The organism is Mycobacterium sp. 360MFTsu5.1 (assembly GCF_000383495.1).
GTDB lineage: Bacteria > Actinomycetota > Actinomycetes > Mycobacteriales > Mycobacteriaceae > Mycobacterium > Mycobacterium mucogenicum_B.
On sequence record NZ_KB911472.1, the window covers coordinates 57,672 to 114,926 of the forward strand.

The window sequence follows — 57,255 nt, forward strand, 5'->3', positions numbered from 1 at the left end:
CACCTCGACCGGCACCTACCTGGATGCGCACCCGGTCGCCAACCAGACGCTGACGAACATCTCGCAGCAGCAGCCCGGTCCGCAGTCGTTGGTGGCGCTCAAGGCCTACTTCGACGCCAACCCGCAGGAAGGCGCCGCGCTGCAGAACCTCCAGGCGCCGCTGGTGACGTTGTCCTCCCAGTGCAAGCTGCCGTTGACGCTGCCGCAGCTGATGGGACTGATGCAGGCGCAGCAGGGCGGTCTGCCCGCCACGTTGCCGGCCATGCCGAGCGTGCCCGGCGCCGTGCCGTTCACGCCCACCCTGCCCGGCGTGACGACGGCGACGGGCTCTGTGCCCGCGGCTCAGGCTGTGTCGGCACCCGCCGCGCGGTAGTTCCGGCCGCGCCACGAGTTCGTGATGCGGCACCCCGCGAAAGTCGTCGCACTTTCTGATTAGCTTCCAGTGTCGGCATCGGTACTGGTCGCCGACTTCGAAGCTCTCGACGAAGGGGTTTGACCACATGATGCTCTCCGCTCTGGCCAAGCGACGCGTTGTTGCCGGTTTCATCGGCGCCGGCGCGGTCGCCGGCAGCATGCTGTTCGGTGCCGTGCCGTCGGCCCTCGCCGACCTGCCACCCAACTGCACCTCTGCGGACATCGCCGGCGTCAAGTCAGGCGTCGAGGCCTCGACCTCCGCCTACCTGTTCACCCACCCGGACGTGAACGACTTCTTCACCAGCCTTCGGGGCCTGTCGAAGGACCAGGCGCACGCCAAGGTCAAGCAGTACCTGGCCGCCAACCCGCAGACCAAGGCGGAGCTGCAGGGCATCCGTCAGCCGCTGAAGGACATCCGCGACCGCTGCGGCATCCCCGGCCCCGCCGCCCGCTAACCCGGGATTTGTGCACGAAAATCCGCGGTAGGCGCGGATTTTCGTGCACAAATCACTTGCGGAGGCGAGCCAGGCCGCGCCAGCCGAGCAGGAAGACGGCGGTGACGGTCGAGGCCACGATCACGAAACTCACCGCGACGCCCTGAGCCGAGGCCTTGCGCAGCAGCATGCCGATCACGACGGTACTGACCCAGACCACCAAACCGGTCGGGTTCAGCGCCGCCGGGCGGCGCCAGCCCCGCGATAGCGCCCAGCCCGCCACGGTTCCGGTGAGGAACGGCCAGCTCGTGTGCGCCACGCCGGCCACGGTGATGCCCTCGGCGTGACTGCGCCGGCCGATGGCGCAGAAGATCACCACCAACACCACGTCGGTGAAGAAAGCCAGTGCGGCGCTGCGATTTCCGGTGGCCTGCTCAGTTGTCATAGGTCATCACGTCCAGATTCAGTGGGCTGACATTGTTTTCGGCTCGGGCGGTGAAGCCGGGTTCCAGCCGCGGGGGACCGCCGGCCTCCAGTGCGTCGACGGCGGCCATGTTGGCCAGTCGGTCGGTGAGCTTGAACGAGCGGAAGACGAAGGGCAGGCCGTCCGCGCGCAGCGGATCGGATGCGCTCATCACGTGGAAATGCAGGTGTGGCGCACTGGAATTGCCGGTGTTGCCGACGTTGCCCAGCACCTGCCCGGAGGTCAGTCGGTCGCCCGGCTTGACCTTGACGGTGCCGGTCTTCAGGTGCGCGTAGAAGGCGAAGTTGCCGTTCCCGATGTCCTGGACGACGTGGTTGCCGCCGTACTGCGCCAGTGTGAGGCCGGTCGGGTCGACGCCGGGCACCTGCTCGGGCAGGCCGTCGAGAACCGCCACCACCGGGCCGTCCGCGACGGCGTGCACGTCGGAGCCGAAGTACAGGTAGCTGTCGGTCTTCGCGCGGTCCCCGCTGAACAGCTGCCCGTCGGCCCGTAGCTGCTCGTAGTCGATGGCGAATCGTTCTGCGGCCCAGAGCTTTCCGTCGATCGGGTTGAGGGCCATTCGGTGCGGCGTCATGTCGCAGCAGCCGTTGGCGTCGAGCCAGCCGGAGCCGCGCAACGGCGGGTCGAGTACGACGGGCTTGTGGTCGGACACCGACATGGGCGCGACGTTCTCGGTGACCACCGGCGGTACGAGCGGCGGCATCGGCTTGGGCACCTTGACCACCACGCGGTGCGAAAGGTGGGGTACCGCACTTCCCGCGTCCAGTTTGACGTCCAGCCAGACGATCGACCGCTGCCCGGGGCCGAGATCGTTGGTGCTGACCCGGGTGCCCATGGTCCGCGTCCAGTAGGCGAGGCCGGCGCCGGACAGTTGTAGCAGCGGCCCGGCGGGTCCCACGGCTGCGATCGAATCCACCGTCACGGGCTCGGGTGAGGTGTTGGTGAGCAGCAGCTCGTACGCGAGATGTACTTTCCCGTCGGTCGCCGGGACGGGGACGGGCTCGGCCACGACGTCGACGAGGACGGGCGTGACGATCGGCTCGGCGCCCGCGGAAGCCGTTGGGGGAGAGGAAGACTCGACCGATTTCGGTACCGCCGTACAGGACGTCAGCGCGGCGGCGAGCAGCAGTGCCGCCGCCGGCCGGCTACCCGGAATCATGCGACGTCTCGGGGCCGCCGGGCGGCGCACCCGGTGCGGGGGCCGGGGTTTCGGGCGCGTCCGGGTCGAAGTCCTTCTCTGTGCGGAACAGGAAGAAGAACACCACCCAGCCGATCGCCGAGATGAAGATCCAGCTGACCAGCCGATAGATCAGCATCGTCGAGATGGCCGCCGCCAGCGTCATGCCGCTGGACACCAGGCCGGGCACCAGCACCGCCTCGACCACGAGCAGCCCGCCCGGCATCAGGGGAATCGCCCCGACGGCGCGCGCCGCGGCGTACGCGACCGTCAGACCTGCCAGCGACGGATGCCCGCCCGTGGCGTACGCCGCGCAGGCCAGGCACGCGACGTCGGCGATCCAGTTGAACAGCGACCAGCTGAATGCGACGGTCAGGGTCCGGCGGCTCAGGCTCACGGACTCCAGCTGATTCAGGGTGCGGCGCCAGCCGTCCAGGCCGGTGTCGGCGGGCTTACCGCGCAGCGAGTTGAACCACGACAGCAGCCGCACGCCGATGCCGTCGATCTGCTGCGGATTGGCGGCGACGGTCTGGGCCAGCAGCAGGAGCGCCACGAAACCGCCGATCGTGAAGATCAGTGACAGCGGGTTCTTGCTCGCGCCGAGCAGGAATGCCCCGCCCAGGCCCAGCAGGGCCAGGCCGACCACTTGCAGTGCCCCGGACATCACCAGCTGCCACGAGGCCACCAACGGCGAGGCGCCCCACAGCCGCTGTTGGCGGTAGACGAACGTGGCCGACAGCACCGGGCCGCCCGGCAGCGTCGTGGACAGCGCATTGCCGGCGTAGAACGCGGCCTCGGACCGCAACTGCTTGACCTGGACCCCGGCGGACCGGAGCAGGGTGCGCTGAATCTGCGCGAAGCTGTGCATCGAGGCCAGGGCCGCGACGGCCGCGGCGGCGACCCACCACCACGTCGCCGACAACAGGCTGCGCCACGCCTTGGCCAGCTGTTCCCAAACCATCACGACCTCGACAGTCAGCACGACGACGGCGATGCCGATGAGAACCCAGCGCAGCCACCAGTACTTGCCGCGGGGCCGACCCTGCGGCCGGGCGGCCGTCCAAGGGTCGGTCGACGCGTCGTGTGACACGCATACAGAGTAAACGGCGTGTCGTGTACGGCGCGCCGTGTGCGGGCGCATTGCGCAACCCCCCGGCGTCATCCCGCGGCGTTACGCTGGCGCCCATGTCACAAGCCGACGCAGCGGTCGATCCAGTGGTACGTAAAGCCGCAGCCTGGTCATGGCGGTTGTTGGCGATCTTCGGCGCGGTGCTCGCCGTGCTGTGGGTCGTCGTCAAGCTCGAGGTGATCGTGGTCCCGGTGCTGCTGGCGACGCTGGCATCGGCGTTCCTGCTGCCGGCGGTCGACCTGCTGACCCGGCGCGGACTGCCGCGCGGTGCGGCCGTCGCGGTGATGCTGCTGAGCTCCATCGTGGTGATGGGCGGCATCCTGACGTTCGTCGTCTTCCAGTTCATCGACGGCGCCCCGGCGCTGGTCGAGCAGGTGGCCAAGAGCATCGACGGCGCTCGTAAATGGTTGACCGAAGGCCCGATCCTGCATCTGAGCAGCGATCAGATCAACAGCGTCGGGCAGACCGCCATCGACGCCCTGAAGAACAATCAGGCCAAGCTGACCAGCGGGGTCTTCTCCACCGCCGGCGCGCTCACCGAGATCATCACCGGGATGCTGCTGGTCCTGTTCACCCTGATCTTCCTGCTGCACGGCGGCCGCGACATCTACGCCTTTGTCACCAGGATCTTCCCGGCCACGGTCCGGGACCGGGTGCGGGATGCCGGCCGGGCCGGATTCGGCTCGCTGATCGGGTATGTCCGCGCGACGTTCGTGGTCGCTCTGGTCGATGCCGTCGGCATCGGCACCGGGTTGGCGATCATGGGAGTGCCCCTGGCCCTGCCGCTGGCATCCCTGGTGTTCCTGGGCGCGTTCGTCCCGCTGGTCGGTGCCGTGCTGACCGGTTTCGTGGCAGTGGTGGTGGCGCTGATCGCCAAGGGCTGGATCTACGCGTTGATCGCGCTCGGCCTGATCATCGCGGTGCAGCAGCTGGAGGCCCACGTGCTGCAGCCCATCGTGATGGGCCGCGCGGTGTCCGTCCACCCGCTCGCCGTCGTGCTGGCGATCGCCGGTGGCGGGGTCACCGCCGGCATCATCGGCGCACTGATCGCCGTGCCGATCGTCGCGTTCCTCAACAGCGCCATCCGCGTGCTCGTCGCCAGCGATCCGGACGCCGAACAAGCCGAACTACTCGCCGAAGCCGGGCCCGTGGCCGCCGCGACGGTGTCGCAAGGGGCCACGCCGCCTGCTACAGACGGCCCTCCCGGCGCAGCAGATCCGCAGCGCTGACCCCGCCGCCGGTACCGCGCCGCTGGGTTTCAGCGGTATCGATCTTCTCGGTGGCGTCGGGAGCGTCGGCCGGCTGGGCGCGGAACGCCGTGGTCGGCTCGTTGCCCTGATCGCCGGGCGCGTCTGACGGCGTCTGAATCTGCGGCCCGGAAGCGCTGATGTTGCCGCGCAGCTGCCCGAGCCACGACTCGATTTCCCGGTTGCCGCTGGCGCCCTGACCCTGGCCCGGCTCGGCGGGACGGGCCGCGCCCGGCGCGCGGAACGCCGTGGTGGCGGGCTCGGAGGCCGGACCGAAGGCGGTGGTCGCCGGGTCGCCGATCGCGGTGGTCGGCGGCGTCGGGTCCCCGTTCTGCGGGGTGACGGCGCGCGTCACATTCGACACCACGTTGCGGAAGGCGCCCTTGGCGGCGCTGAACCGCGTGGTCGCGGGCTCGGTGGACGGAGCCTCCGGCACCGCGGGCGGGGCCTGCGGAGCCGGCGGCTGCGGCGGAGCACTCGGCATCCGGTTGGTCGGTGCCTGACTCGGCGGCTGTGGCTGGCCCGGGTTGATCCGGGTCGGCACGGCGCGCTGGCCGGCGGCCGGATGCGTCGGATCGTGCGGCGGCCGGACCGGAGCACCGGAGCCGACCAGGGCACGCGGATCTTCGGGTTCGCGGACCGCGGGACGCTTGCGCTCGTCCGGCAGCTCGGTCTCGCCGAGACCCAGCTTCTGCTGGACCCGCTTCATCCACAGCGGCGCCCACCAGCAGTCGTCGCCGAGCAGCTTCATGACGGCCGGCACCAGGAACATGCGGATGACGGTGGCGTCGAGCAACAGCGCCATCAGCAGACCGAATGCCAGGTACTTCATCATCACCAGGTCGGAGAACGCGAAGGCGCCGACGACGACGGCCAGCACCAGCGCGGCACCCGTGATCAGGCGGCCCGTGGTGGCGGTACCGATCCGGATGGCCTCGGCGGTGGACATGCCGCGCTCGCGGGCCTCCACCATGCGGGACACCAGGAAGACCTCGTAGTCGGTCGACAGACCCCAGATGACCGCGATGATCAGGCCGATCATCGGTGCCATCAGTGGCTGCGCGGTGTAGTTCATCAACCCGGACCCGTGCCCGTTCTCGACGAACATCCAGGTCAGGATGCCCATCGTCGAGCCGAGGGTGAGGGCGCTCATCAGGGCGGCCTTGATGGGCAGCACCAGCGAGCCGAACGCCAGGAACATCAGGACGGTCGTGGTGATCACCAGGATCGCGACCATCAGCGGCAGTTTCTCGAACAGCGTGCTGATGCTGTCCTGTTCCAGCGCCGGGGTGCCGCCGACCATCACCTGGACGCCGTGCGGTTCCTGCAGGGCGCGCAGTTCGTTGATCTTCTCGCCGGCGTCACCGCTGTTGATGAGGCCGTTGGACAGCACCCGGACGGACGGGTCCTTGCTGCCGCCCTCCTGGTAGGTCCGCTCGGCCCACATCTTCGACTTGTCGTTGCCGTCCGGCGTCACGAACCCGCTGATGGTGCCGGCATTTGCCCGCACCTGGGCGATCTGCTGATCGGTGACGGGCTGGCCGTTGTCACTCTTGATGACGAGGGTCAGGGCGTTGGTGCGGAAGCCGGGGAAGAGCTGGTCGAACTCCTCCTGCGCGGTCCGGACCGAGTTGTCCGGCGGCAGGTACTTCTCGCTCATACCGGCGAGGGCCAGCTGTCCCAGCGGGATGACCAGGAGGATCATGCCGATGGTGATCGGTACGGCGAACGCCAGCGGCCGTTTCATCACGACGTTGACCAACTTGCCCCAGAAGCCCTTCTCGACTTCTTCGCGGGTCTTGGTCTTCTGCGTCTTCTCGGCGAACCAGTCGATGATCTTGCGCGAGAACGGCCAGTTGGCCAGGAACGGCACCTTCAGCAGGGTGCGCACGCCCAGGGCGTCGACGTTGGTGCCGAGGATGCCCAGCACCGCGGGCAGCACCGTGTTCGACAGGAACGCGGCCAGCAGCACCGACGCGATGATCGCGTAGGTGATGGACCGCAGGAAGCCCAGCGGGATCAGCAGCAGCGGCAGCGACGACGCGACGATGATCACCGCGGAGAACGCGACGGTCCGGCCCGAGGTCATGACGGATCTTCGGACCGCGGCCTCGACGTCGTAGCCCTCGGCCAGTTCTTCTCGGAACCGGCTCACGATGAACAGGCCGTAGTCGATGGCGATACCGAAGCCCATCATGGTGACGACGGGCTGGGCGAAGAAGTGCACCGGCCCGAATTCGGCGGTGAACCGCAGGATGCCGAGCGCGCCACCGATGGTCAGACCACCGATGATCGCGGGCAGTGCGGCAGCGATGGCGCCACCGAACACGAAGAACAGCACGACCGCGACGAGCGGCACGATCGCCAGCTCGGCGCGCTTCTGGTCGGTGCCGATGGTGCCGGTCAGCTCGCTCGCGAGCGGCTCCAGACCGGCCAGCTTGATGTTGCCGCCGTTGACCTTGTACAGGTCAGGGGCGACGGCCTGGTAGTTCTTCAGGATTGCGTCGTCGTTGTCGCCCTTGAGCGGGACGGTGATGAAGGTGTGCCGCAGGTCCTGCGTCGTCATCTTCTTCAGGCCGTCGCTGGGCGCTTTCAGCCAGCCGACCCAGGCGACCACCTTGTCCTTGTGGTCGTTGACGAAGGTGTCCAGCTCGCCGCTGACCTTCTTCTGCCACGCCGGGTCGGTGATCTTCTTGTCGTCGGGCGGCGTCAGGATGGCCACCACGAGGCTGGTCCGGTCGCGGCCGTAGACCTCGTCACCGAGCACCGACGCGGCGACGGACTCGCTGCCCTCGTTGTAGAAGCCACTCTGCGTGACATGCTCGCCGAGACTGGACCCGTACACGGCGCCACCAAGGCACAGTGCGACCATGACACCGATCACTATGTATCGGAATCGGTACACCGTTCGACCCCACCAGGCGAACACGTCAGCTCCTCACGATTATCTGCATAAAGTCCTGCTCAAAGGCACTCTCTAAGAGGTTGCCATTTTCAGCCACCGCACACGTCATCTGTAGTTTTTCCTAAACGCGCGAGCTCAGCAGCGCGGACAACGGCCGGAAGGGCTGCAGCCAGGCGCCCTGATCAGGCAGCGAATCCAGGCCGATTCGCGGCAGCGGCTCCCGGAAGACACCAGGGATGTCTTCCAGGTCGACGAAGTCCAAGGTATCCGACGCTAACGCCCAACTGGCATGTTCGCGAAATCCGACGACGGTCGCGGGAGTGCCGTCGTGAGCGATGTCCTCGAGCGGTTGGCGGAACGCCTGGCCGTCGGCAGAGGCCACATAGATGCCGGCCAGACCCTCGCTGCGGCGCAGCGCGATGTGCGCCAGCATGTCGCTGTCGACGTCGCTGTCCTCGTCGGTCTTCGGCTTGGCGAACACCGCGAAACCGACGTTACGCAGGGCCTCCACCCAGGGGCGCACGACGTCGGCGCTACCGGGGGCGATGTTGGTGAAGACGGTCGCCTCGGGCTCCAGGGACACCGGCGGCTGGTCCGGACGCCGGCCGTTCGCGATCTCGCTGGTGCGGGCCAGCAGCCAGCGGCCCAGCGCGTCGAAGCGGGGCCGGTGGGCGGCGGTCGGACGGCCGCCGAGGATCGACCCGAGGCCCATGTCGAGGTTCGGTGCGTCCCAGACCAGCAGCACCCGGTGCGGCCGGGGGCCCGGCGGCGGGGTGGGCGGGTAGGGCTTGACCTGTGGGATGGCCTCGGTGATCGTCACTCGGGCTTCTCCCAGATGAGCTCGGTGATGGGACTGCCCATCCGCATGCCCCGCGCCTCATATTTGGTCGTGGGCCGCTGGACGGAGATCGGCAGGTCGGCGTCGGCCGACGTGCGCTTCAGTGTCGGCTCGGCGTCGCCCACTTCGGCGATCTGCACCGCGTAGTCGGCGTGGTCGGTGGCCGCGTGCAGGATGCCGCCGGGCCTGAGCCGGCTGGAGATGAGCGCCACCGTCTCGGCCTGCAGCAGCCGGCGCTTGTGGTGGCGGGCCTTGGGCCACGGATCCGGGAAGAACACCCGCACCGCCGTGAGGGCGCCCGGGGCGATCATGTGTTCCAGCACATCGACGCCGTCACCGCGGACGAATCTCACATTCGTCAGGCCGGCCCGGTCGACGCCGCCGAGCAGCTGGGCCAGGCCCTTGCGGTAGACCTCGACCGCGATGACGTCGAGGTGTGGTTCCTCCTGTGCCATGGCCAGCGTCGAGATGCCGGTGCCGCTACCGATCTCCAGCACCACGGGCGCGGTGCGGCCGAACCAGGCGGCGGTGTCGATCAGCGGGGCGGGCTCGCCGTCGTCCGAGCGGGCGACTTTGCCCAGCTCAGGCCACCGTCGGTCCCAGGTGCTCTGTTGCTTGGTGGACAGGCTCGAGCGGCGGGACCGGAAGCTGGTGACGCGGCGGTGCTGGTGGGTGGGCGCGGCGGTGGTTTCGGCGGCCGGTTCGTTTTCGGCCGCCGAGGCGCCGGCCGACGAGGCAGCGTCGTCCTCGCGCTGGGCATACATCCGTCCATCGTCTCTCATTCGGCTGTGAGAGCCCGCATCGTGGTGCAGATTGATACCCAACAGTTGCCTGGAAAACGGCGTCGGTCACACCGGCGCGGAGGTGCGACGATGGCTTCGGGTGGGGTGGTGGGAAGAACACCGGGGGTACGTGGTGTCGGGGGATCTTTGGCAGCGGTTCACAGCTGCTCTGCGGGGGCTGACGGACGAGGTGCCGGGGCTGGCGCACGTCGTCGTGGGCCCCGATGTGGGCGACGCCGCCGGCCGGTACCGGTCGATCTGTGCCGTCCTGGGCGAGATTGACTGGGTGGCAAGCGAATTGGACGACGATCGGGTGTACCGGTGGTTGGCGTCCGACGCGATAGCGGCCCTGCGGACCGCCGCGGCGACGGCAGCGCTGGCGGCCGACGGATTGGTGGTCGACGCCGCCATGGACCCCGACGCCCACCTGCGGCGGGCGCTGCACTGGCGACGCTATGGCCGTCGTACCCCCTCTGACCTGCACCGTCGCTGTGCCGCAGACGTCAGCCGGGGGTCGTTGCGGCTGCTCGCGCGCGCCGGTGCGGGGCCGGTGACGTCCCGGCTGGAACTGCAGCGCATCCGGCTGGAGCTGGTCCGCGACTCCCGTCGGCGATACGGCGACCTGCATGCCGATCTGCTCGCCCGGGTGCCGTCCCGGCGGGCCGCGGCCGGGAGTTTCGAAGCCGGTGCCCGCGAGCGGTTGGCCGAGGTGGCCGAGCGGCTCCGCGACGACACCGCCCTCGCGCTGGGCGCTCCCGGGCCTGCCGACCGGTGGCCGGTGCCCGTCGTCCCCGGGCCGGTGCCGGCCCAGCGCCCGGACGAGATGTGGCTGGGGCTCGTACTGGGCGCGGGTTTCGGTCTCGGCGCGGCACTGGGGCTGGCCAGGATGGCGACCGGGCTGGCCGGGGTGCCCGACGGCGTCGGCGGTCTCGTGGGATTGGCGCTCGGTCTGGTGCTGACCGTGGCGGTCATCGGCGGCCGCGCCCGGCTGCACCGGCGGGCGGTGCTGGACCGGTGGGTCGGGACCGCCGTCGCGGCGGCGCGGCAGGCGAGTGAAGAGGAACTGGCGTACCGATTACTGGAGGCGCAGGCGGGCTTGGCGTCCGCACATCACAAAACGAAAAATTGACCGCTTTACGAATTGTGCCCATCGAGGCCGTCGCGCTACTGACGAGTAACCGCCCGTCGGCGCCCTCAAACGCATTACCTGCGGGTTCAGGAGCGCCGATTGGGCTTTCTGAATCGTTCTTGTGAGAGATCGGACAGCGGCCCGATTGTCCACTTGTATGTCACTCACGTTAACCTCTAAAGAGGTATAGCTGCGATTTGCGAGCAGGAGAATTTGATGACCTCAGCGACCATTCCCGGTCTCGACGCCGCTCCGACCAATCACGCCGGGCTGCTCGCCTGGGTGCGTGAAGTTGCGGAGCTGACTCAGCCCGACCGGGTGATGTTCGCCGACGGCTCGGAAGAGGAGTATGACCGCCTCGCCGCTCACCTCGTCGCCGCCGGCACGTTCCAGAAGCTGAACGAAGACAAGCAGCCGAATTCGTATCTCGCACTGTCGGATCCGTCTGACGTCGCCCGTGTCGAGTCGCGCACCTTCATCTGCTCGGAGCGCGAAGAGGACGCCGGCCCCACCAACAACTGGATGGACCCGGCCGAGATGCGCGGCATCATGACCGACCTCTACCGCGGTTCCATGCGCGGCCGCACCATGTGGGTCGTGCCCTTCTGCATGGGCCCGCTGGACGCCGAGGATCCCAAGCTCGGCGTCGAGATCACCGACTCGGAGTACGTCGTCGTCTCGATGCGCACCATGACCCGCATGGGCGCCAAGGCGTTGGCCAAGATCGGTGACGACGGCTTCTTCGTCAAGGCGCTGCACTCGCTCGGTGCGCCGCTGGAGCCGGGCCAGGCCGACGTGCCGTGGCCCTGCAACGAGACCAAGTACATCACCCACTTCCCCGAGACCCGCGAGATCATGAGCTACGGCTCGGGTTACGGCGGCAACGCGCTGCTGGGCAAGAAGTGCTACTCGCTGCGCATCGCCTCGGCCATGGCGCACGACGAGGGCTGGCTCGCCGAGCACATGCTGATCCTCAAGCTCATCTCCCCGGAGAACAAGGCGTACTACATCGCTGCGGCGTTCCCGTCGGCCTGCGGCAAGACCAACCTCGCGATGCTGCAGCCCACCATCCCGGGCTGGCGCGCCGAGACCGTCGGTGACGACATCGCCTGGATGCGCTTCGGCAAGGACGGCCGCCTGTACGCCGTCAATCCCGAGTTCGGCTTCTTCGGCGTCGCGCCGGGCACCAACTGGTCGTCGAACCCGAACGCCATGAAGACCATCGCCGCCGGCAACACCGTCTTCACCAACGTCGCCAAGACCGACGACGGTGACGTCTGGTGGGAGGGCTTGGAAGGCGAGCCGGAGCACCTCATCGACTGGAAGGGCCAGGACTGGATCCTGCGCGAGACGGAAACCAAAGCGGCGCACCCGAACTCGCGCTACTGCACCCCGATCTCGCAGTGCCCGTCGGTCGCCCCCGAGTGGGACGACCCGCAGGGTGTGCCGATCTCGGCGATCCTGTTCGGTGGCCGTCGCAAGACGACCGTGCCGCTGATCACGCAGGCCCGCGACTGGCAGCACGGCGTGTTCATCGGCGCCACCCTGGGCTCCGAGCAGACCGCCGCCGCCGAGGGCAAGGTCGGCACCGTGCGCCGCGACCCGATGGCCATGCTGCCGTTCCTCGGCTACCACGTCGGTGACTACTTCCAGCACTGGATCAACATCGGCAAGAACGCCGACGAGTCCAAGATGCCGAAGATCTTCTTCGTCAACTGGTTCCGCCGTGGCGACGACGGCCGCTTCCTGTGGCCGGGCTTCGGCGAGAACAGCCGCGTGCTGAAGTGGGCCATCGAGCGCATCGAGCACCAGGCCGAGGGCAAGAGCACCCCGATCGGCATTGTTCCCACCGCCGCTGACCTGGACCTGGCGGGTCTGGACGTGTCGGCCGCCGACGTCGACGAGGCGCTGGCCGTGCGTGTCGACGAGTGGCAGAACGAGCTGCCGCTGATCGAAGAGTGGTTCGAGTTCGTCGGCGAGAAGCTGCCGACCGGCATCAAGGACGAGTTCGACGCCCTCAAGCACCGCTTGGCTGAAGAGGCCTAAGGCGCTATCCCACGCAACCACACAACCCCCGGTCTCCCAGGAGATCGGGGGTTGTGTGTATTTGCGGCTACTTCGCCGCGCCTCTTCGTTGATCCTGCGGTGGGGGCGGGAAAGTGCGAGTGGCGAGGACCCTGGGCGCAGGGTGAACGTGGCCAGACGGTTGACTCTGCGCTGGGGGCGGGAAAGTGAGAGTGGCGAGGACCCTGGCCACAGGGTCAGCGAGGACGGTCGACGGCCCTGTCCGCGCTCGACGGCTCCCCGGCGCCCTCGAACAGGGTTAGCCACACAATGAAGTTAGGGTAGCCGAACTCAAAAGGTTCACAACGCTGACCAGCAAATTCAGCGTTGCAAGCTGAACCTAATTCGTAGCAACACTAAGTTGCTGGCGTCGTTTTGGGCGGCTAACGTCAGCGGCGTGACCAGCACCCGATCAGCCCGACCGACCATGCGTCGGCCGCTTGTGCGATCCCTGTTGCTGGCCGCTGCGTTCGTTCTCCCGGCGGTGGCGCTGCGCCTCGCCGGCGTGCACCCGAACCCCGTCGTCTCGCTGCTGGCCTACGGCGCGGCTGTCGTCGCCGCCAGCTTCGTGCTGGCCTGGGCGGCCGAAGCGGCGCAGGTCGACGTGTCCGGCGGCCTCGCCATCGCCGTTCTGGCCCTGATCGCGGTGCTGCCCGAATATGCCGTCGACCTCTACTACGCCTACGTCGCCGGCCACAACGCCGAGTACGTTCAATACGCCGCTGCCAACATGACCGGCTCCAACCGGCTGCTCATGGGTATCGGCTGGCCGGTCGTGGTGATCGTCGGCCTGTATGTCGCACAGCGCATGTCGGCCGATAAGACCAGCAAATCGATGCTGGCGCTGGAACCCGGCAACCGCGTCGAGCTGGGTTTCCTGCTCATCGCCGGACTCGTCGCGTTCATCATCCCGACGACCGGCCGCATCCACCTCGTGCTCGGTGTGGCACTGCTGGCGTGGTTCGGCTTCTACCTGTACAAACTCACCCGCGGCGAGCCGGAGGAGCCCGAGCTCGTCGGTACCGCGGCGGCCATCGGCGCGCTGCCGGACCGGGCCCGCCGCATCACCGTCGTGACGTTGTTCGCGGTGTCGGGCGCTGTCATCCTGATGTGCGCGGAGCCGTTCGCGAACAGCCTGATCAACGCCGGTACCGAGCTGGGCGTCGACCGCTTCCTGCTGGTGCAGTGGCTCGCGCCGCTGGCCTCGGAGGCGCCGGAGTTCATCATCGCGACCATCTTCGCCTCGCGGGGCAAGAGCACCGCGGCGATCGCGACCCTCATCTCGTCCAAGGTCAACCAGTGGACGCTGCTGATGGGCTCGCTGCCCATCGCCTACCTGGCCGGTGGTGGCGGCACCGAGCTGGTTCTCGACGGTCGGCAGGTCGAGGAGGTGCTGCTGACGGCCACCCAGACCATGATGGGCGTCGCGCTGATCCTGTCGCTGCGGTTCCACCGGGCGACGGCGTGGCTGCTGTTGGCGTTGTTCGTGGTGCAGTTCCCGATCACGTCGACCACCGGCCGCCTGCTGCTGTGCGGCGTTTACGGTGCGCTGACGGTGGTGGGCTTGATCATCAACCGTCGTCACATCGTCGCGACGCTGCGGGCACCGTTCAGTGCCGGCGACCACGACGTCGACGGCGTGCGGTTCGACGGCCGGGAGCTGTCGATCGTCGGTCGGTGACCGCGGTGCTGACCGGCGCGAACCGGGGTGTCCAGGATGAGGTCGGCGGCTCGCGCCGCCATCGCCATGGCGGGCGCATTTGTGTTGCCGGACACCATGATCGGCATGATCGACAGGTCGGCCACCCGTAGTCCGTCGATGCCGCGGACCCGCAACTGGTCATCGACGATGTCGCCGTCGTCCGGTCCCATGCCGCAGGTGCCGATCGCGTGGAACCCGGTGAGCCCCTGCGTCATCGCGGCGTGCAGGAGCTCGTCATCGCATTGGGTGTCGGGGCCGGGCGTCAGCTCCGTGGCGATGAGGTCGGCGATGGGCGACTGCTGGAACACCTCGCGCATGGTGCGCAGCACCCCGATGGCAGCGGTCCGGTCGTGGGCGGTGGCCAGATAGTTGGGGTCGATCATCAAGGGGTGGTCCGGATCGGGTGAGCTGATCCAGACGGCGCCTTCCGACGTCGGCCGGAGAATCTCGCCCATACAGGACAGGCCGGGTAGACGCTCGACGCTGCCGCCGGCGCCGGCCAGTGTCAGCGCGGTGACGAGCATCTGTCCGTCGACGCGCGGCTGGTCGGGTCCGGTCTTGAAGAACGCGAGCACGTCGCCGGTCGGTGCGGCCAGCGGTCCGCGGCCGCCGGCGGCATACCGGATCGTGGACCGAACCTTGCCGCAGGTGGTCGCCAGGTGCCGGTTGTGCCCGATGTTCCGATTGAGCCGGTAGGTGTTCACGAGCGTCCGGTGATCCCGCATGCGCCGCCCGACGTTCGAGCGCTCCAGGTAGCGCGGCACGCCGGCGTCCGCGAGTACCTCGCTGGGCCCGATTCCGGAGAGCTGCAACAGTTTTGGTGATCCGAGGGCGCCGAGGGTGAGGATCACTTCGCGATTCGCCCGGACCACCGTCGACAGCCCGTCGATCCGGATCACCACACCCGTGGCCCGGCCGCGGGTGAACTCCAGTCGCTCTGCCGTCGCGCCGGTGAGCACCTGCAGGTTGGGGCGGGCGCGCACCGGGTCCAGGAATGCGGTGGCGGCGCTGACGCGCCTGCCGTTGTGGATGGTCGCGGGCGAAAGCCCGATGCGCGGTTCGTCCGTTTCGTTCAGGTCGCCGAGCGGGCGCATGCCCAGGCGGGTACCGGCGGCGATCGTGGTCAGCGCGAGCGGATCGGGGTCGCGGACGACGCTGATCGCCAGTTCACCGCCGAAACCGCGCGTGGATGACTGGCCGATGGTGTTGTGTTCGAAGCTTCGGTACGCGGCCAGGATGTTGTCCCAGTCCCAGCCGCGATTGCCCAGCTTTTCCAGTTCGTCGAAGTCGGCTTTCTGGCCTCGGTTGTAGACCATGCCGTTGACCGAGCTCGATCCGCCGAGAACCTTGCCGCGCGGCCAGAATTCAGTGGTGCCGTGGGGGCCGAGGGGGATGGTCTGGTGCTGCCAGATGTACCGCGGGTCGCCGAACAGGCGACTGCCGAGTTTGGGGACGCGAAGATACGGGCTACGCGCCCGGCCACCGGCTTCGATGAGGAGTACCCGGTTGCGGGGATCGGCGGACAGGCGATTGGCGAGTACGCAGCCTGCCGTCCCGGCGCCCACCACGAGGTAGTCGAATGTGGCCATCGCGACCTCCGGTCGGCGTCACTCAAACTTTGCCAAAATCACAGTCGCAAGCTCACGACATCGACAGATAGTCGCATAGATCTGCAAAATATGTCGACTACAGCTACTTCTGGCGATTTGCTGAGAGTTTGCCAAAGTTGCAGGAATAGCAGAATATCGGCCGTCTTCCGGGCGATGCCGGCCGTCGCCGAGTGGTTGTTGAAGTCGCAGGATTCCGCCCGTCCGCCTTCTTGACAGGTGTCAAGTCACCTGTCGTAGAGTGCCGTCATGCAGATTCGCCAGCACGTGGGCAGTGGGAAACCGGCCGTCATCTTGCACCCGTCCGGCACGGTGGTGACGTTCGACGAGCTGGAGGCCCGGGCCAACCGGCTGGCTCATCATTTCCGGGCCAACGGGCTGGTCGAGGGTGACGTCGTTGCCATCCTGATGGAGAACAACGAGCACATGCACGCGGCGATGTGGGGTGCGCGGCGCAGCGGCTTGTACTACGTGCCGATCAACATCCACCTGACGCCGGCCGAAGCCGCCTACATCATCGAGAACAGCGGAGCCGCCGCGGTGATCGGCTCAGCGGCTCTCAGCGACACGTGTGCCGGTCTGGCCGAGCACCTCACGGGCGGGCTGCCCAAGCTGCTCATGATCGCCGACGGCGAGCTGCCGGGCTGGGACCGCTACCCGGAATGCGTTGCGGCTTATCCCGATACGCCGATCGACGACGAGATCGAAGGCGACCTGCTGCAGTACTCGTCGGGCACGACGGGGCGCCCGAAGGGCATCAAGCGCGAGCTGACGCACCTGCCGCCGGCCGAGGTGCCCGGGCTCATGAAGATGCTGATGAGCTTCTGGCTCCCCAAGGATGCCGTCTACCTGAGCCCGGCGCCGCTGTACCACACGGCGCCGTCGGTGTGGTCGATGCAGATTCAGGCCGAGGGCGTCACCACGGTCGTGATGGAGAAGTTCGACGCCGAGGGCTGTCTGGACGCCATCGCACGCTACGGCGTCACGCATGGCCAGTTCGTGCCCGTGATGTTCACCCGGATGCTGAAACTGCCGCAGTCCGTGCGGGATTCGTATGATCTGTCGTCGCTCAAGCGCGTCATGCACGCCGCCGCGCCGTGCCCGGTGGAGATCAAGAAGCAGATGATCGACTGGTGGGGTCCGATCGTCGACGAGTACTACGCCTCCTCCGAGGCCATCGGCTCCACCCTGATCACGGCCGAGGACTGGCTGACGCACCCCGGGTCGGTCGGCAAGCCGATGCTGGGCGTCCTGCACATCCTCGACGAGGAGGGCAACGAGCAGCCGCAGGGCGTGCCCGGCGAGATCTACTTCGAGGGCGGGAACACCTTCGAGTACCTGGACGATGCCGAAAAGACCGCGGCCTCAAGGGATGCGCACGGCTGGGCGACCGTCGGCGACATCGGTTACCTCGACGAGGAGGGCTACCTCTACCTGACCGACCGTCGGCATCACATGATCATCAGTGGCGGGGTGAACATCTACCCGCAGGAAGCGGAGAACGTCCTCGTCACGCATCCCAAGGTGATGGACGCCGCGGTGTTCGGCATTCCGGATGCCGAGATGGGCCAGAGCGTGAAAGCGGTTGTGCAGACCGTGGATCCGGCCGACGGCACCGAGGAGTTCGGTGTGGAGCTGCTGGGCTGGTTGCGAGACCGGCTGACGCATTACAAGTGCCCGCGGTCCATCTCGTTCGAAGAACAATTGCCGCGGACCGACACGGGCAAGCTGTACAAGCAATCGCTGATCGAGAAGTACTCTGGCTGACGTGCCCACTGGCGGACCGTTTTTCGAGGACCTCAGCATAGGTCAGGTTTTCGACTGGGCGCCCGGGATGACGCTCACCGACGGCGCCGCGGCAGTGCACCAGGCCATCCTCGGCGACCGGATGCGGCTGCCGCTCGATGCCGCGTTGACCGCCGCGGTCACCGGATCACCGCGGGCATTGGCGCATCCGGCGCTCGTGTGCGACGTCGCGATCGGTCAGTCGACCCTGGTGACCCGCCGGGTCAAGGCGAATCTGTTCTACCGCGGGCTGCGGTTCCACCGCTTCCCGCACATCGGCGACACCATCACCACCCGCACCGAAGTCGTTGGCCTCAAGCAGAATTCAGCAAAACCAGGCAGGCCGCGCACGGGTCTGGCCGCCCTGCGCATGATCACCATCGACCAGGACGGCCGCACGGTGCTCGACTTCCACCGGTGCGCCATGCTGCCGCTGCGCGACGACGCCGACGACACCGGCCACGCCGACGACCTCAGCATCATCGGCACCACCGCTCCCGGCCTGCCCGACCCCGCCGCGGGATGGAATGCCGACGCCTGGCGCTCCGCGGTGCCCGGCCACAATTTCGACCCGGAGCTCGCCGGCCAGGTGATCACCAGCACGGCCGACGTCGTCAGCAGCGCCCCGGAACTGGCCCGCCTGACGCTCAACATCGCTGCCACGCATCATGATTCGCGTGTGGCCGGCAGCCGCCTGGTGTACGGCGGGCACACCATCGGCCTGGCATTGGCGCAAGCCACCCGGCTCCTGCCGAACATCGTCGGTGTCCTGGGCTGGGAGTCGTGCGACCACACCGGCCCCGTGCACGAGGGCGACACCCTCTACAGCGAGCTGCACGTCGAAGCCGCGCACGAGGCGCCGGGCCGCGGCGGGACACTCGATCTGCGGTCCGTGGTGTTCGCCGTCGACGGTGACGGCCCCGACCGGCAGGTACTGGACTGGCGGTTCAGCGTCCTGCAGTTCTGACCATTGCCACAATGGCGGCGTGAGCACGTTGCGGTTGTCCGAGCTGGGCAGTGACCCGGAGTCGGTACTGCGGCTCGTCCGGTTCTTCGACGACCTCGACGCCTCCGGTGTCGACGGGGTGCTGGAAGCGGCGCAGGTCGTCGCCGGGTGTCCCGTCCACGTGCGCTGGGACGGCGCGGCGCCGGAGGTCTGGCTGGAGCGCGACGCCCCGGCCCACCCATTGGACGGCGTCCTGCTCGACCGGGTGCGGCACACGCTGGGTGACATCGGTGCCCGGGTGCCGCCGAGCTTCGGCGACCCCGCGCTGGTCGAGGTGGTGCTGTCGAGCCGGGAGCGTCCCGAAGACCGGGCGCGGGCGATCAGGCTGCTGGGGCTCGACGAGTCCCGCGAGGTCCGGGTGCTCGCGGTGTCGGCGCAGTCGTCGCCGGAAGCGCTGCGGGTCATCACGTCGGCCCTGACCGCGGTGTCGGTGCGGACCGCGGACTTGGGTACCGCGACGGCGGTGGTGTGCCAGGGCCGCACCAACACCCGGGCGCTGTCCGACGAGCTGGACCAGGCGATCGTCACCGCGTTCCCGGCGCCGCTACCGGTCGGCGCCGACCGGGGGCCGTGGGTCGGCCTCGGGGCGGCCGGTGGCGTGTTCGCCGCGCCGACCTCGTGGGCGCAGGCGTTGCGGGCGCTGCGGTTCGCGTCGTCGACCGGCTTCGGCCGGCGTGCCGTCGCCTACGAGCGGCTCAGCGCGCTCGAGCTGCTGGCCGAGCTGCCCCCCGAGGCCACCCGCGGCAGCCACGCGCTGACCCGCATCAACGAGATCGCCGCGACGCCCACCGGCCGGCTGCAAGTCGAGACGGCCGAGGCGTTCTGCGTGTTCGGGTCCCTGCGGCGGACGGCCGAGGAGCTGCACGTGCACCACAGCACGGTGGCCGCGCGGCTGGCGCACATCGAATCCCAATTGGGTTGGGACATGGACGATCCGCTGGACCGGTTCTCCGCGACCCTGGTCTTGATGATCCGGCGGATCGCGTTGTCGTCGGCGGAGCTGACGGACTGAGCCGGGTCAGCCCGCCAGCGGAACGATCATGAACGTGGCCGTGGACCGGGCCAACACCCGCTCGGCGGCATCGACGATCGAGCATTCACAGCTCAGCAGTCGGCGACCGACATTCACCACCTGGGCTTCGGCGACGAGTGGCCCGCCGTGCGGCTGCCGGTAGTAGCGGACGTGCATGTCGGTGGTGACGGGGATTTCTGCTCCGAGGTCGAAGAGGCCTTCGAGGCAGAAGCCGGACGCGGCGTCTGCGAGCGTCGCCAGCATCCCGCCGTGGATGCCGCCGGGCGCGACGCCTTCGAGGTCTGGCGCGAGCGGCATCGACAGGATCGCGACGCCCTGCTCCTGCCACACCACGCTGAGCCGCAAATGGCGGTGAACGGGGGACCGCCGCAGATCTTCGGTCGCTTCGAGCGGATCGCGGAACGCGTGCGCCATGGCCGGGCACCTCCTGTCGCGCGGGAGATCCGCATGTTATCGCCCTCGGCAACGGCTGACACTGATTAGCTACATCCGACGTTCGTCGGGAAATTTGCGCGCAAAAGCCGACGTACGTCGGATGACCGGGCCCGGCCCGGTTCGTGATGATGGCCACACCACGCTGAACAGCCCATGCTCAGTCGCAGACCCAAGGAGTATCCACATGGCCATCATCGACCCCACCAAGACCTGGGAACTGGTGGAGGAACGCCTGTCGCGCACGACGAACGAACGCCACCGCCAGGTGTTGAGCATCGTGCTCGAACACATGAAGGCGGAGGCCGTGCCGGACATGGATCGCCTGATGGCCACGTTGTCCCCGAACCCGGACTACCACTTCTGGTACGCCAACACCGATATGGGCCCGAAGACCACCGAGGGTGTGCGCGCGTACTACGAGGCGTTCGTCGCCAGCGGTGCCAATCACCTCGTCTTCGAGATCGATCGCCTTGCCGTCGACGATGATCTGGTGATGACCGAAGGCTGGATGAAGATGATCTACCCGGGCGCGTCCGCGCAGGCGATCGGCGTCGACGTCGAAGACCCCAACGGCGACTACCTGCTCGTGTTCCGTCAGCTCATCAACTGGCCGATCGATGCCGACGGCCTGATCGTCGGCGAGGATGCCTACCAGACCGGCCCGGTCAGCGTCACCAAGCTTGGCGTGGCAGACCTGCCGCAGGCGTACATCGACCAGAAGAACGCCGCCGCCGCCAATGCCTGAACGTCGCGAGGACATCGCAACCCTGCTGCTCGACCGCCTCGGCGACGAGCGGCTGGGGCTGCGTACCCGGGACCAGGACTGGACCTGGGACGAGGTGGTCCGCGAGTCCGCCGCCCGCGGCGCATACGCCGCCGAGCTACGGGCTGACGGCCCCTTCCACATCGGCGTGCTGCTGGACAACGTGCCCGACTTCCTCTTCTGGCTGGGCGGTGCCGCCCTGTCCGGGGCGACGATCGTCGGCATCAACCCGACGCGCGGCAACGCGGAGCTGGCCGGCGAGGTCCGGCATGCGGACTGTCAGCTGATCGTCACGGATTCGGCGGGGCGGGAACGGCTTTCGGGACTCGACCTCGGCCTGACACCCGACCGCATCCTCGTCATCGACGACCCCGCCTACCAAGAAGCGATTTGTGCACGAAAATCCGCGGCAGGCGCGGAAAATCGTGCACAAATCACGGCGGCACCGGGCGTCGGCGCCGAGTCGTTGTTGTTGCTGCTCTTCACCTCCGGCACCACCGGCGCGTCGAAGGCCGTCAAGTGCAGCCAGGGCCGCCTGGCGTGGATCGCCTACTCGGCCGTCGACAAGTTCAACCACGTCCGCGACGACGTCGACTACTGCTGCATGCCGCTGTTCCACGGCAACGCCATCATGGCGCTGTGGGCGCCGGCGCTGGCCGTCGGCGCGACCGTCTGCCTGACCCCGAGCTTCTCGGCGTCCGGGTTCCTGCCCGACGTGCGCTACTTCGGCGCGACGTTCTTCACCTACGTCGGCAAGGCGCTCGGCTACCTGCTGGCCACACCCGAACAGCCCGACGACGCCGACAACCAGCTCAATCGCGGTTTCGGCACCGAGGCCTCGCCGGAGGACCAGGCCTACTTCAAGCGCCGGTTCGGCGCGGAGCTCTTCGAGGGGTACGGCTCCAGCGAGGGCGGCGGCGCCGTCGTACTCGACCCGAACCAGCCCGAGGGAGCGCTCGGCCGGCCCGCCCATCCGGGCGTCGCGATCGTCAACCCGGAAACGATGATCGAGTGCGTCCCAGCGGTTTTGGACCGGCACGGCCGCATCCTCAACCCGGACGACGCCGTCGGCGAGATCATCGACAAGCTCGGCACCAAGAAGTTCGAGGGCTACTACAAGAACGACGCCGCCGACGCCGACCGGATCCGCAACGGCTGGTACTGGACCGGAGATCTCGGTTACCTCGACGAGAACGGCTTCATCTACTTCGCCGGCCGGCGCGGTGACTGGATCCGCGTCGACGGCGAGAACACGTCGGCGTTGTCCATCGAGCGCGTGCTGCGGCGTCATCCCGAGGTGATCGCCGCCGGCGTGTACGCGGTGCCGGACCCCCGCTCGGGTGATCAGGTGATGGCGGCCATCGAGGTCGCCGACCCGATCCTGTTCGACGTCGACAAGTTCGTGCAGTACCTGAACGACCAGGACGACCTGGGTAAGAAGGGCACGCCGCGGTTCCTGCGGATCTCGGACTCGCTGCCCGTCACCGGCTCCAACAAGGTGCTCAAGCGCGAGCTGCAGGCGGACAAGTGGCACACCGACGAACTGGTGTACCGCTGGGTGGGTCGGGGCGTACCGGTTTACGGCCTGATGTCCGACGATGCCAAGCGCGCGTTGGACGATGAGTTCACGCAGTACGGACGGCAGCGATACCTATAGGGAGTTTGGGCATGACGGACTGGGACTCGACGGTTGACGTGCTGGTGGCGGGCTCCGGTGGCGGCGGCGTCACCGGTGCCTATACCGCCGCGCGTGAGGGACTCGAGGTGCTGCTGGTCGAGGCCACCGACAAGTTCGGTGGCACCACTGCCTACTCCGGGGGCGGCGGCGTGTGGTTCCCCTGCAACCCTGTGCTGCAGCGGGCCGGCACCGACGACACCATCGAGGACGCGCTCGAGTACTACCACGCCGTCGTCGGCGACCGGACGCCGCGCGAGCTGCAGGACACCTACGTCCGGGGCGGTGCACCGCTCATGGAGTACCTGGAAGCCGATCCGAACATCAAGTTCGACATGCTGCCCTGGCCGGACTACTTCGGGAAGATGCCCAAGGCCCGGCTGGACGGTCAGCGGCACGTCGCGGCCCGTCCGCTGAAGATCGAAAAGGCGCCTGAATTCAAGGAATTGGTGCGCGGCCCGCTCGACAACGACCGGCTAGGCGTCCCGCAGCCCGACGACTACTTCATCGGCGGCCGCGCGCTGATCGCTCGCTTCCTGGTGGCGCTGAAGCAATACCCCTCGGCGGCAACACAACTCAATACCGCGCTGGTCGAGCTGGTCACCGAGGACGGTGCCGTCGTCGGAGCCGTTGTCGAGACCGACGGGGTCCGCAAGGCGATCAGGACGCGCAATGGTGTGCTGCTCGCGGCCGGCGGCTTCGAGGGCAACGACGAGCTGCGGCACAAGTACGGCGTGCCCGGCGAGGCGCGAGACACCATGGGGCCCTGGGGAAATCTGGGTCAGGCGCATGAGGCGGGCATCGCCGTGGGCGCCGACACCGATCTCATGGAGCAGGCGTGGTGGTCGCCCGGCCTGACCCATCCGGACGGTCGCAGCGCGTTCGCGCTGTGGTTCACCGGCGGCATTTTCGTCGACCAGGACGGCAAGCGGTTCGTCAACGAGTCCGCGGCGTACGACCGCATCGGCCGTGTCGTCGTGGACCGGCTGGCCAAGGGCGAGATGACGTTGCCGTTCTGGATGATCTACGACGACGGCGAAGGCGGAGCCGCCGGCGTTGTTCCTCCAATAAAAGCCACCAACGTGTCCATGGTCGAGACCGAGAAGTACGTCGACGCCGGGCTGTGGCACACCGCGGACACCCTGGAGGAGCTGGCCGCCAAGATCGGGGTCCCGGCCGAACAGCTCGCCGCGACCGTCAAGCAGTTCAACGAATACGCCGACGCCGGCTCCGACCCCGACTTCGGCCGCGGCGACGAGGCCTACGATCGCGCCTTCTCCGGCGGCGCCTGCCCGATGGTCCGGATCGACAAGGCGCCGTTCCACGCCGCCAAGTTCGGCATCTCCGACCTGGGCACCAAGGGCGGCCTGCGGACCGACACCACCGGCCAGGTGCTCGACACCGCCGGCAACCCGATTCCCGGGCTGTACGCGGCGGGCAACACCATGGCCGCGCCGAGCGGCTACGCCTACCCGGGCGGCGGCAACCCGATCGGCACCAGCATGGTGTTCTCCCACCTGGCGGTGCTCGATATGGTCAAACGAGAGGCTTCGTAAGGGTCCCGGTTCCGGGGTTCGGCGAATTCGAAAGGAGCACAAGATGACTGAGGCTGAGGTCCGTCATATCGACGCCGGTGTGGAGATGACGCGGTTCGCCCGCGGCTGGCACTGCATCGGGCTGGCGGAGTCGTTCCGGGACGGCAAGCCGCACTCGGTGCAGGCGTTCGGTACCAAGCTCGTGGTGTTCGCCGACTCCACCGGCGCCATCAAGGTGCTCGACGGGTACTGCCGGCACATGGGTGGTGATCTGTCGCAGGGCACGGTCAAGGGTGACGCGGTGGCGTGCCCGTTCCATGACTGGCGTTGGGGCGGCGACGGCAAGTGCCAGCTGGTGCCGTACGCCAAGCGCACGCCGCGGCTGGCCCGCACCCGGGCCTGGCAGACCACCGAGGTCAACGGGCAGCTGCTGCTCTGGCACGACCCCGAGGGTTCGACGCCCGGCCCGGAGCTGACCCCGCCGACCATCGAGGGTTACGAGGAGGGCCAGTGGTCGCCGTGGCAGTGGAACTCGCTGTTGATCGAGGGGTCGCACTGCCGCGAGATCGTCGACAACAACGTCGACATGGCGCACTTCTTCTACATCCACCACGCCTACCCGACGTACTTCAAGAACGTCATCGAGGGCCACACCGCCAGCCAGTTCATGGAGTCCAAGCCCCGGCCGGACTACGCGACCCGCGAGCTCTGGGACGGCACGTATCTGCGTTCGGAGGCGACGTATTTCGGGCCGGCGTACATGATCAACTGGCTGCACAACGATCTGGCCCCGAACTTCACGGTCGAGATCGCGCTGATCAACTGCCACTACCCGGTGACGCATGATTCGTTCGTGCTGCAGTGGGGAGTGGCGGTGCAGAACAATCCGGCGTTGCCGGCGGACAAGACCGAGAAGCTGGCGGCGTCGTTGAGCCGCAGTTTCGGAGACGGCTTCATGGAAGACGTCGAGATCTGGAAGAACAAGACGCGCATCGAGAACCCGCTGCTGACCGAGGAAGACGGTCCGGTGTACCAGCATCGCCGCTGGTACGAGCAGTTCTATGTCGACGTCGCCGACGTCAAACCCGACATGGTCGCCCGCTTCGAGCAGGAAGTCGACACCACGCACGCCAACGACCTGTGGCACGAAGAGGTCGCGAAGAATCTGGCCAACCGCACCCCGGTCGGCAAGGCGCACGCCGTCCAGTAGTCGTCGAAAAGCACTGAGCCGCCCTCGTTTCCGAGGGCGGCTCAGTGGTCGGTCGGGGTGTCGGACCTAGCGGGCCGGGTGCGCCTGCGGGCTCTGCACGATGGCGGCGAGCTGGCCCAGGTTCTGCAGCTTGTCCATGTCCGGGGCGGACGGGACCGGGACCGCGGAGAACGCCGGCAGCACCGGGTCGGCCGGCTTGTCCTGCAGCATGCCGAGGGCCATGTAGCCGGCCACGCCCAGACCTGCCGCCGTCAGCACCACCACAGCGGTGGAACGCCGGAACAGCTGCCGCAGGGGGCCGATGTTTTCGGTCGTCTGATGGGTCAGGGTGGTCATTGCCGTGCCTCTTCTCGGTGAAGATCACGACCGAGGTGGTCGTTGGTCTGTTCAACAACCATGCGCCCCGAAATGCTTCCCCGCAAGGGTTTATTTGATCGGCTAATATTTCGAAAATAGGCTGTGACCTGCGTAAACATCAATTAGATAGTATAATCTAAGTAACGAAGATCACGTTCGCGCGCCGCTGGGCGTGCGGGATCGACAGTGCCGCAGCGGGGTTGCGGCAGCCGGATGAGCGGTGTTGGCGCCCGATGAGTTAGCCGACGGGGCTAGCCGACGACGGCCGGGTTCAGCAGCGGCCGCAGGAATTCCACCTGGCTGGCAAAGAACGCCTGGGCCACCTGGGTCTTGGCTGCGACGCCGTCGAACCCGTGATACGCGCCCGGCACCACTTCCAGTTCGCACGGCACGCCCGCCGCGCGCAGCCGCTCGGCGTACTCGACGTCCTCGTCGTGGAAGACGTCGAAGGTTCCGACTCCGACCCAGGCCGGCGGCAGGCCGGACAGATCGGAGCGCCGGGCGGGGACGGCCACCGCGGGATCGGCGCCACCGAGGTACGCGCGCCAGCCGAACCGGTTCGACTTCTGGGTCCACAGCCGGTGCCCCGGATGGTCCAGTCCGGGCCGGCCGCCAGACCGGTCGTCGATCATCGGATACACCAGAAGCTGTGCCGCCAAGGGGATTTCACCGCGGTCATATGCGAGCTGGGCCAACGCCGCGCTCATGCCGCCGCCGGCGCTCGAGCCGCCGACCGCCACGCGCTCCGGGTCGACGGCCGGCAGGTCGACCAGCCAGCGCAGCGCCGTGTAGCAGTCCTCCAGCCCGGCCGGGTACGGATTGTCGGGCGCCAGGCGGTATTTGACCGCGGCCACGGTGATGCCCAGGGCGTCCGCGAAACGGCGGCACAAGACGTCGTCCTGCGCCGGGCTGCCGATGAGGTAGCCACCGCCGTGAATCCACAGCAGTGCGCCGCCACGGTCGGCGCCGGTCGCCGGGCGGTGCAGCCGGATCCCGACGCCCGACGGCAGCGTCAGCACCTCGACGTCCTCGGGAGTGCGGCGTTCCAGCAGGTCCGACAGCATGCGGATGAAGCGGAGGTTCCACGGCGTGACGGGGCTACGCGGCATGAACCGTGCGGCCCGCGCGAGCTCGGGGTGGAAGTCGACTGCTTGGGAGGGGCCCGACATCCAACCGACATTACTGACCAAGCGCGTCAGGGCGGGACACGCCTCCAGTTCACACACAGGAAACTCGTTGCCCTGCGCGAAACTGAGCATCAGTGTTCACTGAAACGCTATGACTTCAACGCCGCACAAGCATGCCGAGCCACCCGGCCTGACGGCCGAGGACGCGGGTTACCACCACACCCTCAAACCGCGTCAGCTGCAGATGATCGCGATCGGCGGTGCCATCGGCACCGGCCTGTTCCTGGGCGCCGGTGGCCGGCTGCACAACGCGGGCCCGGGGCTGTTCCTCGTCTACCTGATCTGCGGCGGGTTCGTCTTCCTGATCCTGCGAGCTCTCGGCGAACTGGTGCTGCACCGGCCGTCGTCGGGATCGTTCGTGTCGTACGCGCGTGAATTCCTCGGCGAGAAGGCGGCTTACGTCGCCGGCTGGATGTACTTCCTGAACTGGGCCATGACGTCGATCGTCGACTCGACCGCCATCGCCACCTACTTCCACTACTGGTCGGCGTTCGACGCGATTCCGCAGTGGCTGATCGCGCTGATCGCCCTCGCCATCGTGCTCAGCATGAACCTGATCTCGGTGACGCTGTTCGGCGAACTCGAGTTCTGGGCGGCCCTGATCAAGGTCGTCGCGCTGGTGACGTTCCTGGTCGTCGGCACGGTGTTCCTCGCCGGCCGCTTCAAGGTCGACGGTCAGTCGACCGGCTTCAGCGTCATCGCGGACCACGGCGGCCTGTTCCCGACCGGCCTGCTACCGCTGGTGGTGGTGACCTCGGGCGTCGTCTTCGCTTATGCCGCAGTCGAACTCGTCGGCACCGCGGCGGGTGAGACGGCCGAACCGCACAAGATCATGCCGCGCGCTATCAACTCGGTGATCTTCCGCATCGCGCTCTTCTACGTCGGCTCGCTGGTGCTGCTCGGCCTGCTGCTGCCGTACTCCGCGTACAAGCCGGGGGAGAGCCCGTTCGTCACGTTCTTCTCGAAGATCGGTTTCGAGGGCGCCGGCACCCTGATGAACGTCGTCGTGCTCACCGCGGCGTTCTCCAGCCTGAACGCCGGGCTGTACTCGACGGGCCGCATCCTGCGCTCCATGGCGATGAACGGCAGCGCCCCGAAGTTCACCGGCGTCATGTCGAAACGTGGTGTGCCCTATGGCGGTATCTGCCTGACGGCCAGCATCGGCCTGCTCGGTGTCGTCCTCAACGGCGTCGTGCCGGCGCAGGCCTTCGAGATCGTGCTGAACATGGCGGCGCTGGGCATCATCGCGTCGTGGGCCACCATCGTGATCTGTCAGTTGCAGCTGTTCCGCTGGTCGCAGCGCGGTGAGATCGACCGGCCGGCGTTCCGGATGTGGGGCGCGCCGTACACCGGATACGCCACTTTGGCCTTCCTGGCCGCGGTGCTGGTGCTGATGGCGTTCGACAAGCCGGTGGGCACCTGGACGGTCGCGACGCTGGTGATCATCATCCCGGCGCTCATCCTGGGCTGGTACGCGGCGCGGGGCCGGGTCCTGGAAATCGCCAAACAGCGCGAGGGCTTCACCGGCCAGTTCCCGGTGGTCGCCAACCCGCCGCCACCGGGCGAACGTCAACCTTGACGCGTTGACGTTTACCGCCGGCCGAATGGGGGTTTACTTGGCTGGTGGAGATCATGTCGCCGACCGATGCAATGTTCCTGCTCGGCGAATCGAGGGAGCACCCGATGCACGTCGGCGGCCTGCAGCTCTTCAGTCCACCGGAGGGCGCCGGGCCGGAGTTCATCCACGAACTGCACCGGGACATGTTGGCGCACACCAACTTCAACCCCACCTACCGCAAGCGGCCGGCACGGTTCTTGGGCGGCATCGCCAGCTTCGCTTGGGCGTACGACGACGAACTCGACATCGACTACCACCTGCGCCGTTCGGCGCTGCCCAGGCCGGGACGAATTCGCGAGCTGCTCGACCTCTGCGGTCGGCTGCACACCAGCCTGCTGGACCGGCACCGGCCGCTGTGGGAGACGTACCTGGTGGAAGGACTGGAAGACGGCCGCTTCGCCGTCTACTCGAAGGCCCACCACGCGCTGCTCGACGGCGTCTCCGCGCTGCGGATGGCGATGCGCACGCTGTCCGACGACCCGGCCGAGCAGGAAGTGCGGGTGCCGTGGGACCTGCCGTCGCGCAAGCGCGCGCCGAAGCAGAGCCCGTCCCTGATCGGTTCGGCGGTGGGCGCCGTCGGCACGGCGGCCGGTCTCGCGCCGTCGACCTTCCGGGTGGCGCGCGCCGTGCTGCTGGAGCAGAACCTGACCCGGACCTTCAGTGCGCCGAAGACGATGTTCAACGTCAAGATCGGCGGTGCCCGACGGGTGGCGGCCCAGTCCTGGCCGATCGCCCGCATCAAGGCCGTCAAGCAGGCCGCCGGCGGCGTCACTGTCAACGACGTCGTGCTGGCGATGTGCGCCGGCGCGCTGCGGGGCTACCTGCTCGAGCAGAACGCCCTGCCCGACGCGCCGCTGATCGCGATGGTCCCGGTGAGCCTGCGGGCCGAGGCCGACGCCGACGCCGGCGGCAACCAGGTCGGCGCGATCCTGTGCAACCTGGCCACCGACGTCAAGGACCCGGCGACGCGGCTGCAGACCATCGCCGACTCGATGCGCGGCAACAAGCAGGTGTTCTCGGGGCTGTCGAAGACGGAGTCGATGGCCCTGTCGGCGCTGCTGCTGTCCCCGATAGCGCTGTCCGCCGTGCCGGGTTTCGTCGATGCCACCCCGCCGCCGTTCAACATCGTCATCTCGAACGTGCCGGGGCCGCGGGTGCCGATGTACTGGAAGGGCGCCCGTCTCGACGGGAACTACCCGCTGTCGATCGCGCTGGATGGTCAGGCGCTCAACATCACGCTGGTCAACAACGGCGACAACCTCGACTTCGGGTTGGTCGGCTGCCGGCACAGCGTGCCGCACCTGCAGCGACTGCTCGGACACCTCGAAGACTCGCTGACGGATCTGGAGGCTGCGGTCCGCTAGCCGCCGTGGCCCGCGGCCGCCGTCGCATCCTCGCGAAACTGACCGGGTGGCGGAAAACCCGCCCGGAAATCGCCCTGTGGTCAGTCTCGGCGCGCGCCTTACAGCGGAGGCGGGGCCCAGGGCAGGGTGATCGGGGCCAGGCCCGGGATCTCGAGGACGTGTGACGGCGGTGCCGGCTCGGCGGGCGCTGCCGGCTCGGCCGGCGGCGCCAGCGGCGGGTGCGCCGGGTTGTCGACGGGCGAGGCCGGCGGCGCCGGCGGCACGGTCGTGTCGGTGACCGCGGGGCTCGGTGCCTCGGCGGTATGAGTCGCCGCCGACGAGGACGACGACGACGAAGACGGTGCCGGGGCCGCCGCGGTACTCGGGGCCACGGCCGGAGCCGCCGCGGTGGTCGGCGCGCTACTCGTCGGCGCGACGGTGGTCGCTGTCGTTGCGGGCGGCAGAGGCGCGACCGGGTGGACGGCGACGGGAGCGGGTACTGCGGTCGCGCCGCCGGGGGCCTTGACGCTGCCCGTCATCGGGCCGGGCGTCCGCGGTGCCAGTGTGCAGAGCACCTGGTGGCTGCCGGCGGACCAGCTGGCCGGTCCGATCGGCCGGTGGCTCAGGGTCAATGCGCTGGCGGCCAAGGTCTTCGGTGCCAGATACGCGGCGGCCATCGTGACGCAGGCGGGCCGCAGTACCTCCTCCTGCTCGGCATCCGAGGGCGGCGGTCCGTCGTGGAAGTGCTCGCTGAGGTCGATGGGGCCGACGACCTCGACCGAGTGCGGCTCGGCGCAGTCGATGGGCACCAGACCTGTCTGCCCGCCCTTCATGTCGGCGCCAAGGCAGGTGCCCGGCGGCCACACGCGCGACTGGTCCTGTTCGGCGACCTGCCCGCGGAACGGGAGTTGCTGGCCGTTCGGGCCGGGCAGCTGCAATCCGCACAGCGAGATGCGGGGTCCGGAACTCTCGGCGCCCACCGAGCGCAGCAGGCCGTATGCGAACCGGCCGTTGGGGTCGTAGCGCGGTCCGAGGTACCGGCGGCCCGACACCGCGCACGATTCCTGGTCGCCGTCGCCCTGGACCGCGTTGACGACCTCGAACAGGTGCGGGCTGCTGCACTGGACGAAGGCGGGGCGCTGTGGCGGCTCAGGTTGCCACGTCAGGCAGCTGCCGGCATGCGCACTGCGAAAGACGGCATCGGTGTGGTCGGCCTCGGTCGCGCCGCCCGCGGCCGGGCCGACAGCGGCCACGGTGACCACGCCGGCGATCAGCTGGGCGCACAGCAAAGCCGCTAGCAAAGCGCGGCGTGACGCCCAGAACTTGACCGATAGCACACTCATCGGTGCCTAGCGTGACATATTCGGCCGATCTACGCAGCTTGGCGGATCGATCTCAACCGAGTCTCTACCGACTCGTGACGGGTCGCGGATTACTTGAGCAAAGGGTCGCGGGGCAGTCCGAGAATTCTTTCGGCGATGGTGTTGCGGGTGATCTCCGAGGTACCGCCGGCGATGGTCATGGCGCGGTAGCCCAGGTAGGCCTGGGTGAGCGTGGGAGTTTGCCCGGTCACGGCCGCGGGGCCCGCCAGCTTCATGCCCAGCTCGGTCTGCCGCTGGCCCTGCTCGGCGACCACCAGTTTGGTGACATTGCCCTCGGGTCCCGGACCGGTGCCCGCGATCGCGCGGCTGATCCGCCGCAGATTCAGCAGCCGCAGGGTGTGTCCCTCGGCGATCACCGCGCCGGCGCGGTCACGCAGCCCGGCCGCCAGCTCCGGCGGCGCCGCGTCCAACAGGGCGATCAGGTCGTCCGCGCTGAAGCCGGATTGCGCGCCGGAGCCGCCGCCGATCGACAGGCGCTCGTTCCCCAGCGTCGTGCGCGCCACCAGCCAACCCTTGTTGACGTCACCGATGACGTCGGCGTCCGGGACGAAGACCTCGTCGAAGAACACTTCGTTGAAGTGAGCGTTGCCGGTCAGCCCCTTGAGGGGGTTGACGGTCACGCCGGGCGCCTTCATGTCGATCGCCATCATCGTGACGCCGGCGTGCTTGGGGGCGTCGGGATCGGTGCGCACCGTGGCCAGACCCCACTGGCAGTACTGGGCCAGACTGGTCCAGACCTTCTGGCCCGTCACCAGCCAGCCGCCGTCGACCTTCTTGGCGCTGGTGCGTACCGCGGCCGCATCCGAGCCGGCCTCGGGCTCGGAGAACAGCTGGCACCACATGATCTCGCCGCGCAGCACCGGGTACACCCAGCGCTCGCGCTGGTCGTCGGTGCCGGCCTGGGCGATGGTCAGCGTCACCCAACCGGTGATGCCGAGGTCGGGCCGCTCGACATCACGGAACTCCTCCTCGATGGCCAGCTGCTCGAGCACGCCTGCGTCCCGGCCCCACGGCTTGGGCCAGTGCGGCACCAGATAGCCGGAATCGACGAGGAAGTCCCGCCGTTCGCCCTCGGGAAGGGACTGCAGCGTGGCGACGGCATCGCGGGCGGCGGTGCGGTATTCGGCCGCTTCCTCGGGGAGAGCGAACGACGCGCCGTGGGCCCGGCCGGTGCGCTGTCCGTCGACCACATCGGCCAACGGGTCGGCACCGTCCGCGGTCAGCGCCGACAGCGTGCGGGCCCGACGCAGATACAGATGCGCGTCGTGCTCCCAGGTGAAACCGATACCGCCGTGCAGCTGAATGTTGTTCTCGGCGTTGAAGACCTGGCTGTGGATCGCCTGCGTGGCGGCCACGGCCGCGCCGAACCAGGCGTCGTCCAGATCGTCGGCGCGCGCGGCGTCCCATGCTGCGGCGGTGGTGAGTTCGGCAGCCACCAGCATGTTGGCCGCATGGTGCTTGACGGCCTGGAAAGTGCCGATGGTGCGGCCGAACTGCTCCCGCACCTTGGCGTATTCGACGGCCATTTCCAGTGCCGCCCAACTGATCCCGACGGCCTCGGCGGCGGCCAGAATGCGAAAAGCGGTGTGCGCCTTGGTTGCCGCACCGCGGAGGACGGCGATCGCCTCGGCCTGGTCCAGCGTCACCGCGCCGATGCTGCGCGTGGTGTCCGCGCCGTCCAGCGGGGTGACGGTGACGCCGGTGGCCTGGGTTTCGACGACCACCACGTCGTCGCCGGCGACCAGGACCAGCAGCGTGGCATCGGGGGCGCCGAGTACCGTCGGGCTCTCGCCGAACACGGTGTGGCCGGCGATGTGAACATGGCCCGACAATCCGAGGGCGGCAACGGTGCTGCCGTTGGCCAGCCTGGGCAGCAGCGCGGCGCGTAGCTCGTCGGTTCCGCATCGGTCGATGACGACGGCGGCGGCGACGGTCGGCAGGAAGGGCCCGGGACACAGTTCACGGCCCTGTGCCTCGAGCACGACCGCCAGCTCCGGCAGCCCGAAACCGGACCCGCCGAACTCCTCGGGGATGGCCAGCCCTTGCCAGCCGAGATCGGCCGCGGCCGTCCAGAAACCGGCGGGATGCGACGGTCCGCCCTCGAGCGTGGCGCGGGCGGCGGCCCGGCTGCCGAGCCGGTGCAGCAGTCCCGTCGCGGAGTTCGCGAGGTCGTTGTGGTCGTCGGTGATCGCCAGCGCTGAGCTACCCATCGCTCGACTGTAAGCACGACGGTAGGACTTCGAATAGGCCCTGATCAGCTGTGATGCACTTCACAAACGAACAGTCGCCCAACTGTGACCGGGAATGTGCCGTGGCCCCGAAACCGCGTGGTCAGCCCGGTGTACGCTCGCGAAATGACGGCTCGACCGAACAATGATGTTCACAGCCCTTCCCTGGCCACCCGGCTGCGCTGGTTCATGGCCGCCAAGCCCTCTGATCACCTGTTGGCGATGGCCACTGCCGCCGCCTCGCTGCCGGTGATCGGCAAGAGCCTCGAGCCGCTCGGCGGCGCCACCGCGATGACCCTCTGGGGCATGCGGCACGTGTCCAGCTTCTGGGCGTCGACGTCGAAGGCTCTGTTCACTCCCAGCGTCGCCGAGATCCGCCGGGCCGAGCGGGACTGCACCAACGAGGTCGTCCGGGCCGCGCTGACGGGCGTCGTGCCCCCGGCCGAACTCGACATCGAATGGCCGGCGCCGGAGCGCACGCCGCCGTTCTGGCGGGCACGCGAACACCGGCGCCAGGTGCACCGCACCTCGGTGCGCTACGGCGACAGCCCGTCGCAGCTGCTTGACGTCTGGCGCGCCGACGACCTGCCCACCGAGCCGGCCCCCGTCCTGATCTACCTGCCCGGTGGGGCCTGGGTGCACGGCAGCCGGCTGCTGCAGGGCTACGCCCTGATGAGCCACCTGGCCCAGCAGGGCTGGGTCTGCCTGTCCATCGACTACCGCGTGGCCCCGAATCACCGTTGGCCGCAACACATCACCGATGTCAAGACCGCGATCGCGTGGGCCCGGGCCAACGTCGACAAGTTCGGTGGCGACCGCAACTTCATCGCGATCTCCGGCGGCTCGGCCGGTGGGCACCTCGCCGCCCTGGCCGGCCTGACCGCCAACGACCCCGAACTGCAGACCGAGCTGCCCGAGGGCGCCGACACCTCGGTCGACGCCGTCGTCGGCATCTACGGCCGATACGACTGGGAGGACCGGTCCACCAAGGAGCGCGAGGAGTTCGTCGACTTCCTGGAGCGCGTAGTGGTCAGGCGCCGCATCGACAAGCACCCGGAGATCTACCGGCAGGCCTCGCCGATCGCACGCGTGCATCGCGATGCGCCGCCGTTCCTGGTCATCCACGGCAGCGGCGACAGCGTCATTCCGGTGGCGCAGGCGCGGGACTTCGTGCACGAGCTGCGCGCGGTGTCCGCGTCGACGGTCAGTTACATCGAATTGCCCGGCGCCGGACACGGTTTCGACATGACGGACGGTGCCCGCACGGGGTCGATGGCCACTGCCATAGGGTTGTTCCTCGATGAGGTTCGCCGGAACCAGAATCAGCACTGCGTCGAAGAGGTCGTCTAGACCGATCGACTGGGCGAGGTTCTGACCCCAAGCGCAGGAGAGGTCGAGTGAAACGACTGAGTGGGTGGGACGCGTTCCTGCTGTATTCGGAAACGCCCAACGTGCACATGCACACCCTCAAGATTGCCGTCATCGACCTCGCCGGCCTGGGCGACCGCACGTTCGGAATCGACGAATTCCGCCGCGTGCTCCGCGAACGGCTGCACAAGCTGGAGCCTTTCGGCTATCAACTCGTCGACATCCCGTTCAAGTTTCACCACCCGATGTGGCGGGAGCATGCCGAGGTCGACCTCGAGTATCACGTCCGGCCGTGGCGGGTGGCCGCGCCCGGTGGGCGCCGCGAACTGGACGAGGCGATCGGCGAAATCGCCAGTACCCCACTGGATCGCAGCCGTCCGCTGTGGGAGATGTACCTCGTCGAAGGGCTGGCCAACGGGCGGGTCGCCGTGGTCGGCAAAATCCACCACGCGCTGGCGGACGGCGTCGCCTCGGCCAACCTGCTGGCGCTCGGTATGGACATCACCGAGAGTCCGCAACGGGACAACGATCTGTACGTGACCGATCCGGCGCCGTCGCGCGGTCAGCTCGTCCGGTCGGCGTTCGCGGACCACCTCCGGCAGATCGCGCGGTTCCCCGGCGTCGTCAAGTACACCGCAGACGGTATGGCGCGGGTACGTAAGAGCAGCCGTAAGCTGTCGCCGGAACTGACCCGGCCGTTCACGCCGCCCCCGAGCTTCATGAACCACGTGATCACGCCCCAACGTCGTTTCGCCACAGCCACTTTGGCGCTCGCGGAAGTCAAGGAGACCAGCAAGAAGCTCGGCGTCACCATCAACGACCTGGTGCTGGCCATGTCGTCGGGCGCGCTGCGCGAGTTGCTGCTGAAGTACGACGGCAAGGCCGACCACCCGCTGTTGGCGTCGGTGCCGATGAGCTACGACTTCTCGCCGGATCGCATCTCCGGCAACCGATTCAGTGGTGTGCTGATCGCGCTGCCGGTCGACGTCGACGACGCCGCACAGCGCGTACAGCAGGCGCGTGAGGCCGCCTTGCTGGCCAAGGAGAGTCACCAGTTGGTCGGCCCGGAGCTCGTCGCCCGCTGGGCGGCCTACATGCCGCCGGCACCCATGGAGTCGATGTTCCGCCGGCTGTCCAACAAGGACGGCCAGAACAAGGTGCTGAACCTCAACATCTCCAACGTGCCGGGGCCCCGGGAACGCGGCAAGGTGGGCGGCGCCACCGTCACCGAGATCTACTCGGTCGGACCCCTCACGGCGGGCAGCGGCCTGAACATCACGGTGTGGAGCTACGTCGACCAGCTCAACATCTCGGTGCTCGCCGACGGTGCCACCACCGACGACCCGCATGAGGTGACCGCCGGCATGGTCGCGGACTTCAAACAGATCCGCAGGGCCGCAGGGCTTTCCGAGGAGTTGACGGTCGTCGAGACCGCCATGGCGCAGTAGGGTTTGCGCCCGGCGGCGCGTCAGTCCGCTGGATGGTTGCGGAATCGTCTGTGGAGCACCTGGCGTGACACGCCCATGATTCGCCCGATCTCGGCCCAGGTCCATCCGTTGGCGCGGGCCTGGCGGACGGCCTGCTCGTATTGCGTTTTGGCGCTGACGAGGTCGTCGCGTGCCTGAGCCAGCGCTCGTCGGCTGATGCCGCCGAATACGTCCGCGGCTATTGGGTCGGGTTCTGCGGGTTCGTCCTCAAATGACCAATCGTCGTCATCATCAGCGTCAAGGCCATGTGCCTTTCGGAAGGCATCGCCGGCGGCATCGATCTCTTCGCGCGTCGGACGGCGTTGTTGTGGTTCCCACCAGAGCCGCTCGGTTGGGTAGGTCATGGCGTGTACCTTCCGGGGTCGATCACTGCGGAAAGTATGTGCCGAGGGACCGACACGTTTTCGTGTGACCGAGACCGATGCGACCTGTCTCCAAGTGGGTTCGGGCTGGGAGCCGTCACCTTGGGCTGACAGTGTCAACCCAAGGTGACGATGTCAGCCCAAGGTGACAGGTCCGGATCGGACATGTCCATGAGAGCGGCGCGGTCACGTACCGCGCCGGCCGGCTGGACCGCCGGCTAGCCGACACTCTCGGAGTCGACGGCCGTCGCCTTCTCCGCCCGCACCCACTCCAGGAATCGCGTGATCGCCTCGGCGGTATAGCGGCCGTGCGCCGACCCGAAGACGTCGAATGCGTGCTGCGCGTTGGGGATCTCGGCGTACGCGACCGGTGCCGGTGACTGCTCCCGCAGGGCGGCGACGAAATCCCGTCCCTCCTGCACGTCGATCAACGTGTCGTTGGTGCCGTGCAGTACGAAGAACGGTGGGGCGTCGGGACCGATCCGCTTGATGGGCGAGGCGTCCAGGAACACCTGCGAATCGTTGGCGAACCGTTTCTTGATGATCAGCTGCTCGAGGGCCTGCATCATCTCCGGACGCCCGGGGCCTTCGAAACCGAACCAGTCGTACCGGCCGTACACCGGGACCGCGGCCACCACGGAAGTGTCGGCATCCTCGAAACCGGGCTGCCACTGGGGATCTCCGGAAGTCAGGGCCGCGAGCGAGGACAGGTGCCCGCCCGCCGAGCCTCCGCTGATCGCGACGAAGTCGGGGTCACCGCCATACTCGGCGATGTGTTCCTTGACCCACGCCAGGGCCTGCTTCACGTCGATGATGTGCGCCGGCCACTGATGTTTCGGGCTGACGCGGTAGCCGATGGACACGCAGATCCAGCCCCGGTCTGCCAGGGCGCCCATCAGCGGGTACGCCTGCGGCCGACGATCACCGAGCATCCAGCCGCCACCTGGAACCTGAAGCAGCACAGGGGCTTTACCGTCGCGCGGCAGGTCCGGCCGGCGCCAGATATCGGCCAGGTTGGAGCGGTGCGGGCCGTACTTGACGGTGTCTTTGTTGTACTTGCGGCGCGACAGCATGGTGCGCCCGATGCCGGGCAGGCGCGGGACGCCCGGGTCGGCCGGGTTGCGCGGACCGATCACGTCATCCAACGGCTCCTCGAACGCCGGCCGCGAGCTCCGGCTGCGGGTGACGATGTACCCGAGGATGGCCCACGTGATCGCGGTGATACCCAACGCGATTCGGCCGCTGGTGCCCGAGAAGGCGCCGCGCCGGCCACGGCGGATAGCGGACAGCACCGAGGAGCTGAGCACGAAGCCGGCCGCTTCACTGGACGGCCAGCCGTAGGCGAACGCGACGATGCCGGGGTTCCCGGAGCGGGCCAGCGGGCTGGCCGCGTTGGTGGCGTTCACGAGGCCGAGGACGGCCCGCAGCAGGGTCACCGTTTTACGCGCCATCGGCCAGCGCCTTCAGCTCGCGGCGGTCGATCTTGCCGGTACTGTTCCGAGGCAACTCGGCGAGTACCGTAATCGACCGGGGCACTTTGTAATTGGCCAGATTGTCCCGCACGTGCTGCTTGAGGACGTCCTCGGTGGCGCCCGCCCCGTCGGCCAGCACGACGAACGCCGCGAGGCGCTGGCCGTACTGCTCGTCGTCGACGCCGAGCACGGTGGCCTCGGCGACATCCGGATGGGTGGACAGCGTCTTCTCCACCTCGATGGGATAGACGTTCTCGCCGCCCGACACGATCATCTCGTCGTCGCGACCCACCACGAACAGGCGGCCGGCGGCATCGAGATAGCCGACGTCACCCGAGGACATGTAGTCCTGGTGGAAATCCTTTGTGGCACCGGAGGTGTAGCCGTCGAACTGCGTCGAGTTGCGCACGTAGATGGTGCCCACCTCGCCCGTCGGCAACTCGTTGAAGTCGGCGTCCAGGATCTTGATCTCGGTGCCCTCGGCCGGGCGGCCGGCGGTGTCGGGGGCGGCGCGCAGGTCGGCCGGCGTCGCGGTGGCGATCATGCCGGCCTCGGTGGCGTTGTAGTTGTTGTAGATGACGTCACCGAACTGGTCCATGAACGAGGTGACGACGTCGGGGCGCATCCGTGAGCCGGATGCCGCGGCGAACCGCAGCGAGCGGCCGCTGTAGCGGTTGCGGATGTGGTCGGGCAGTTCCATGATGCGGTCGAACATCACTGGGACGACGCACAATCCGGTCGCCTGGTACTTGTCGACCAGCGCCAGCGTGGCCTGCGGGTCGAACTTGCGGCGCGTGACGACGGTGCAGGCCATCGATGCCGCGAACACCAGTTGCGAGAAGCCCCAGGCGTGGAACATCGGCGCGACGACGACCGTCGTCTCCTCCGTGCGCCACGGCGTGCGGTCCAGGATGGCCTTCAGTGCGTCCAGTCCGCCGCCGGAATGCTTGGCGCCCTTGGGAGTTCCGGTGGTTCCGGAGGTCAGCAGGATCACTCGGCTCTTCTCGCCGGTGCGTCGCGGCTGCAGCCCCAGATGGTCGATGATCAGCGACTCGACGGTCAGCGGGTGGTCATCGGTATCGGTCCACGCCACAATTCGCGTGGTGCCGGTCCGGCCCTCGAGCGCACGATCGACCGTCGCCGTGAACTCTTCGTCGTAGATGATTACGTCGACGTTCTCGCGGTCCACGACCTCGGCCATCGCCGGACCGGCGAAGGAAGTGTTGAGCAGCAACACATCTGCACCGATGCGGTTGGCCGCGATCAGGGAATCGACGAAGCCGCGGTGGTTGCGCGCCATGATGCCGACGACCTTGGCCGAGGGCAGGGTCTGCAGGGCGGCGGCGAACGCGTCGCCACGCTTGTCGAGCTCACTGAAGGTCAGGGTGCCCAGCTCGTCGATGAGGCCGGGACGGTTGCCGCAGCGCTGCGCGGAGCTCGCGAAACCCGATGTGACGCTCATGTTTTCGCGCGCCATGGCACCGGCGATGCGGACGTATTTGTCGGGGCGGAGCGGGGCGATGACACCGGCCCGGACCATGGTGTTGACCAGGCCGGCTGTCGCGGCCAGCTTGTCGGTGATTCCCACGGCCGGTCAGCCTAGTACCGGGAAGCGACGCTCTTCGGCGAGTTCGTCGAGAGCATCCTGCATGACTTTGCGCACGTGCGCGTCGACCGCGTCGATGTCGGGCTCGGCACCGAACTCGGCCTCGACGTCGATGGGCGGCAGCACCTGCATGACGATCTTCGACGGCAGCGGCACGTTCAACGGCAGCACGGCGGACAGCCCGAACGGCAGGCCGATGGACAGCGGCACCACCTTGGCGCGCGCGGCGCGGGCGATGGGGCCGAGGGCCTTGGCGATCTTCTCGCCGCGCGTCAGGAACAGCTGGGTCTCCTGGCCGCCGATGCCGACCATCGGCACGATCGGGACGCCGGCGTTGATGGCGGCCTTCACGTAACCCTTGCGGCCGTCGAAGTCGATCTTGTTGGCGTCGGTCGACGGCCGGTAGACGTCGTAGTCACCGCCGGGGAACACGACGACGAGACCGCCGGAGCGCAGTGCCTCGTCGGCGTTCTCGTGGCTGGCCAGGATGTAGCCGGTCTTCTTGAAGAAGTCCGCGGTCGGGCCGACCATCAGCATGGCGTGGCTGAGGGTGTAGACGGGACGGTCGTAGCCGTACTTGTCGTAGAAGTGCGACGAGAAGATCGGCACGTCCATCGGCAGCATGCCGCCGGAGTGGTTGCTCACCACCAGTGCGCCACCGAGGGGAATGTTCTCCAATCCGCGGACCTCGGACCGGTGATAGACCTTCAGCAGCGGTCGGAGAATCCCCATGACCTTCTCGGTCAGTTCCGGATCGAATTTGGTGATTTCGGGCAGCTTGGCCACGGTTTCTCCTCTGACTGCGGCAAAAACTAGAACATGTTCTAATTTTCGATTATTCACTGGTTGACCGCCGGACGCCAATCCCCTGTGGCTAGCATCACCGTCGTGACCGAAGAAGCCGCCAGCGAAGATGCTGTCCTCGTCGAACAGCGCGACCGCATACTGATCATCACCATCAATCGGCCCCAAGCCAAGAACGCTGTCAACTCAGCGGTCAGCAAGGGCCTGGCCGCCGCCGCGGACCGCCTGGATGAAGACCCGGGACTGTCTGTCGGCGTCCTGACCGGAGCCGGCGGCACGTTCTGCGCGGGCATGGATCTGAAGGCGTTCGCCAAGGGTGAGAACGTCCTCTCGGACCGCGGCCTGGGCTTCACCCAGCGTCCGCCGGCCAAGCCGGTGATCGCGGCCGTCGAGGGCTACGCGCTCGCCGGCGGCACCGAGCTGGCCCTGTCGACAGACCTGATCGTCGCCTCGAACGCGTCGGCTTTCGGCATTCCCGAGGTCAAGCGCGGCCTGGTTGCCGGCGGCGGCGGACTGCTGCGGCTGCCACAGCGCATCCCGTACGCCATCGCGATGGAGCTCGCCCTCACCGGCGACAACCTGACCGCTCCACGTGCGCACGAGTTGGGCCTGGTCAACGAGCTGACCGAGCCCGGTGGCGCACTGGACGCCGCCCTCGCGCTGGCTGCGCGGATCACCGCGAACGGCCCGCTGGCGGTCGCCGCCACCAAGCGGATCATCGTCGAGTCGGCCGACTGGTCCGACGCCGAGAAGTGGGACAAGCAGGCCGCCATCCTGGGGCCGGTCTTCATGTCGAAGGACGCGCGCGAGGGCGCGGTGGCCTTCGCCGAGAAGCGCGCGCCGCAGTGGACCGGTAGCTGAGGCTGCCGGCCATCGGCTCAGCCGATGCTGCTACTTGGGCTTCTTTTCCGGCTGCTGCACCGGGCACTGCTGCTCAACCCAGTTGTTGAGCGTGCGGCTGTACTGGCTGCGGTCGGGATCGCTGGAGTGCAGGCCGTTGGTCTTGACGAAGTGCGTCACGGCGGCCTGCACATCGGCCGGCGGGTGGAAGCCGTTGATGGTGTCCCCGGCTGCCTTCGAGTCCTCGGGGGACGCGCCTGACATCAGGTTCACCACCGCGCCGGTGAGTTGTAGGCAGGTCCCGCCGTCGAGTTGACGACTGGTGGGCGACGGCGGCGCTTCCGCAGCGTGCGTGCTCGGGGCGGAAGCGGACGTCTGTGCCGGAGCGCTCGACGTCGAGGTGGTCGGCTGCGCCGGCTGCTTGTCACATCCGGCCAGCAGCAGGGCGGCTGCCAGCACGGCGGTCGGACCGCCGATGAGTCGCCGCGACGTCATGTTCTCCCGGTAGCGCATGTGTTTGTTCTACCGGGAGACGGCTGACGTCGGCCAGTGGGGTCAGACCGAGGCGACGAAGTCGCTGCTGTAGAACTCGGCCGGGCTCTGCGAATTCGGCTGGGGCAGATCGACCGCGACCCAGACGCCGGTGGTGCCGGGGGCGACGGAAAGCTGGACGGTGGAGTTGCCGTTGCCGAAGCCGTCGGTGCTCAGCGCGCCGGTGGCGATGCTCGGATCACCGGGCAGGCAGCCGAGGGTGGCGTGCGGAGCGGGGATCACCCGGACGGTGTACTGCGCGTTGCGCGCACCGTCGAGCATCTCGATGTGGGCGGTGGCGGTGCGGCCGTCGGAGGTGATCTCGGCCGTCGGCACCGCCGGGAAGCGGAACTTCATGTAGTTGATCGGCTGCCGGTCGCAGGTGTAGGTGCGCGACATCAGAGTCTGACGGTGCGTGCCGGCGGCCTGGGCGGGCGCGGCGACGATGGTCGCGGCGGGCAGGGCGGCACAGAGAGCCAACGCGGCGAAAGCGCCACTCGATTTGGACATGTGTCGAGTTTTTACCGAGACCGCCGGTAACGCAGTGGTGGCCGTCACAACCGGACGGAACGCACTTTCCGCGCGGATATTGACTTAGGTCACAACGGGTTTCCAGTGCGGCCCACCGTCACATCCCACGCGCCCGTCGTCGCCGTGCGGCCGGCCAGTCGCCGGGCATGCCAGCTGGTGCTCCCGAACTCGTCGGCCCAACTGCGTGCGCGCATGGTCGCGCGCCACAGCGGATGTTCCGCCGTGGTGCCGATGGCGCCGTGCAACTGATGGGCGATGGTCGTCACCGGGGCGACGGCGCGGCCGACGGCGACCTTGGCCACCGTCGTGGCGTAGGCGGTGCGGTCGTCACCGAAGCCGTACTGGGCGGCGGCGGTGACCGCCAGAGTGGTTGCCGCCCTGGCGCGTTCGATCTCCCCGAGCATCGTGGCCAGCGAGTGCTGCACGGCCTGGAAAGCGGCGAGCGGGCGACCGAACTGCACGCGAGCTTCCGTGTGCGCGACGGTCAGTTGTGCGGCCGCGTCGAAGGCTCCGACGATCTGCACGCAGCGGCACCAGGCGCCGCGAATGGTCAGCTCATCGGCGATCGCGAGGGGCAGCTGGACCACATCGGCTGCCGCGGTGTCGAATTCGACGGCGGCTCGGGGTTCGCCGGCGAGGTTGTGTCCGCCGTCGACGAGTGTCGGTGCGTCGCGCAGCGCGACGTACAGAGCCTCCGGTCCACGCGTGGCCACCACCACGGGCCCGCATTGCGGCCAGACGGCGACGCCGTCCACCGCCAGTGTCAGCGGTCCCGATTCCGGTGCCGTCAGCCCGGCTTCGGCGGCCAACCAGGTTGCCAGCACATCGGTTTCGGCGATCGGCACCGCGGCGGCATGGCGGGCCAGGGTGCCCAGCACGACGGCCGCGGCGGCGGGTCCGGCGTCGGCGTCGCCGCCCAGCCGGGTCAGTCCCGAACCCTCGGCGGTGTGCCACAGCGCGTCGTCGAACGTCAGCGGCAATGTCCGAGCGGGCGCGGCGGTCCGGCCGATCCGCTCGGCCAGTTCACGCAATTCCGCATACTCATCCGAATATTGTTCGGCAGCAGCCTGTTTGGTCCAGTTCTTGGCGACGATGCCGCGCAGCACCTCGTTGGTGCCGCCGCGCAGCGTGAACAGCGGGGCGTGCACGCGGGCGGTGTCCAGCATCGTCTGCAGCCGCGGACGGTCGGGGCCGTCGTACCGGTCCAGCAGCTCCGCGGCGATCTCGACGGAATCCTGTTCGAATCGGGTACCGAGGTCTTTCACCAGCGCGGCGGACACCGCGGCGTCCTGGCCGGCCGTCAGCGCCCGGGCGACCGATATCGAGAGCTGGCGCAGCGAGATCATCCGCGCCATCAGGTCACCGACATCGGCGCGGGGGTCATCCCGCAGTGCCTCGATGAGCGCGAAAAGCAGTGTGGCCGTTGATAGGAAGCGTTCCGGCCCGCTGCGCTCGAAGCCCAGTTCCGAGGTCACCTGATGCCAGCCGGCGCCGATGGTGCCGAGCAGGTCGGCGTCGGTCAGCGCGACGTCGTCGAACAGCACTTCGTTGAAGTGGTGCTCGCCGTTCATCTGGACGATGGGCTCGATGGTGACGCCGGGGGCGTCGGTGGGCACGATGAACTGGCTGAACCCCGCGTGCCGATGTTTCGGGTCCAGGGGACTGGTGCGGGCCAGCACCACGATCTGGTGTGCCAGGTGCGCGCCGCTGGTCCAGACCTTGCTGCCATTGAGCAGCCAGCCGCTGTCGGTGCGGGTGGCTTTGGTGGTGACGGCGGCCAGGTCGGAACCGGCCTCGTGCTCGCTCATGCCGATGGCGGAATACAAAGTACCGGAGGCGATTCGGGGCAGGAGCCGGCGCCGCTGCTCCTCGCTGCCGTAGGTGAGGAGGGCGGGCGCCACCTGCCGGTCGGCGATCCAGTGTGCGGCCACCGGGGCGCCGTGGGCCAGGAGTTCCTCGGTGACGACGTACCGGTGCATGTGGCTGCATCCGCGGCCGCCGTACTCGACGGGGATGGTGAGTCCGACGAAGCCGGCTGCCGCCAGTCGCGTGCTGAAGTCGGCGTCCCACTTCGACAGCCAGCCGTCGACGCCGGGTTGCCAGCCGAACTGCGCCGCATCCGCGGCCAGGAACCGGCGCAGTTCGTCGCGCAGTTCCGCCAGGTCACCGTCGTCGGCGCGGAGCGCGTCGAAATCGTCCATCCGGCAACAGTAATCGCGGCACCCCGGATTGTCGGTGGGTCACGGCATACTCGGTGCGATGGCGACCATCTACTACACCGCATCGAGCTTGGACGGCTTCATCGTCGATTCCGCCGGCAGTCTGGACTGGCTGCTCTCGCGGGACATCGACGTCGACGGCCCGTTCGGCTACAAGGCGTTCGAGAAGTCCGTGGGTGCCCTGGTCATGGGCTCGACGACGTACCAGTGGATCGTCGAGAACGAGCCGGGTGACTGGCCGTACCCCCAACCGACGTGGGTGCTCACGTCCCGGCCGGGCATCGTCGTCGACCGTCATCCGGTGCAGGCGGTGAGCGGTGCTGTGGCGCAACTGCATCCGACGCTGGTCGAGGCGGCGGGCGAGCGCGACGTGTGGATCGTCGGAGGTGGGGACGTTGCGGCGCAGTTCGTGACGGCCGGCCTGGTCGACGAACTGGTGGTGTCGTACGCGCCGTGCTCGTTGGGCGAGGGCGCGCCCGTGCTGCCGGTGCGCTCGGAATGGCGGCTGGTGGAATCCGCCGTCAACCGGGACTTCGTGTGCGCGCGCTGGGCTCGCGCGGAGGGCTAGTCGCCGGCGGTCGGCAGTCCGTTGTTCTTGACGAAAGCCTTTGCCTTGATGAGGAATTCGAGCTGTCTGGCGACGTCGTGCAACGGCTCGACACTGCGCGACGAGCGGCTCAGGATCACGGCACCCTCGAGCGCGGCCAGGCAGGTGACGGCCAGGGTTGACGCGTCGGTGTCGCTGAAGCCTTCGGCGGTGAAGGCGTGTCCGAGCGCGGTGCGCCACCGGTCGAAGATCTCGGCGGCGATGGGGGTCAGGGTCGGCGCTTCGTCGCCCGACCCGACCGCGGCGGCGACCACCGGACACCCGGCGGTGAAATCGCTGTCGGCGAGGATGCGATCCCAGAAGGTGACGAATCCGCGGACGAGGGCGATGCCGCCATACGCGGCGGAACCGTCGATGTGCGCGGCGATCGCGTCACCGGCGAACTGCAGGGCCTCGATCAGCAGCTGGCTGCGGCCCTCGGGAAAGTGGTGGTAGACCGAGCCGCGCGGGGCACCGCTGCGGACCAGCACCTCGTCGATGGTCAGGCCTGCGGCGCCGCGTTCACGCAGCACAGCGGCGGCGCTGCGCACCATTCGTTCCCGGGTGGCGCCCCGCTTGTTGACCGTCTTGGTGACGGGCTCAGCTGACGTCAATGCGTGACCCGGTTCCGCAGCTGCGTCATCCGATCCTGCACGCCCCGCGCTGCTTCACGCAGCCGCTCGTTGGCACCCAGGACGGTGTGCGTGAAGCGATGACCCTTCACGTTGACCTCGACCACCCACATGGCGCCCTCCTCGATATGGGACTCAGCATAAAACGTCGAACACATCGGGCAAAAGAATGTTTTCCAGGTCACAGCTATCCGGGATTTCGGGCGCTGCGGGGTCTACGCTTCCTCCAATCTATGGTCAATTACATAATTGTGTGATCGAGAGTCGACTGCTCGCATGACCAGCGATCTCGATCCGCAGTCCGTCACCTTCGGACGGGCATGTTGTGGTGATGGACCTGGGCCGGCCTGAGAAGCGCAACGCGTTCGACCGCACCATGTCCGCTTCGCCCAGATCGAGGTGCTGCGGGCGACCCTTGACTTCAACCTCGGTTGAGGTTCTAACGTCGTCGAAGGGGGCGAACCGCGGGACTTGGCTGGGTCCGTGCGGCTGACATCAAATTCGGTGCGCCTGGCGCACACGCCACCCGACGCGGTTCGCAGTGCGTCGTTTCTATATGTCGGCTGACAGTGAGGGAAAGATGAAGATTGTTGCGCTGGAGGAGCACTACGTGACCGCGGAAGTTGTCGCGGCATGGGACCGGGTCGACGCCCGGTGGCGAGACCCGATGGTGGACTTGGCCCCCACGCCCGAGATCGGTCGCCGGCTGGCATTCCTCGATGAGGAGCGCCTGGCGATCATGGACGGCGCGGGCGTCGACGTCCAGGTGCTGTCTCTCACGACACCCGGCTTGTTCGACCTGGAACCGGCCGAGGCGGCCGCACTGCAGATCGCGGTCAACGATCAAGTCGCCGAAGCGGTGAAGTGCAACCCTGCGCGTCTACAGGGATTTGCAACCCTGGCTCCGCAACGGCCGGAAGACGCTGCAGCGGAACTCGAACGCGCAGTCCGGCATCTCGGATTCCACGGAGCACTGGTGTTCAGCCGAGTGCGTGACGAACCGATTGATCACCAGCGATTCTGGCCGGTCTTCGAAGCCGCTGAAGCGCTGCAGGCGCCGCTGTACCTGCATCCGCAGAGCCCGCCGGCCGCGGTTCGCCAGGCGTACTACAGCGGCTTCGGAAACCCGGTCGATCTCGCCCTGTCCACCTACGGCATCGGTTGGCATTACGACGCCGGCCTGCAATTCCTGCGACTCGTGTTGGCCGGTGTCTTCGACCGGTTCCCCAATTTGCAGGTGATCCTGGGGCACTGGGGTGAAATGTTGCCGTTCTTCCTGGATCGCGTAGACAACATCGCCGCGACAGCCGGGCTTCAGCGCAGCATCACCGAGTACGTCACGAACAACGCCTTCCTCACACCGGGAGGTGTATTCAGTCAGCGGTATCTGGGTTGGGCACTCGACGTGGTCGGCAGCGACCGCATCATGTTCGCCGCCGACTACCCATACGTCCCCACCGACGGCGGCGTCGCGCGCGCATTTCTCGACGAGGCCGACCTTTCTGAGCAGACTCGACACGACATTGCGTCGGGTACCTGGGACCGGCTGTGTGCGCAGATACTTCGGTGAAGCGCCCGGCAGCGCACCGTCAACATCTCTGAAACGTCAACGGGCGCCGGGTCTTTGCAGACCCGGCGCCCGTTGACGCACGGTTGCCGGACTCAGCCGGCGTTCTCCAGCGCGACGAGCGCGGCAGCGACGGCGAAGTACTTGTTGGAACCGAGCTGGCGCACGGTCTTGATGTTGAACGCCGCGGCGAGGTGCTCGGCGTCGGAGTCACTGACCCCGGCCAGCGCGGCGGGCGATGCGTCGAGGATGTCCTTGAGCGGCTTCTCCTCGTATGCCTTGTCGAGCGACTTCTCGAGATCCACAGAGACAGCCATGCGTTTCCTCCTAGATTGTTGCCAACGACCTTCGAACGGGCGTGACGGTATCAGCGATTGCTGGGGTTTGCCTGAGATAAAAAACCTTTGCTGAAAAGCCGAATGGCCACCCGGCCGAGTCCCCCGAGGGGCGAAGGACAAGGCGCGGATGGCCATTCGGACGGAGGCCGTACGGCTTACTCCGGGGTGTAGCCGAACGGCATGAGAACGCTCTTGGCCTGGCAGTAGGCCTCGATGCCCTCGGGACCGTTCTCGCGGCCGATGCCCGAGTTCTTGTAGCCGCCGAACGGAGCGCCCGGATCGAAGGCGTACATGTTGACCGCGTAGGTGCCGGTGCGAATCTGCGAGGCGATCTTCATGGCCCGCGGGATGTCGGTGGTGTAGACGCTGCCGGCCAGGCCGTAGGCGGAGTCGTTGGCGATCCGGATGGCGTCCTCTTCGGTGTCGAAGGGGATGATCGCCAGCACCGGGCCGAAGATCTCCTCCTGGGCGATGGTCATCGAGTTGTCGACATCGGCGAACACCGTCGGCTGCACGAACCAACCGGAGTCCAGGCCCTCGGGACGGCCGCCGCCGGTGGCGATGCGGGCGCCTTCCTCGACGCCCTTCTTGATGTAGCTCTCGACGCGCTCGCGCTGCTTCTCGCTGATCAGCGGGCCGATCATGGCGGCCGGGTTGTCGGGCAGGCCGACCTGCATGGCGGCCGCGCCGGCGGCCACCTTCTCGACGACCTCGTCGTAGCGCGAGCGCGGGGCCAGGATGCGGGTCTGTCCGACGCAGGCCTGGCCGGTGTTCATCAGGCCCGAGAACAACAGCATCGGCAGGGTGGAGTCCAGGTCGGCGTCTTCGAGGATGATCGCCGCGGACTTGCCGCCGAGCTCCAGGGTGCAGGGCTTGAGCCGCTCGGCGGCGACCTTGCCGATCTCCTTGCCGACGGCCGAGCTGCCGGTGAAGGTGAACTTGTCGATCTCGGGGTTGGCGGTCAGCGCGCGGCCGGTCTCGGGGCCACCCGGCACGACGGACAGCACGCCCTCGGGCAGGCCGGCCTCGGCGAAGGCCTGGGCCATGGCGAACACCGACAGCGGCGTCTCGGCAGCGGGCTTGAGCACGACGGTGCAGCCGGCGAGCAGCGCCGGGCCCAGCTTGTTGGCGGCCAGGAAGAACGGCACGTTCCACGCGGCGACGGCGGCGACGACGCCGATGGGCTCGCGGGTCACCAGCGTCTGGCCGTAGATGCCGTCGCGGATATCGCTCCACTGGAACTTGTCCGCGGCCCCGGCGTAGTAGTTGAACGACGACATGGCCGCGCCGTACTGCATCATGTCGACGATGCTCGGCGGCTGGCCGGTCTCGGCGGAGAGCAGGAACTTCAGCTCGTCGGCGCGCTCGGTCATGATGCGCGACGCCTCGGCGATCACCGCGGCGCGCTCGGCCGGGGACATCTTGGGCCACGGGCCCTCGTCGAATGCCTTACGTGCGGCGGCACAGGCGGCATCCACGTCGGCCTTGGAGGCCAGCGGCACCTTGCCGACGAGCTCGCCGGTGGCCGGGGAGTGCACCTCGATGACGTCCGACGTCGCGGGTGCGGTCCACTGACCGCCGATGAACAGCTGATCCCACTCGGTTTTGAATGCCGTGCTCTGTGTCATGGCCGTCACACTACCGAGTTTTCGGCCAAACGAGAACATGTTCCAATTAGGTCATTCAGCTGGGCTGGAGCACCAACACCAGGTTGCTCGTCAAGAACTCCTGTAACACCGGTACAGAAGTCGCAAGCCAGGCCCATCGCGGGTGGTAGCGGGGGAATGCGGCGACCAGCGCCCCCGTGCTGCGCGCCCACTCCAGCCCAGCTGCGGCAGATACCGCGAACAACGACGATCCGTAGTCGTTCTTCGGCCGGTGGCCGTGTTTGCGGGTGTACATCTCCGCGGCCCGCCGGCCGCCGAGGTAGTGCGTCAGCCCCATCTCGTGGCCACCGAAGGGGCCCAGCCACACCGTGTAGGACAGGATCACCAGCCCGCCCGGCCGGGTGACCCGCAACATCTCCCGGCCCATCAGCCACGGTTCGCGGACGTGCTCGGCGACGTTCGACGACAGGCAGACGTCGACGCTGGCGTCGGCGAACGGCAGGGCCATGCCCGAGGCGCGCACGAAGGTGCCGGCGCCATCGGGTTGGGCGGCCGGGCCGGCATGCATCTCCCGAGGGTCGGGTTCGACGCCGACGTATGTCATTCCGGCGCTGGAGAATTCGGTGGCGAAGTAGCCGGGACCGCCGCCGACGTCGAGCACCGTGGCGCCGTCGGGTGCGGCTCCGTTGAGGTCGCGCCACAGGCCATCCACCAGGGCGACGGTGTCCCGGGCGAGGCCGCCGTAGAACCGGGCCGGGTCGCTCTGCTCGAAACGGAACTCGCTGAGCAGGCGGATCGAGCGGGCGAGGGTGGCCCGCTCACGCGTGATGACCAGTCGTTTGGCGCCCCAGCGATTCACTCCGCAACCCTACTGACCGGTACCCTTCATTCGATGCCAGACCACCCCCAGCAGCCCGCTGGATCTCCTGACGAGATCCGGTCGGTGCTGCTGCTCTGCTGGCGCGACACCGGCCATCCCCAGGGCGGCGGTAGCGAGACGTATCTGCAGCGCATCGGCGCGCAGCTGGCCGAGTCTGGGGTGCGCGTGACGCTGCGGACCGCCCGGTACCGCGGGGCGTCGCGCACCGAAGTCGTCGACGGCATCCGGATCAGTCGCGGCGGCGGCCGGCTGTCGGTCTACATCTGGGCCGGGCTGGCGATGGTGTTGGCCCGCGTCGGGCTGGGTCCGCTGCGCGGCGTCCGGCCGGATGTGGTGATCGATTCGCAGAACGGCATCCCGTTTCTGGCGCGCCTGGCGTACGGCCGACGGGCGATGGTGCTGGTGCATCACTGCCACCGCGACCAGTGGCCGGTAGCTGGACGGTTGATGAGCAGGTTCGGCTGGTTCGTGGAGTCGCGGCTCTCGCCCCGTCTGCATCGGGGCAACCAATACGTGACGGTGTCGCTGCCGTCGGCCCGGGACCTGGTGGACCTGGGTGTCGACGCTTCGCGGATCGCCGTCGTGCGCAACGGGGTCGACCTCGCACCGGCGGCCTCCCTGTCGCTGCCCAGAGCGACCGAGCCCCGCATCGTCGTGCTGTCGCGGTTGGTGCCGCACAAACAGATCGAGGACGTGCTCGACGCCGTCGCGCTGCTCGCGCCGGTGGTGCCGGGACTGCGCCTGGACGTCGTCGGCGGCGGCTGGTGGGACGAGCGGCTGGTCGCGCACGCCCGCCGGCTCGGCATCAGCTCGGCGGTCACGTTCCACGGCCACGTCGATGAGGCCTCCAAACACGAAGTGCTGCAACAGGCTTGGGTCCATGCGTTGCCGTCGCGCAAGGAAGGCTGGGCGCTGGCTGTCATCGAGGCCGCCCAGCACGGCGTGCCCACGGTCGGCTACCGGTCCTCGGGCGGCCTGACCGACTCGATCGTCGACGGCGTCACGGGCCTGCTGGTCGACGACCACCGCGGTCTGGTCACCGCGCTCGAGACCCTGCTGACCGACGCGGTCCTGCGCGATCAGCTGGGTACCAAGGCGCAGGTGCGGGCTGCTGAATTCTCGTGGCCGCAAAGCGCTTCCGCGATGCTGACCGTTGCGGAGGCGGTCCGGGACGGCAAGTTCGTCAACGGGATCGTCTGACGCCTCGTCCGGGCCACGACGGCGCTGCCGCCGGGCGTCGACGCCCGTTCCGAAAATTCTTCGTGACGGCGATCCAAATCTGCCGTTTTGCTGTTGGACACCGCCGGGCCGCATAAACTGACGGCCAAGTCAAATTTAATAGCAATGAGGGCCGCCTCCGGGTTTCGGCTTTCGGGTGTCCCTCGAATTTTGCGGATCCAGGCAACTGGGCCCGGTGCTGCAGTGCGTTCGAACTCCGTTCTCATTCAATGTAATTGGATATACCGCTCCATCGAAGTACCGCCGGGTCTGAGGAGTTGAGCATGTGGAGTTGCCGATGACGCTTTCGACGTTCGGGCTCACGCGGCTGGCGAGTTCACGCACCGTCTGGCAGCCGCATTACGCGCGTCGCGTGCTGATCACCGACGCCGCGACCATCGTCCTCGCGATGCTGTTCGCGCAGTGGGTCCGATTCGGCGGAGCGGGCTACGGCCCCTCGGCATCCATGCTCTATACCGGGTATTCACTGGCGCTGGCGTGCCTGTGGCTGGGCGTGCTGACCCTCCATCACGCCCGTTCCGCGTCGATCCTCGGCTGCGGCATCGAAGAGTATCGCCGCGTCGTCGCCGCATCCTTCTGGACGTTCGGGGTCATCGCGATCGTGGCGCTGCTGGCGCGGCTCGAGATCGCGCGCGGTTACCTGGCCCTGGCGTTCCCGTTGGGCACGATCGGGCTGCTCATCGGACGCAAGCTGTGGCGGCGCCGGGTTCGTGCGCGCCGGCAGGCGGGCGAATGCCTGACATCCGTTCTCGCCATTGGTGATCGGGATGCCATCGCCGTCCTGGCGACCGAACTCATGAACGACCCCGGCGACGGTTATGTAGTGGTCGGCGCCGGCATCCCGGGAGACCCCGACGCCCGCGGCGACGTCATCAGAATCGGTGACCGGATGATCCCGATCTTCGGCGACGAGAACGACGCCCTCGGCGCGCTCGGCGACCGCTGCGCCGCCGACACCGTGGCGCTGACCGACGCCGAGCATTTCGGTGTCGCCGGAATCCAGCGGCTCACCTGGCGTCTCGAGGCCTCCGACGTCGACCTGGTGGTGTCGCCCGGCCTGCTCGACGTGGCCGGTGCGCGACTTGCGATGCGGCCGGTGGCCGGCATGCCGCTGCTGCACGTGGAGAAGCCGCAGTACCACGGCGCCAAGAGCTTCTTGAAGAAGGCATTCGACTTCGGATTCGCGTTGGCGGCGCTGATCGGAACGGCGCCCCTGCTGGTGCTCGCGGCCATCGCCATCAAGATGACCAGTCGCGGCCCGGTGTTCTACCGGTCGGAACGCATCGGGTTGGACGGTGAGCCGTTCACGATGATCAAGTTCCGCAGCATGGTGGTCGACGCGGAGGAGCGCCTCGAAGACCTGCTTCCCTCGAATGAGATGGCCGGTGGCGTCATGTTCAAGATGCGCGACGACCCGCGGGTGACGCTGGTCGGAAAGGTGTTGCGCCGCTACAGCATCGACGAACTGCCGCAGTTCATCAACGTGCTCAAGCAGGACATGAGCGTCGTCGGCCCGCGGCCACCGCTGCGCCGTGAGGTCGAGACCTACAACGGTGACATCAGGCGCAAGCTGCTCGTCAAACCGGGCGTGACGGGGCTGTGGCAGATCAGTGGCCGGTCGAACCTCACGTGGGACAAGGCTGTGCGCCTTGATCTTTCGTACGTCGACAACTGGTCGATGCTGACCGATGTCGGCATCATCCTCAAGACCGTCAGTGTGGTGGCTCGCGGCGACGGGGCGTACTGAGGCCCCGCCACCGCTGGATCACCATCGCGGTCAGGGCTCCGATCAGCATGCCCAACCACACCACGTGTGCGGCGATCAGCAGCGCGCGTCCCGATGCCGCGGGCGTCGTTCCACCCACTCGGTACAACGCAATATCGTTGTCCCGGTAGGCAACCGGCAGCGACAGTGGCGGAGCCGAACCCTCCACCACGACCCAGCCCACCCCGGCCGCGGCCAACTGATGCACGTCGGCGCCTCGCAGCAGGAGGTCCTGCACCCGCCGCGCCCGCACGCCCTCACCTGGCACGGTCCGGCCCCCGATCACCAGGTCGCCGGTCGCCAGCACGTCGGCGGAAACCCAGCGCGGCAGCGGATCGAGCACCGCGTTCGGGCCGGCCCACGGGAACTCCCGGATGACGTCGGGCGGCAGGACCGCGACGGGCCGCGGGTCCGAGTTGATCTGCGCCGCAACCGAATACCAGCCGGCCGGGTACTGCACCGACCGCAACTGGCCGCCGACACCCCACGCCAGGTCGGGCAATGCCGCCAGCACCACGACGCAGCACCCCGCGGCGGCGAAAGCCGTTGGTAGCCAGTGCCGCAGCACCGCCACCGCGGCGGCGCCGGCCAGCGCATAGCCCGGCATCGCCAGGGCCACCCATTTCTGCCCGTCGCGCAGCACACCGGTGCTGGGCACGGTCTGGATCAGCCAATCGAGGAACGCCGACCCGGGATCGGTCGCCAGCAGCGCGGGCACCACCACCGCGACGATGGCGAGCACCAGCAGCGGCCGAGCCGCGGCCACGGCCCACGCCTTCCGCGCGCCACAGGCCACCACCGCCAGCAGCGCCACGGTCCCGACGAGGGCCCACAGCGTCGTGCGGGACACCGGTACCGCCCCGGCATTCCAGATTCCGCCGAGCCCGGCCAGGCTGCCCAGTGTCCCGAGTCCCGGCTCCGCCCGCGCCGCGAATGCCGGCACGCCGGCGCTCGCCACCGGCAGCACCGAGCGCGCGACCACCGTCGCCACCAACCACGGCAGGGCGGCTCCGACCGACGCCGCCAGCGTCACCCACACGCCGCGCCAGGTTCGCGAACACACCAGCGCCACGACCAGCGCCAGCAGCAAGCCTGTCGGCGTCAGCCCGGCCAGCGCGATCCAGAAGACCAGGCCCCAGGGTTTTGTGCACGATTGTTCGCGCTCACCGCGGAAAATCGTGCACAAATCACTGGAGAGGGCGACCCAGGGCAGGCAGCCGTAGCCGACGAGCAGGCTCCAGTGGCCCTGCAGCAGTCGCTCGGCGACGTAGGGGTTCCACACCGCGACGGTGACGGCCACCAGCTGCCCGCCGAGACCGGCGTCCAGCACCGCGGCGGCCAGCTTCGCCGCACCCCAGCCGGCCAACCACAAGCCGACGATCGTCAGCGCCTTGACCAGCACCCCACCGTCGACGACGGGCGAGAGGACAGCCAGGAAGAAGTCCTGCGGCAGGGCCCGGGGAGCGGCCTCGGACAAGCCCAGGGCGGCGTCGGACAGGTACGACCGCGGTGTCGAGACCGCGTCACGCAGCAGCAGATAACCGGGCGCCAGCAGCGGCGCGGTGACAGCGAGCGTCAGCCCCAGCGCGTACAGCGCCGGCAGGGCACGACGAAAAGCGATCAGATCCGGTCCGGTGGCAGATCGGTCGGCCGCTGCGTGGGCAGCTTCTCGGTCATGGCCTCGGCCGCGGGCATCGGCCCGGAGTCGGTGTCGCGCCTGCCGAAGAAGCCGTGCCCGGCGGCGTCGAGGCCCGGATCGATCAGTGCGGCCTGCGACCGCAGGCTGTACCCGGCGAGCAGCACGCCACCGACCAGGAACACCAGACCCAGGCCACCGAAGGTGATGGGCAGGATGCGGTCCCACAGGGCGAGCTTGTCGCGCTCGTCGTGGGCGGCGGCGACCTGCGACTCGACCGTCTGCTCGTTGGAGGTGACGGTGTAGTCGGCGAACGTCACCTCGGGCTTGAGGGCGTCACGCGAGTAGTAGTGGAAGCCGCGGTCCTTCTCCTTGACGATGGTGCCCGAGACCGGGTCCACCCAGAAGGTGCGCGCCGCGGCGTAGTAGCGCTGCATGGTGATCGGGTCGGTCGGCTCGGCCGACGGCACGCCCCACAGCTCGGCGCGCGCGGTCACGGAACCGTCCTCGTCCTTGTCGTACAGCGACGAGTACTTGATCGGCTCGACCAGCTTGCCGTCGGCGTCGAAGCCGACGTTCTGCGTGAACTTGTAGACCGACAGCCCGTTGACGTCTTCTTCGCCCTCGTAGTTGGCGTCGTACGCCTTCTGCGCGATCGGGTCGAACACCTGGTAGGTCTTCTTCTCCGTGCTGAACGGGAAGCGGTAGCTCAGTCCGGTGTGCGGCAGCGCGACGTTGGTCGGCGGGTTGGGGTCTTCGATGGTGCGCGGCTTCTGCACCGAGCCGGCCGCACCCGTCACCGCGGCGGCGGTGGTGCGGTTGAGCGTCACGGTGTCGACGAGTGCCAGCAGCAGACCGTTGTCCTGCTGCTTGTCGGTGCGGCGCACGGTGCTGCCGACCTGCAGCGTCACCACGTCGGCGTTCGCCGGGTTCTCGACGCTCACCTGCCGCTGCAGCACCAGCGGAACGTTCTTGTTGACGACGAACTTCTCGCCCAGCAGCGACGCGGGGTCCAGCGCGGTCCCGGTGCCGTTGCTCACCAGCGTGGTGTCGATGTCGAGCGGAATCTTGGAGATTTTGCCCGACGTATAAGTAGTCAACAGCAGGGCAGCGATCAGCAGGGCGGCGCCGAGCCCCATCAAGACGCATGCCGCGATTCGCAACCCCACAGCGCGGTTCAACCCGTGCTCCTTACTTTGTCTGCTCAAGCCACACAGCAACCCGACTGACCCTAACAGCCCGCCCTAAGGCTGACCCTCAGAGTCGGGTGCGGGCCGCAGTGAGATTCGCCGCCGACACCGGGCACCCGGCACACTGGGGTCGTGGGCGACCAGGGACACGACACCGCGGACAGTGCTGAGGTGAGCGGCACCCGCAGTTTCCTGCCCGCTGTCGAGGGCATGCGGGCCTGTGCCGCCATGGGCGTCGTCCTCACACACGTGGCGTTCCAGACGGCCAACAGCAGCGGCTGGTACGGCCGGTTGTTCACCCGCTTCGACCTGGCGGTCGCCGTGTTCTTCGCGTTGTCGGGCTTCCTGCTGTGGCGCGGGCACGCCGCCGCCGCGCGGGGTCTGCGGCACCGGCCGCCGACGGGCCATTACCTGCGCTCGCGCATCGTCCGCATCATGCCGGGCTATCTGGTGGCCGTCGTGGTGATCCTGGCGCTGCTGCCCGAGGCGCACGCCGACCTGACGGTGTGGCTCGCCAACCTCACGCTCACCCAGGTCTATGTGCCCCTGACGCTGACCGCGGGGCTGACGCAGATGTGGAGCCTGGCCGTCGAGGTCAGCTTCTATCTGGTCCTGCCGCTGCTGGCACTGTTGGCCCGCCGGCTGCCGGTGGACTGGCGCGTGCCCGCGATCGCGGCGCTGGCGGTGGCGAGCTTCGCGTGGCCCGCGCTGCCGTGGCATCTGCCGTTCGGCGTCAACCAGATGAACTGGCTGCCGGCGCTGTTCTCGTGGTTCGCCGCCGGCATGCTGCTGGCCGAGCTGACGGTCATGCCCGTCGGCCGCATGCATCAGCTGGCCCGGCGCCGCTGGGTGATGGCGGCCATCGCCGGGGCGGCGTTCGTCATCGCGGCGACGCCGCTGGCCGGCAACATCGGACTCGCGCCGGGCGCCGTGAGCCAGGTCGTGGTCAAGACGGCGATGGGCGCCGTGGTCGCCGGGGCGCTGCTGGCGCCGCTGGTGCTGGACGCCCCCGGAACGCCGCACCGGATCCTCGGCAGCACCACGATGGTGACGTTGGGCCGCTGGTCCTACGGCCTGTTCATCTGGCATCTCGCGGCGCTGGCCATGGTGTTCCCGGTGATCGGCG

General features: G+C 68.2%; 49 protein-coding genes and 1 pseudogene (2 of these 50 running past the window's edge). 23 read left to right on the forward strand and 27 right to left on the reverse strand.

Annotation, left to right across the window (positions count from 1 at the left end):
- On the forward strand, positions 1-373 hold the 3' portion of the coding sequence (locus tag H289_RS31215) for a hemophore (RefSeq protein ID WP_020103406.1). Its footprint begins 161 nt before the window's first position; the window shows 373 of its 534 coding nt (coding positions 162-534); its start codon lies beyond the left edge, outside the window; its stop codon occupies positions 371-373.
- Between the two features lie 127 nt (positions 374-500).
- Entirely contained in the window at positions 501-869 is a 369-nt protein-coding gene (locus H289_RS0124100; protein WP_020103407.1) for a heme-binding protein, read from the forward strand.
- Between the two features lie 52 nt (positions 870-921).
- Here the strand turns inward: H289_RS0124100 and H289_RS0124105 are convergent, their stop codons facing one another.
- The 3 genes from H289_RS0124105 to H289_RS0124115 are packed head-to-tail and all read right to left on the reverse strand — an operon-like array spanning position 922 to position 3,599.
- Positions 922-1,293, reverse strand: coding sequence for a DUF3054 domain-containing protein (locus H289_RS0124105; RefSeq protein ID WP_020103408.1), 372 nt, complete (start codon positions 1,291-1,293; stop codon positions 922-924).
- Complete coding sequence (locus tag H289_RS0124110; protein ID WP_029105675.1) at positions 1,283-2,491, reverse strand: M23 family metallopeptidase; 1,209 nt, start codon at positions 2,489-2,491, stop codon at positions 1,283-1,285. The genes H289_RS0124105 and H289_RS0124110 overlap by 11 nt, the downstream gene beginning before the upstream one ends.
- Positions 2,478-3,599, reverse strand: a complete 1,122-nt coding sequence (locus H289_RS0124115; RefSeq protein ID WP_020103410.1) for a lysylphosphatidylglycerol synthase transmembrane domain-containing protein — start codon at positions 3,597-3,599, stop codon at positions 2,478-2,480. The genes H289_RS0124110 and H289_RS0124115 overlap by 14 nt, the downstream gene beginning before the upstream one ends.
- A gap of 95 nt (positions 3,600-3,694) precedes the next feature.
- Between H289_RS0124115 and H289_RS31220 the strand changes: the two genes are divergently transcribed.
- Entirely contained in the window at positions 3,695-4,867 is a 1,173-nt protein-coding gene (locus tag H289_RS31220; protein ID WP_036421339.1) for an AI-2E family transporter, read from the forward strand.
- Here H289_RS31220 and mmpL3 read toward each other — a convergent pair.
- The 3 genes from mmpL3 to trmB all read right to left on the reverse strand — a co-directional run bounded on the left by mmpL3 (position 4,827) and on the right by trmB (position 9,410).
- Positions 4,827-7,814, reverse strand: a complete 2,988-nt coding sequence (mmpL3, locus tag H289_RS0124125) for a trehalose monomycolate exporter MmpL3 (RefSeq protein WP_029105676.1) — start codon at positions 7,812-7,814, stop codon at positions 4,827-4,829. The genes H289_RS31220 and mmpL3 overlap by 41 nt on opposite strands.
- Before the next feature lie 97 nt (positions 7,815-7,911).
- Positions 7,912-8,592: an NYN domain-containing protein gene (locus tag H289_RS0124130; protein ID WP_225433812.1), complete on the reverse strand. Its 681-nt coding sequence runs from the start codon at positions 8,590-8,592 to the stop codon at positions 7,912-7,914.
- 14 nt (positions 8,593-8,606) lie between these two features.
- The gene (trmB, locus tag H289_RS0124135; protein WP_029105677.1) at positions 8,607-9,410 is read right to left on the reverse strand and encodes a tRNA (guanosine(46)-N7)-methyltransferase TrmB; all 804 of its coding nucleotides are present in this window, start codon (positions 9,408-9,410) and stop codon (positions 8,607-8,609) included.
- A 133-nt stretch (positions 9,411-9,543) separates the two neighbouring features.
- Between trmB and H289_RS0124140 the strand changes: the two genes are divergently transcribed.
- The 3 genes from H289_RS0124140 (at position 9,544) to H289_RS31225 (ending at position 14,284) form a co-directional block, all read left to right on the forward strand.
- Entirely contained in the window at positions 9,544-10,539 is a 996-nt protein-coding gene (locus tag H289_RS0124140; RefSeq protein WP_155944249.1) for a hypothetical protein, read from the forward strand.
- Between the two features lie 216 nt (positions 10,540-10,755).
- Positions 10,756-12,585 carry a phosphoenolpyruvate carboxykinase (GTP) gene (locus tag H289_RS0124145; protein WP_020103416.1) on the forward strand — a complete coding sequence of 610 codons (1,830 nt, stop codon included), beginning with the start codon at positions 10,756-10,758 and terminating at the stop codon, positions 12,583-12,585.
- Between the two features lie 445 nt (positions 12,586-13,030).
- Positions 13,031-14,284: a calcium:cation antiporter family protein gene (locus tag H289_RS31225; protein ID WP_051128575.1), complete on the forward strand. Its 1,254-nt coding sequence runs from the start codon at positions 13,031-13,033 to the stop codon at positions 14,282-14,284.
- Here the strand turns inward: H289_RS31225 and H289_RS0124155 are convergent.
- Positions 14,185-15,894 carry a GMC family oxidoreductase gene (locus H289_RS0124155; RefSeq protein WP_020103418.1) on the reverse strand — a complete coding sequence of 570 codons (1,710 nt, stop codon included), beginning with the start codon at positions 15,892-15,894 and terminating at the stop codon, positions 14,185-14,187. The genes H289_RS31225 and H289_RS0124155 overlap by 100 nt on opposite strands.
- A gap of 267 nt (positions 15,895-16,161) precedes the next feature.
- Here H289_RS0124155 and fadD4 point away from each other — a divergent pair, with 267 nt between their 5' ends.
- From fadD4 to H289_RS0124170, 3 genes are read left to right on the forward strand one after another with little or no spacing between them, the layout of a single operon-like run.
- Entirely contained in the window at positions 16,162-17,679 is a 1,518-nt protein-coding gene (fadD4, locus tag H289_RS0124160) for a fatty-acid--CoA ligase FadD4 (protein ID WP_020103419.1), read from the forward strand.
- 1 nt (position 17,680) lies between these two features.
- A complete protein-coding gene (locus H289_RS0124165; RefSeq protein WP_353582954.1) occupies positions 17,681-18,664 on the forward strand; it encodes a MaoC family dehydratase in 984 nt (327 codons plus the stop codon).
- 19 nt (positions 18,665-18,683) lie between these two features.
- Complete coding sequence (locus H289_RS0124170) at positions 18,684-19,715, forward strand: PucR family transcriptional regulator (protein WP_020103421.1); 1,032 nt, start codon at positions 18,684-18,686, stop codon at positions 19,713-19,715.
- A gap of 6 nt (positions 19,716-19,721) precedes the next feature.
- Here the strand turns inward: H289_RS0124170 and H289_RS0124175 are convergent, their stop codons facing one another.
- A complete protein-coding gene (locus tag H289_RS0124175; protein WP_020103422.1) occupies positions 19,722-20,150 on the reverse strand; it encodes a PaaI family thioesterase in 429 nt (142 codons plus the stop codon).
- A 205-nt stretch (positions 20,151-20,355) separates the two neighbouring features.
- On the opposite strand from H289_RS0124175, the gene H289_RS0124180 reads away from it, so the two are divergent.
- The 4 genes from H289_RS0124180 to H289_RS0124195 are packed head-to-tail and all read left to right on the forward strand — an operon-like array spanning position 20,356 to position 25,354.
- On the forward strand, positions 20,356-20,916 hold the full coding sequence (locus H289_RS0124180; protein WP_020103423.1) for a nuclear transport factor 2 family protein: 561 nt from the start codon (positions 20,356-20,358) through the stop codon (positions 20,914-20,916).
- Positions 20,909-22,591 (forward strand): steroid-22-oyl-CoA synthetase, encoded by a 1,683-nt coding sequence (gene casI / locus H289_RS0124185; RefSeq protein ID WP_020103424.1) that lies wholly within the window; start codon positions 20,909-20,911, stop codon positions 22,589-22,591. The genes H289_RS0124180 and casI overlap by 8 nt, the downstream gene beginning before the upstream one ends.
- A gap of 11 nt (positions 22,592-22,602) precedes the next feature.
- On the forward strand, positions 22,603-24,165 hold the full coding sequence (locus H289_RS0124190) for an FAD-binding protein (protein WP_020103425.1): 1,563 nt from the start codon (positions 22,603-22,605) through the stop codon (positions 24,163-24,165).
- A gap of 43 nt (positions 24,166-24,208) precedes the next feature.
- The gene (locus tag H289_RS0124195; RefSeq protein WP_020103426.1) at positions 24,209-25,354 is read left to right on the forward strand and encodes a 3-ketosteroid-9-alpha-monooxygenase, oxygenase component; all 1,146 of its coding nucleotides are present in this window, start codon (positions 24,209-24,211) and stop codon (positions 25,352-25,354) included.
- A gap of 66 nt (positions 25,355-25,420) precedes the next feature.
- Here H289_RS0124195 and H289_RS0124200 read toward each other — a convergent pair whose 3' ends face one another.
- Both H289_RS0124200 and H289_RS0124205 read right to left on the reverse strand, forming a co-directional pair.
- A complete protein-coding gene (locus tag H289_RS0124200; RefSeq protein WP_020103427.1) occupies positions 25,421-25,690 on the reverse strand; it encodes a hypothetical protein in 270 nt (89 codons plus the stop codon).
- Between the two features lie 272 nt (positions 25,691-25,962).
- The gene (locus H289_RS0124205) at positions 25,963-26,880 is read right to left on the reverse strand and encodes an alpha/beta hydrolase (RefSeq protein WP_029105681.1); all 918 of its coding nucleotides are present in this window, start codon (positions 26,878-26,880) and stop codon (positions 25,963-25,965) included.
- 109 nt (positions 26,881-26,989) lie between these two features.
- Here H289_RS0124205 and H289_RS0124210 point away from each other — a divergent pair, with 109 nt between their 5' ends.
- Together H289_RS0124210 and H289_RS0124215 are read left to right on the forward strand one after the other, a co-directional pair.
- Positions 26,990-28,477, forward strand: a complete 1,488-nt coding sequence (locus H289_RS0124210) for an amino acid permease (protein ID WP_020103429.1) — start codon at positions 26,990-26,992, stop codon at positions 28,475-28,477.
- A 44-nt stretch (positions 28,478-28,521) separates the two neighbouring features.
- Positions 28,522-29,880 (forward strand): WS/DGAT/MGAT family O-acyltransferase, encoded by a 1,359-nt coding sequence (locus tag H289_RS0124215; protein ID WP_020103430.1) that lies wholly within the window; start codon positions 28,522-28,524, stop codon positions 29,878-29,880.
- A 98-nt stretch (positions 29,881-29,978) separates the two neighbouring features.
- Here H289_RS0124215 and H289_RS31230 read toward each other — a convergent pair whose 3' ends face one another.
- Positions 29,979-31,202, reverse strand: a complete 1,224-nt coding sequence (locus tag H289_RS31230) for a septum formation family protein (protein ID WP_020103431.1) — start codon at positions 31,200-31,202, stop codon at positions 29,979-29,981.
- An 89-nt stretch (positions 31,203-31,291) separates the two neighbouring features.
- Complete coding sequence (locus H289_RS0124225; protein WP_020103432.1) at positions 31,292-33,451, reverse strand: acyl-CoA dehydrogenase family protein; 2,160 nt, start codon at positions 33,449-33,451, stop codon at positions 31,292-31,294.
- A 144-nt stretch (positions 33,452-33,595) separates the two neighbouring features.
- Here H289_RS0124225 and H289_RS0124230 point away from each other — a divergent pair, with 144 nt between their 5' ends.
- Together H289_RS0124230 and H289_RS0124235 are read left to right on the forward strand one after the other, a co-directional pair.
- A complete protein-coding gene (locus H289_RS0124230; RefSeq protein WP_029105682.1) occupies positions 33,596-34,819 on the forward strand; it encodes an alpha/beta hydrolase in 1,224 nt (407 codons plus the stop codon).
- A gap of 47 nt (positions 34,820-34,866) precedes the next feature.
- A complete protein-coding gene (locus tag H289_RS0124235; RefSeq protein WP_020103434.1) occupies positions 34,867-36,285 on the forward strand; it encodes a WS/DGAT/MGAT family O-acyltransferase in 1,419 nt (472 codons plus the stop codon).
- A gap of 20 nt (positions 36,286-36,305) precedes the next feature.
- Here the strand turns inward: H289_RS0124235 and H289_RS33180 are convergent, their stop codons facing one another.
- The 4 genes from H289_RS33180 to H289_RS0124255 all read right to left on the reverse strand — a co-directional run bounded on the left by H289_RS33180 (position 36,306) and on the right by H289_RS0124255 (position 40,496).
- Entirely contained in the window at positions 36,306-36,668 is a 363-nt protein-coding gene (locus H289_RS33180; RefSeq protein ID WP_020103435.1) for a helix-turn-helix domain-containing protein, read from the reverse strand.
- A gap of 236 nt (positions 36,669-36,904) precedes the next feature.
- Positions 36,905-38,137: an alpha/beta hydrolase gene (locus H289_RS0124245; RefSeq protein WP_020103436.1), complete on the reverse strand. Its 1,233-nt coding sequence runs from the start codon at positions 38,135-38,137 to the stop codon at positions 36,905-36,907.
- Complete coding sequence (fadD12, locus tag H289_RS0124250) at positions 38,127-39,698, reverse strand: acyl-CoA ligase FadD12 (protein WP_231388120.1); 1,572 nt, start codon at positions 39,696-39,698, stop codon at positions 38,127-38,129. The genes H289_RS0124245 and fadD12 overlap by 11 nt, the downstream gene beginning before the upstream one ends.
- A 54-nt stretch (positions 39,699-39,752) precedes the next feature.
- Positions 39,753-40,496: a lysophospholipid acyltransferase family protein gene (locus H289_RS0124255; protein WP_081633540.1), complete on the reverse strand. Its 744-nt coding sequence runs from the start codon at positions 40,494-40,496 to the stop codon at positions 39,753-39,755.
- A 147-nt stretch (positions 40,497-40,643) separates the two neighbouring features.
- On the opposite strand from H289_RS0124255, the gene H289_RS0124260 reads away from it, so the two are divergent.
- On the forward strand, positions 40,644-41,429 hold the full coding sequence (locus tag H289_RS0124260; protein WP_177127417.1) for a crotonase/enoyl-CoA hydratase family protein: 786 nt from the start codon (positions 40,644-40,646) through the stop codon (positions 41,427-41,429).
- Between the two features lie 30 nt (positions 41,430-41,459).
- On the opposite strand, the gene H289_RS0124265 is transcribed toward H289_RS0124260, so the two are convergent.
- The 4 genes and pseudogenes from H289_RS0124265 to H289_RS33795 all read right to left on the reverse strand — a co-directional run.
- Positions 41,460-41,921 (reverse strand): hypothetical protein, encoded by a 462-nt coding sequence (locus tag H289_RS0124265; RefSeq protein ID WP_020103440.1) that lies wholly within the window; start codon positions 41,919-41,921, stop codon positions 41,460-41,462.
- Positions 41,922-41,963: 42 nt separating this feature from the next.
- Positions 41,964-42,449 (reverse strand): hypothetical protein, encoded by a 486-nt coding sequence (locus H289_RS32025; protein WP_020103441.1) that lies wholly within the window; start codon positions 42,447-42,449, stop codon positions 41,964-41,966.
- A gap of 89 nt (positions 42,450-42,538) precedes the next feature.
- Complete coding sequence (locus tag H289_RS33790; protein WP_231388121.1) at positions 42,539-43,576, reverse strand: acyl-CoA dehydrogenase family protein; 1,038 nt, start codon at positions 43,574-43,576, stop codon at positions 42,539-42,541.
- Positions 43,553-44,671 (reverse strand): annotated as a pseudogene (locus tag H289_RS33795) (acyl-CoA dehydrogenase family protein); the annotation flags it as partial. The pseudogene H289_RS33795 and the gene H289_RS33790, both read right to left, overlap by 24 nt.
- 58 nt (positions 44,672-44,729) lie before the next feature.
- Between H289_RS33795 and H289_RS0124280 the strand changes: the two are divergent.
- Positions 44,730-45,257 (forward strand): dihydrofolate reductase family protein, encoded by a 528-nt coding sequence (locus tag H289_RS0124280; RefSeq protein WP_020103443.1) that lies wholly within the window; start codon positions 44,730-44,732, stop codon positions 45,255-45,257.
- Here H289_RS0124280 and H289_RS0124285 read toward each other — a convergent pair.
- Positions 45,254-45,829, reverse strand: a complete 576-nt coding sequence (locus H289_RS0124285) for a TetR/AcrR family transcriptional regulator (RefSeq protein ID WP_051128586.1) — start codon at positions 45,827-45,829, stop codon at positions 45,254-45,256. The genes H289_RS0124280 and H289_RS0124285 overlap by 4 nt on opposite strands.
- A 56-nt stretch (positions 45,830-45,885) precedes the next feature.
- A complete protein-coding gene (locus H289_RS33930) occupies positions 45,886-46,020 on the reverse strand; it encodes a hypothetical protein (RefSeq protein WP_020103445.1) in 135 nt (44 codons plus the stop codon).
- A gap of 467 nt (positions 46,021-46,487) precedes the next feature.
- Here H289_RS33930 and H289_RS0124295 point away from each other — a divergent pair, with 467 nt between their 5' ends.
- Positions 46,488-47,477, forward strand: coding sequence for an amidohydrolase family protein (locus H289_RS0124295; protein ID WP_020103446.1), 990 nt, complete (start codon positions 46,488-46,490; stop codon positions 47,475-47,477).
- A 92-nt stretch (positions 47,478-47,569) separates the two neighbouring features.
- Here the strand turns inward: H289_RS0124295 and H289_RS0124300 are convergent, their stop codons facing one another.
- The 3 genes from H289_RS0124300 to H289_RS0124310 form a co-directional block, all read right to left on the reverse strand.
- Positions 47,570-47,791 (reverse strand): hypothetical protein, encoded by a 222-nt coding sequence (locus H289_RS0124300; protein ID WP_020103447.1) that lies wholly within the window; start codon positions 47,789-47,791, stop codon positions 47,570-47,572.
- Positions 47,792-47,967: 176 nt separating this feature from the next.
- Positions 47,968-49,440, reverse strand: a complete 1,473-nt coding sequence (locus H289_RS0124305; RefSeq protein ID WP_029105684.1) for an aldehyde dehydrogenase — start codon at positions 49,438-49,440, stop codon at positions 47,968-47,970.
- Positions 49,441-49,495: 55 nt separating this feature from the next.
- The gene (locus H289_RS0124310; protein ID WP_020103449.1) at positions 49,496-50,278 is read right to left on the reverse strand and encodes a class I SAM-dependent methyltransferase; all 783 of its coding nucleotides are present in this window, start codon (positions 50,276-50,278) and stop codon (positions 49,496-49,498) included.
- Between the two features lie 33 nt (positions 50,279-50,311).
- Between H289_RS0124310 and H289_RS0124315 the strand changes: the two genes are divergently transcribed.
- Together H289_RS0124315 and H289_RS0124320 are read left to right on the forward strand one after the other, a co-directional pair.
- Positions 50,312-51,499: a glycosyltransferase family 4 protein gene (locus H289_RS0124315; RefSeq protein WP_051128576.1), complete on the forward strand. Its 1,188-nt coding sequence runs from the start codon at positions 50,312-50,314 to the stop codon at positions 51,497-51,499.
- Positions 51,500-51,815: 316 nt separating this feature from the next.
- Positions 51,816-53,285: a sugar transferase gene (locus H289_RS0124320; protein WP_099048712.1), complete on the forward strand. Its 1,470-nt coding sequence runs from the start codon at positions 51,816-51,818 to the stop codon at positions 53,283-53,285.
- Here the strand turns inward: H289_RS0124320 and H289_RS0124325 are convergent.
- Complete coding sequence (locus tag H289_RS0124325) at positions 53,251-54,906, reverse strand: MmpA family trehalose lipid delivery protein (RefSeq protein WP_196810081.1); 1,656 nt, start codon at positions 54,904-54,906, stop codon at positions 53,251-53,253. The genes H289_RS0124320 and H289_RS0124325 overlap by 35 nt on opposite strands.
- 17 nt (positions 54,907-54,923) lie before the next feature.
- Entirely contained in the window at positions 54,924-56,120 is a 1,197-nt protein-coding gene (gene pgfA, locus H289_RS0124330; RefSeq protein WP_029105686.1) for a cell envelope lipid trafficking protein PgfA, read from the reverse strand.
- 219 nt (positions 56,121-56,339) lie between these two features.
- On the opposite strand from pgfA, the gene H289_RS0124335 reads away from it, so the two are divergent.
- Positions 56,340-57,255 carry the 5' portion of an acyltransferase family protein gene (locus H289_RS0124335; RefSeq protein WP_081633541.1) on the forward strand. The gene runs 194 nt beyond the window's last position, so 916 of the gene's 1,110 nt are visible here — the first part of the coding sequence; the start codon lies at positions 56,340-56,342; its stop codon lies off the right edge, out of view.

Bases quoted from the DNA above. Each gene is read 5' to 3' on its own strand.
- H289_RS0124110 (WP_029105675.1), bottom strand. From the start codon at position 2,491: ATGATTCCGGGTAGCCGGCCGGCGGCGGCACTGCTGCTCGCCGCCGCG.
- H289_RS0124285 (WP_051128586.1), bottom strand. From the start codon at position 45,829: ATGGTGCGCAGCGCCGCCGCTGTGCTGCGTGAACGCGGCGCCGCAGGC.
- H289_RS0124175 (WP_020103422.1), bottom strand. From the start codon at position 20,150: ATGGCGCACGCGTTCCGCGATCCGCTCGAAGCGACCGAAGATCTGCGG.
- H289_RS0124195 (WP_020103426.1), top strand. From the start codon at position 24,209: ATGACTGAGGCTGAGGTCCGTCATATCGACGCCGGTGTGGAGATGACG.
- H289_RS0124265 (WP_020103440.1), bottom strand. From the start codon at position 41,921: ATGCGCTACCGGGAGAACATGACGTCGCGGCGACTCATCGGCGGTCCG.
- H289_RS0124145 (WP_020103416.1), top strand. From the start codon at position 10,756: ATGACCTCAGCGACCATTCCCGGTCTCGACGCCGCTCCGACCAATCAC.
- H289_RS0124295 (WP_020103446.1), top strand. From the start codon at position 46,488: ATGAAGATTGTTGCGCTGGAGGAGCACTACGTGACCGCGGAAGTTGTC.
- H289_RS31220 (WP_036421339.1), top strand. From the start codon at position 3,695: ATGTCACAAGCCGACGCAGCGGTCGATCCAGTGGTACGTAAAGCCGCA.
- H289_RS0124300 (WP_020103447.1), bottom strand. From the start codon at position 47,791: ATGGCTGTCTCTGTGGATCTCGAGAAGTCGCTCGACAAGGCATACGAG.
- H289_RS31230 (WP_020103431.1), bottom strand. From the start codon at position 31,202: ATGAGTGTGCTATCGGTCAAGTTCTGGGCGTCACGCCGCGCTTTGCTA.
- H289_RS0124245 (WP_020103436.1), bottom strand. From the start codon at position 38,137: ATGGCGCGTAAAACGGTGACCCTGCTGCGGGCCGTCCTCGGCCTCGTG.
- H289_RS0124315 (WP_051128576.1), top strand. From the start codon at position 50,312: ATGCCAGACCACCCCCAGCAGCCCGCTGGATCTCCTGACGAGATCCGG.
- H289_RS0124230 (WP_029105682.1), top strand. From the start codon at position 33,596: ATGACGGCTCGACCGAACAATGATGTTCACAGCCCTTCCCTGGCCACC.
- fadD4 (WP_020103419.1), top strand. From the start codon at position 16,162: ATGCAGATTCGCCAGCACGTGGGCAGTGGGAAACCGGCCGTCATCTTG.
- H289_RS31225 (WP_051128575.1), top strand. From the start codon at position 13,031: ATGCGTCGGCCGCTTGTGCGATCCCTGTTGCTGGCCGCTGCGTTCGTT.
- H289_RS0124155 (WP_020103418.1), bottom strand. From the start codon at position 15,894: ATGGCCACATTCGACTACCTCGTGGTGGGCGCCGGGACGGCAGGCTGC.
- H289_RS0124305 (WP_029105684.1), bottom strand. From the start codon at position 49,440: ATGACACAGAGCACGGCATTCAAAACCGAGTGGGATCAGCTGTTCATC.
- H289_RS0124190 (WP_020103425.1), top strand. From the start codon at position 22,603: ATGACGGACTGGGACTCGACGGTTGACGTGCTGGTGGCGGGCTCCGGT.
- trmB (WP_029105677.1), bottom strand. From the start codon at position 9,410: ATGAGAGACGATGGACGGATGTATGCCCAGCGCGAGGACGACGCTGCC.
- H289_RS0124320 (WP_099048712.1), top strand. From the start codon at position 51,816: ATGACGCTTTCGACGTTCGGGCTCACGCGGCTGGCGAGTTCACGCACC.
- H289_RS0124205 (WP_029105681.1), bottom strand. From the start codon at position 26,880: ATGTCGGGCCCCTCCCAAGCAGTCGACTTCCACCCCGAGCTCGCGCGG.
- H289_RS0124280 (WP_020103443.1), top strand. From the start codon at position 44,730: ATGGCGACCATCTACTACACCGCATCGAGCTTGGACGGCTTCATCGTC.
- H289_RS0124100 (WP_020103407.1), top strand. From the start codon at position 501: ATGATGCTCTCCGCTCTGGCCAAGCGACGCGTTGTTGCCGGTTTCATC.
- fadD12 (WP_231388120.1), bottom strand. From the start codon at position 39,698: ATGGTCCGGGCCGGTGTCATCGCCCCGCTCCGCCCCGACAAATACGTC.
- H289_RS0124180 (WP_020103423.1), top strand. From the start codon at position 20,356: ATGGCCATCATCGACCCCACCAAGACCTGGGAACTGGTGGAGGAACGC.
- H289_RS32025 (WP_020103441.1), bottom strand. From the start codon at position 42,449: ATGTCCAAATCGAGTGGCGCTTTCGCCGCGTTGGCTCTCTGTGCCGCC.
- H289_RS33930 (WP_020103445.1), bottom strand. From the start codon at position 46,020: ATGTGGGTGGTCGAGGTCAACGTGAAGGGTCATCGCTTCACGCACACC.
- H289_RS0124105 (WP_020103408.1), bottom strand. From the start codon at position 1,293: ATGACAACTGAGCAGGCCACCGGAAATCGCAGCGCCGCACTGGCTTTC.
- H289_RS33180 (WP_020103435.1), bottom strand. From the start codon at position 36,668: ATGACCTACCCAACCGAGCGGCTCTGGTGGGAACCACAACAACGCCGT.
- H289_RS0124255 (WP_081633540.1), bottom strand. From the start codon at position 40,496: ATGGGGATTCTCCGACCGCTGCTGAAGGTCTATCACCGGTCCGAGGTC.
- H289_RS0124200 (WP_020103427.1), bottom strand. From the start codon at position 25,690: ATGACCACCCTGACCCATCAGACGACCGAAAACATCGGCCCCCTGCGG.
- H289_RS0124210 (WP_020103429.1), top strand. From the start codon at position 26,990: ATGACTTCAACGCCGCACAAGCATGCCGAGCCACCCGGCCTGACGGCC.
- casI (WP_020103424.1), top strand. From the start codon at position 20,909: ATGCCTGAACGTCGCGAGGACATCGCAACCCTGCTGCTCGACCGCCTC.
- H289_RS0124225 (WP_020103432.1), bottom strand. From the start codon at position 33,451: ATGGGTAGCTCAGCGCTGGCGATCACCGACGACCACAACGACCTCGCG.